Genomic DNA, 56,390 nt, shown 5'->3' on the forward strand with positions numbered 1-56,390 from the left:
GCGAATCCACCAAAAAACCAAAGCCGAACACCCGCTCTTCACCCCCCAATAGGCCGAGTGTCAACTCGCCTGCTTTTGATCTTGATCCACGGGCGACGTCGGAAGGCTGAGTGGAGGGATTGATCCGGGGGTGGGAGCGCAGCGACCGTCTGGCGCAGCCAGACACAGCGGAAGGAGGTGCAGCGAAGCAAACCGGAGCCGCTGCGCCCGGATCGATACCGCAGCGAAGGAACCCGAGCCTGCGAGGGCCGAACGCAGGAGCAAGCCTTTTCGGTTACCTTTTCGGCGTTTGGAAAAGGTGACTCGCCGTAAGGGCGAAACCCTAAGCCGCCGTTAGCGCAGCAACGGATATACACACCAAACCAACCGATAACCGCCCACAAAAAAACGCCCCAATCTCTCAACCAGGGCGTTTTCTTGAAGCTTGAAGCTTGCAGCTTACAGCTGATCTCTTAGTGCGAAACCGCCCCACTCGCCCCCAACCCGGTCTGCGAACGCACAAACTGCGGGAAGAACAGCGCCCGCTCGTTATCCGCTGCCGCCGACTTGTCGGTAATCGAGAAGAACCAGATCCCGATGAAAGCAATGATCATCGAGAACAGCGCCGGGTATTCGTAAGGGAAGATCGCCTTCTCGTGATGCAGAATCTGCACCCAGATGGTCGGACCAAGCACCATCAGACCCACCGCACTCACCAGCCCCAGCCAGCCGCCGATCATCGCACCGCGCGTGGTCAGTTTCTTCCAGTACATCGAAAGCAACAGCACCGGGAAGTTACAGCTCGCCGCGATCGAGAACGCCAGGCCAACCATGAACGCGATGTTCTGGCTTTCGAAAAGGATACCCAAACCGATCGCCAGTACTGCCAAGGCAATGGTGGTGATCTTCGAGACACGAATCTCGTCCTTCTCGTTCGCCTTGCCCTTCTTGATCACACTGGCATACAGATCGTGAGAAACCGCCGAAGCACCGGCCAGCGTCAGGCCCGCCACAACCGCCAGAATGGTCGCGAACGCCACTGCCGAGATAAAGCCGAGGAAGATACTGCCACCGACCGCGTTGGCCAGGTGCACCGCCGCCATGTTGTTGCCGCCCAACAGCGCGCCAGCAGCATCTTTGAAGGCCGGGTTAGTGCTGACCAGCAGGATCGCGCCGAAGCCGATGATGAACGTCAGGATGTAGAAGTAGCCAATGAAGCCGGTTGCGTAGAGCACGCTCTTGCGGGCTTCTTTTGCGTCACTCACGGTGAAGAAGCGCATCAGAATGTGTGGCAGGCCTGCGGTACCGAACATCAGCGCCAGACCCAGCGAGAAGGCTGAAATCGGATCCTTGACCAGACCGCCCGGACTCATGATCGCCTCGCCCTTGGCGTGAACCTTGATCGCCTCGGAAAACAGCGTGTTGAAGTCGAAGCCTACGTGCTTCATGACCATCAGCGCCATGAACGAGGCGCCGGACAGCAGCAATACAGCCTTGATGATCTGCACCCAAGTAGTCGCCAGCATGCCGCCGAACAACACGTACATGCACATCAGCACACCCACCAGAATTACCGCAACGTGGTAGTCCAGACCGAACAACAGCTGGATCAACTTGCCGGCACCGACCATTTGCGCGATCAGGTAGAACGCCACCACCACCAGCGAACCGCAGGCAGACAGGGTGCGGATCTGGGTTTGCCCGAGGCGGTAGGACGCCACGTCGGCAAAGGTGTATTTACCCAGGTTACGCAGGCGCTCGGCGATCAGGAACAGAATGATCGGCCAGCCTACCAGGAAGCCGATCGAGTAGATCAGGCCATCGTAGCCGGAGGTGAACACCAGAGCGGAAATCCCCAGGAAGGACGCCGCCGACATGTAGTCACCGGCAATCGCCAGACCGTTCTGGAAACCGGTGATCTTGCCGCCCGCCGCATAGTAGTCGGCCGCCGAGTTGTTTTTCTTCGAGGCCCAGTAGGTGATGTACAGGGTCGCGCCAACGAACGCGACGAACATCAGGATCGCAGGAATGTTCAGTGGCTGTTTGGCCACTTCACCGGTCAACGCATCAGCCGCCCAGACACTCGGTGCGACCGCAGCAACGCTCAAAAGAGCCAGTAGACGCCGGATCATTGCTGAGCCTCCTTGAGAATCGCATTGTTCAGGTCGTCGAACTCGCCATTGGCGCGGCGCACGTAGATAGCGGTGAGGATGAATGCAGAAAGAATGAGTCCGACACCGATTGGAATTCCCCAGGTAATCGAGGATTCCGGACTGAGTTTCGCGCCCAGAATGTGCGGCCCGTAAGCGATCAACAGGATGAAGCCAGAGTAAAGCCCGAGCATGATCGCCGAGAGTATCCAAGCGAACTTTTCCCTTTTTCGCACCAGCTCCTTGAATCGGGGACTGTTTTGAATCGAGAGGTAAATGCTGTCGTTCATTGTTTTTATCCTCGCAGCACAGATTATTGTTGGAACATAGCTAATGTATGCGGCTGCGAGCGCGGGAACAGACGACCTTAGTAGTAGAACGCCATGACACTTTTGCCAATTTCAAGCATGCATAAATAAATGTGGGAGCGAGCCTGCTCGCGAAAGCGTCGGTTCAGTCGAAATATGTATCAACTGACAGATCGCATTCGCGAGCAGGCTCGCTCCCACAGGTTTAGGCGGTGTGGCGGTTATTTGGTCCAGTCAGCCACGCGATCCGGGTGCTTGGCGACCCAATCCTTGGCCGCTGCGTCAGGCTTGGCACCGTCCTGAATCGCCAGCATCACTTCGCCGATTTCGTCTTTCGACGCCCACTGGAAGTTCTTCAGGAACTTGGCCACTTCCGGCGCTTTGGTAGCGAGCTCCTTGCTGCCAATGCTGTTCACGGTTTCAGCCGCGCCATACACGCCTTTCGGGTCGTCGAGGAAGCGCAGTTTCCACTTGGCGAACATCCAGTGCGGCACCCAACCGGTGACGGCGATGGATTCGTTTTTCTTCTCGGCACGGGTCAGCTCGGCGATCATGCCGGCGCCGGAACTGGCTTTGAGGGAGTACTTGTCGAGGCCATAATCCTTGATCGCCTGATCGGTCTTGAGCATGACGCCTGAACCGGCGTCGATACCGACGATACGGTTTTTGAAGGTGTCGTCGGTCTTCAGGTCTTCGATGGATTTGGCTTTGACGTACTCAGGCACGATCAGGCCGATTTTCGCATCCTTGAAGTTCGGGCCGTAATCGACAACCTGATCCTTGTTTTTCGTCCAGTATTCGCCGTGGGTCACTGGCAGCCAGGCCGACAGCATGGCGTCGAGTTTGCCGGTGGCCACGCCCTGCCACATGATCCCGGTGGCAACGGCTTGCAGCTTCACGTCGTAACCGAGTTTCTGTTTGATCACTTCGGCCGCCACATGGGTGGTCGCGACGCTGTCGGACCAGCCGTCAACGTAACCGATGTTCAGGGTCTGCTTTTCTGCACTGGCGAAAGTGGAACTCATCGCAAGCACCAGAGCAGCACTTGCGCCTAAAAGTCGTCGCATCTTCATCGTTACTTCCCCGAAATGCTGCGCCCGACGGATGACGGGCGGCGTCAACGTATTGTTATGGTGCACGGCGCCCCCATCACGCCTGACCGCAAACTCGTTCGAACATCAGCGGAGTACTGATGGCTTGATCATCAACCTCACGCGGTAGTCGACCTGCTCTGCCAGCGACCTCAAGGCAACGAGAAACGACATCAGAAAGCCATTAATCGCGACTCTATAAATGACGCCAAATAATCCGCCCGAACTTTGCATGTCAAAATCATGCGGGCCACCAACCCCTGTATAAATGCAGGTAACATGCGTCGCTTTGCAGCCACTCGGCCTGACCATGTCCGCGACCTCCCGTTTCCCTTTTCTGCCTTATCTCTTCGCCTGCCTGCTGGGGCTGTTTGCCCTCGGTGGCTTCTGGTACGGCCTCGGCCAACCGGTGATCCTGCCGGACGCCGCGACCCCGACGCATAAATTGCAGTGCGCCTCCTACACCCCGTTCGATAAAGACCAATCGCCGTTCGATGTGCCGTTCAAACTGCGCCCGGAGCGCATGGACGCCGATCTCGAATTGCTGGCGACACGTTTCGAGTGCATTCGCACCTATTCGATGGCGGGACTTGAGGCGCTGCCGGAGCTGGCGCGCAAACACGGCTTGAAATTGATGATCGGCGCCTGGGTCAACAGCAACCCGGTGGAGACCGAGAAAGAAGTCGACCTGCTGATCAAATCGGCCAACGCCAACCCGGACGTGGTCAGCGCGGTGATCGTCGGCAACGAAGCCTTGCTGCGCAAGGAAGTCACCGGCGCGCAACTGGCCCGCTTGATCAACAAGGTCAAGAGCCAGGTCAAGCAACCGATGACGTACGCCGATGTCTGGGAATTCTGGCTCAAGCACCCGGAAGTCGCGCCGGCGGTGGACTTCCTGACCATCCATTTGCTGCCGTACTGGGAAGATGATCCGTCGAATATCGACGTTGCCCTGCAGCATGTCGCCGATGTGCGTCAGGTGTTCGGCAATAAATTTGCGCCCAAAGACGTGATGATCGGCGAAACCGGCTGGCCAAGCGAAGGCCGCCAGCGTGAGACCGCTTTGCCGAGCCGGGTCAACGAGGCCAGGTTCATTCGTGGTTTCGTCGCAATGGCCGAGAAGGAAGGCTGGCATTACAACCTGATCGAAGCCTTCGACCAGCCGTGGAAGCGCAGCAGTGAAGGCGCGGTGGGCGGTTACTGGGGTCTGTACGATGCGGATCGTCAGGACAAAGGCGTACTCGCCGGGCCGGTGACCAATGTGCCGTTCTGGAAGGAATGGCTGGCGGTCGGCGGGTTGATTTTCCTTGGCACGCTGATCCTTGGCGGTCGCGTTCGCACGACGCGCTCGGCGCTGGTGTTGCCGCTGCTGGGCGCCCTCGCCGCTTGCTCGATTGGCGCCTGGGGTGATCTGGCGCGGGTGACCACGCGGTTCACCAGTGAGTGGCTGTGGGTCGGTTTGCTGACGGCGCTGAATCTGTTGGTACTGGCACACGCGGCACTGACGCTGAGCAAGCGGACTGGCTGGCGTGAACGGGTGTTCAATCTGCTGGAGCGGCGCGCCGGATGGCTGGTCGCGGCAGCAGGCTTTGCCGCAGCGGTGATGATGCTGGAGATGGTGTTTGATCCGCGTTATCGCAGCTTTGCAAGCATGGCGTTTGTGCTGCCGGCGCTGGTTTATCTGTGCCGGCCGGTCAGCGTGCCGCGTCGCGAGATTGCGTTGCTGACGTTTATTGTCGGGGCGGGGATTGCGCCGCAGCTGTATCAGGAAGGTCTGCAGAATCAGCAGGCATGGGGTTGGGCGTTGGTGAGTGTGTTGATGGTGGCGGCTCTGTGGCGCTGCCTGCGCGTTCGAAAAGACTGATCAAAAGCAAGATCAAAAGATCGCAGCCTTCGGCAGCTCCTACAAGGTGTACGCCATTTCAATGTAGGAGCTGCCGAAGGCTGCGATCTTTTCCATCAGGCGCTACGGGACTCGCGGACCAACCGCAACCCGGCAATCACCAGCGCAAATACCGCCAGCGTGGTGTTGTACAACGCCAGCGCCGGCGCCCCAAACACCAGCGCCAGCACCGCCAGCCACCACCCTGCCCGCCCGGGCAAGACAAAACCGATCAACGCCGCGCCCAACGCCGTCCAGCCCAATACCTTGAAGTGAATCATCAAGCCCAGGTTCGAACGCACCTGACATTCCCAGCGACTGGCCTCGTCGACGCAGATGCCCACCCATTTTCCGTCTTCCATAAAGCCATAACGCGCGCCATAACTGGCGGCCAGCCACAACGGCAACAGAACGAGCAGCAAAATCACGGGCAAACGGCGGGACATGAAACACTCCAATCTTCGGAAATCGGCGGCCAGCTTAATCTGCCGCCAGCCGTGTGCAAGAACTAACAACTGTTAACTGTTCATTCAGGGCGTGCAAAGTGTATCGTCCAGCTACTATTACCCCGAATTCTGCCTGTTTGGTGCCGCAGCATGGCACTTTGGCGCAACCCCGGTGGTCATAGCCTGCGAACTTCATTCGGCACCTTCCTCTAAGGGATCTAGTCATGCTCCGTTCCTTGCGCTTCGCCGCGCTGTTCAGCGGCCTTATTCTGAGTGCGTCCGCACTGGCGGTGGATATCGATGCCGCCAGTTATGGCTACCCCCTGACCAACCCGTTCGAGGCGACCATCGCCACGACTCCGCCGGACTTGCGCCCGGAATTGCCGCTGGACGACGACATCAATCAGTCGGACCGCAGCCTGACGTTGCGCCCGGAGCGAGAGTTCATCCTGCCGGACAACTTCTGGGCAGTAAAAAAGCTCACCTACCGCATCGCCACCCAGGACAAGCCAGCACCGCTGATCTTCCTGATCGCTGGCACCGGCGCGCGCTATGACAGCACGCTCAACGAATACCTGAAAAAGCTCTACTACAAGGCCGGCTACCACGTCGTGCAGTTGTCGTCGCCAACCAGCTTCGACTTCATCAGCGCTGCCTCACGCTTCGCCACCCCGGGCGTGACCAAGGAAGACGCCGAAGACATGTACCGGGTAATGCAGGCCGTGCGCGCGCAAAACCCGAAACTGCCGGTGACCGAGTACTACCTGACCGGTTACAGCCTGGGCGCCCTGGACGCGGCGTTTGTCGCGCATCTGGACGAAACGCGCCGCAGCTTCAATTTCAAGAAAGTCCTGCTGCTCAATCCGCCGGTCAACCTCTATACCTCGGTGACCAACCTCGACAAGCTGGTGCAAACAGAGGTGAAAGGCATCAACAACAGCACCACTTTCTATGAACTGGTGCTGTCGAAGCTGACCCGCTACTTCCAGCAGAAAGGCTACATCGACCTCAACGATGCGCTGCTCTACGACTTCCAGCAGTCCAAGCAGCACCTGACCAACGAACAGATGGCGATGCTGATCGGCACCTCGTTCCGCTTCTCGGCGGCCGACATTGCCTTCACCTCCGACCTGATCAACCGTCGCGGCCTGATCACCCCGCCGAAATTTCCGATCACCGAAGGCACCAGCCTCACGCCTTTCCTCAAGCGTGCGCTGCAGTGCGATTTCGACTGCTACCTGACCGATCAAGTGATTCCGATGTGGCGCGCGCGCACCGACGGCGGCAGCCTGCTGCAACTGATCGATCAGGTCAGCCTGTATGCGCTCAAGGATTACCTGCACGACAGCCCGAAAATCGCCGTCATGCACAACGCCGATGACGTGATCCTCGGCCCGGGCGACCTCGGTTTCCTGCGTAAAACATTCGGTGATCGCCTGACCGTTTACCCACTGGGCGGCCATTGCGGCAACCTTAACTACCGCGTCAACAGCGACGCCATGCTGGAGTTCTTCCGTGGCTAAATATCTCCTGCTGATGGCAGCGCTCCTCTGCGCAGGCGTGGCCCAGGCCGACAACAGTAAAGCCAACGCGCCGGTCGTCGTCGACAGCGACGGCTTCAAGGAGCCGCTGTCCAAACTCAAGTTCAACCCAGGGCTGGATCAGCGCGAATTCGAGCGTTCGACGCTCAACGCGCTGAACGTCTACGACCCGCTGGAATCGTGGAACCGCCGGGTTTACCACTTCAACTACCGCTTCGATCAATGGGTGTTCCTGCCGGTGGTCGATGGCTATCGCTACATCACGCCAAGCTTCGTGCGTACGGGTGTGAGCAACTTCTTCAACAACCTCGGTGACGTGCCGAACCTGGTCAACAGCCTGTTGCAGTTCAAAGGCCAGCGCTCGATGGAAACCACCGCACGCCTGCTGCTCAACACCACCATCGGCATCGCCGGCCTGTGGGACCCGGCCACCGCCATGGGCCTGCCGCGTCAGAGCGAAGACTTCGGCCAGACCCTGGGCTTCTACGGTGTACCGGGAGGCGCCTACTTCGTACTGCCGATCCTTGGCCCGTCGAACATCCGTGACACCGCCGGTCTTGCCGTGGATTACACCGCCGAATCGGCGATCAACTTCCTCAACGTCTCGGAAGTCAGCTCCAACCACCCGGAAATCTGGGCCCTGCGTGCGGTCGACAAGCGCTACCAGACCAGCTTCCGTTACGGCCAGATGAATTCGCCGTTCGAGTACGAGAAAGTGCGTTACGTTTACACCGAAGCGCGCAAGTTGCAGATCGCCGAGTAATTTCGCCAGGTACGAAAAAGGGCCATTCGATGCGAGTCGAATGGCCCTTTTTCATGGCATCACCAAAATCCAATGTGGGAGCGAGCCTGCTCGCGAATGCGGTGCATCAGCGCCTGAAGAGCTGACTGACTCGACGCCTTCGCGAGCAGGCTCGCTCCCACAGGGATACTGCGTTCAGCCTTTGATGGCGCGCCAGATCTTGCCGACAACGGCAACCACCGCCAACACCACCGCACCAGCAATGATCCCCGCCACGCCGTTGAGCAACATCGGTACCGCAAACCCGGCACTCCCCGCTGCTGCGCCAACGCCTTCAATCCAGTGATGCACGACCGGCACACCGTGGGTGAGGATGCCGCCGCCGACCAGGAACATCGCTGCCGTACCGACCACCGACAAGGTTTTCATCATGTACGGCGCAGCACTGAGGATGGCGCTGCCGATTTTCCTGGCGAACTGCCCAGGCTTCCGGGTCAGGCACAACCCGAGGTCGTCGAGTTTGACGATACCCGCCACCAACCCGTAAACGCCGACAGTCATGACGATGGCGATGCCGGACATCACGATCACTTGCTGAGTCAGCGATGCATCCGCCACGGTGCCCAAGGTGATCGCGATAATCTCTGCCGAGAGGATGAAGTCAGTGCGAATCGCACCCTTGATCTTGTCCTTCTCGTAAGCCACCAGATCAGTCGCCGGATCGGCTACCGCCTGAGTCAGTTGCGCATGCTCGGCCTCGTCTTCAGCCTTGCTGTGCAAAAACTTGTGCGCGAGCTTCTCGAAACCCTCAAAGCACAGATACGCGCCGCCGACCATCAACAACGGCGTCACCAGCCATGGCACGAACGCACTGATCGCCAGCGCCGACGGCACCAGAATCAGTTTATTGACGAACGAGCCTTTGGCTACGGCCCAAACCACGGGAATTTCCCGCTCGGCACGCACACCGGAGACCTGCTGGGCATTGAGCGCCAGGTCGTCGCCGAGCACGCCGGCGGTCTTCTTGGCGGCCATTTTGCTCATCAACGCCACGTCATCCAGCACGGTGGCAATATCGTCGACCAGCACCAGCAAACTGCTTCCTGCCATGAATCCTGTTTCCTTTTATGTATGAATGGTGCGAAGCATAACGCGACCACAGACCACACGGGGCATTCTTGAGCGCTGCGCGAGGCCGGTGCTACCATGCGCAACCGCCAGAACAGGCAAGGAACCACCGGGTTTATGAGCACAATCCGCGAGCGCAACAAAGAACTGATCCTGCGTGCCGCCAGTGAGGAGTTTGCCGACAAGGGCTTCGCTGCGACCAAAACCAGCGACATCGCCGCCAAGGCGGGATTGCCCAAGCCCAACGTCTACTACTACTTCAAGTCCAAGGAAAACCTCTATCGCGAGGTATTGGAAAGCATCATCGTGCCGATTTTGCAGGCCTCGACCCCGTTCAATCCGGACGGTGTACCGAGCGAAGTGCTGAGCGGCTACATCCGCTCGAAGATCCGCATCTCCCGCGACCTGCCCTTCGCTTCCAAAGTATTCGCCAGCGAAATCATGCACGGCGCGCCACATTTGAGCGCCGATCTGGTCGAGCAGCTCAACGGCCAGGCCAAGCACAACATCGACTGCATCCAGAGCTGGATCGACCGCGGCCAGATCGCCCCGATCGACCCCAACCACCTGATGTTCAGCATCTGGGCCGCGACCCAGACCTACGCCGACTTCGACTGGCAGATTTCTGCGGTCACCGGCAAGGACAAGCTGGACGAGGCAGATTATGAAGCCGCGGCGCAGACGATTATCCGGTTGGTGTTGAAGGGGTGTGAGCCGGACTGAAGTATTGCTGTGGCGCCATCGCTGGCAAGCCAGCTCCCACCAGGATTTGTGTTGTTTGCTAAATCTGAATTCGACAGAGAAACCTGTGGGAGCTGGCTTGCCAGCGATAGAGGCAACTCGATTCAAAATTGTTAAAGCCAAACTGCATCCCACAGCGGATAGTCGCCAATCCTTCCGACCAATCCCGCCCGTAAAGGGTTAGCTACGACATATCGCGCCATTTTCACTAGATCCTCTTCCCGCCGCAGTGCGCGGTCGTGAAACCCCTGCTGCCAAAGCGGCCCGTTTCTACCACTGGATAGATTCACTTCGCGCGTAATCAGTGACTTGGTCTCTCGCATCAGTTTGCGAAGTGAGCAGTTTTCCAGCTCAACGAGCCAATGAAAGTGATCTGACATGACCACCCATGCCAATGATTTTGCCAACCCAAGATCTTGCGCCCGCAGAAACTGATGAACAACCAATCTGCCCAGAACGAAATCGGCAAAGATCGGTTCGCGATCAAGTGTGTTGGTAGTCAGGAGATAGATTCGATTCGGCTCGGCATAGCGGCCGGCTCGCAGACGATGTGAAGCAGGAAAATCAGGCAATCCATTGCCCCTTCATGATGAGTTCATCAGAAGGCTAGACTTCAGTGATCCATTTGGCTGGTTAGTCTTTTTTCATGATGTGTCAGTTAGGCCGCCATCGCTGGCAAGCCAGCTCCCACAAGGTTCTGTGTCATTCGCGAAATTTACGTTCGACAAAAACTGTGGGAGCTAGCTTGCCAGCGATGACCATTGTTCAGACGCCTCCGATCAAGCAGCCACCCCCGCATCCGCCCGCAACGCCAACGCCTCCACCGCTTTAATCGCCACCTGCTCATCAATGTCCGACAGATCCCCGCTAATCCCGATCGCACCCAGCACGTTCCCCGCCTGATCCCGAATCAACACACCGCCCGGTGCCGGCACGACGCTGCCCTGGCCCATGCTGTTGAGGGCGGCAATGAAGGCCGGGCGTTGTTGTGCATCCAGTGCCAGCAGGCGCGAGCCTTTACCCAGGGCAATGGCGCCCCAGGCCTTGCCGATGGCGATATCCGGGCGCAGCAGGCTGGCACCGTCTTCGCGCTGCAGGGTGATCAGGTGGCCGCCGGTATCGAGTACCGCGATGGTCAGCGGCGCGGCGTTGATGCCGCGCCCTGCATTGATGGCTTCGCTGACCAGATTGACTGCGACTTTCAAGGTTAAAGCGCTCATGGTGCCGTCCTCATTTTGTTATAGGGAAAGTCGTGGGGCTGCGGTTTTCTGCCGCAGCCCGATACAACAAATAGAACACAATGAGTTATTTTTTTGTATACAATAATTCTCGAAAAGCGCCACATGCGACGAAAAGCCACACTCAGACAGGCTTCCGACGAATGAAACAGACGCTTGAGAAAATGGATTGACCTGCGCCGTCCGCCGTGAATACACTCTGCGCAAAGCCACTTGTATACAATTACAAAACGTAAAGAGGCACAAAACCATGAGCAAAATGAGAGCAATCGAAGCCGCCGTTCTGGTGATGCGCCGTGAAGGGGTTGATACCGCTTTTGGCATCCCGGGCGCTGCCATCAACCCGCTGTACTCCGCCTTGCAGAAAGTCGGTGGCATCGATCACGTCCTCGCTCGCCACGTTGAAGGCGCCTCGCACATGGCCGAGGGCTACACCCGCACCAAGGCCGGCAACATCGGCGTGTGCATCGGGACTTCCGGTCCTGCCGGTACCGACATGGTCACCGGGCTCTACAGTGCCTCGGCCGACTCGATTCCAATCCTCTGCATTACCGGTCAGGCACCCCGCGCCCGTATGCACAAGGAAGACTTCCAGGCGGTGGACATCACCAGCATCGTCAAGCCAGTCACTAAGTGGGCGACCACTGTTCTGGAACCGGGCCAGGTGCCTTATGCGTTCCAGAAAGCCTTTTATGAAATGCGCTCTGGCCGTCCAGGCCCCGTGCTGATCGACCTGCCGTTCGACGTGCAGATGGCCGAGATCGAATTCGACATCGACGCTTACCAGCCGCTGCCATTGGCCAAACCGACCGCGACCCGCGTGCAGGTCGAGAAGGCTTTGGCGCTGCTGGATCAGGCCGAGCGTCCATTGCTGGTGGCCGGCGGCGGCATCATCAACGCCGACGCCAGCGATCTGCTGGTTGAATTCGCTGAGCTGACCGGCATCCCGGTGATCCCGACCCTGATGGGCTGGGGCACCATCCCTGACGATCACCCGTTGATGGTCGGCATGGTCGGTCTGCAGACGTCGCACCGTTACGGCAACGCGACCATGCTGAAATCCGACGTGGTGCTGGGTATCGGTAACCGTTGGGCCAACCGCCACACCGGTTCAGTTGACGTTTACACCGAAGGTCGCAAGTTCATTCACGTCGACATCGAAGGCACGCAGATCGGTCGTGTGTTCACCCCGGATCTGGGCATCGTTTCCGACGCCGCTGCAGCACTGACCGTGTTCATCGAAGTAGCCCGTGAATGGCAAGCCGCCGGCAAGCTGAAAAACCGCAGCGCCTGGCTGCAAGATTGCCAGCAACGCAAAGCCAGCCTGCACCGCAAGACTCACTTCGACAACGTGCCGGTGAAACCACAGCGCGTTTACGAAGAAATGAACCAGGTGTTCGGCAAGGACACCTGCTACGTCAGCACCATTGGTCTGTCGCAGATTGCCGGCGCGCAGTTCCTGCACGTCTACAAGCCGCGTCACTGGATCAACTGCGGCCAGGCAGGCCCATTGGGCTGGACCATTCCGGCCGCGCTGGGCGTGGTCAAGGCCGATCCGAACCGCAAAGTCGTGGCCCTGTCGGGGGACTATGACTTCCAGTTCATGATCGAAGAACTGGCGGTCGGCGCTCAGTTCAAACTGCCTTACATCCACGTCGTGGTGAACAACTCGTACCTGGGTCTGATCCGTCAGGCCCAGCGCGGGTTCGAAATGGACTACTGCGTGCAGCTGTCCTTCGATAACCTGAACGCGCCGGAACTCAACGGTTACGGGGTTGACCACATCGCAGTGGCTGAAGGCCTCGGCTGTAAAGCACTGCGTGTGTTCGAACCCTCGGAAATCGCCCCTGCCCTGCGCAAGGCCGAACAGATGATCGAAGAGTTCAAGGTGCCGGTGATCGTCGAGATCATTCTGGAGCGTGTGACCAACATCTCCATGGGCACCGAGATCAACGCCGTCAACGAATTCGAAGACCTGGCGCTGGTCGGCAACGATGCGCCAACGGCGATTTCGCTGCTTGATTGAACGTAACTAGCTCCCTCTCCCTCTGGGAGAGGGCTGGGGTGAGGGAAAGATTTTGCGGTGTTCACACAATGGGGATCAGACTCAGGATTCCCCCTCACCCTAACCCTCTCCCCCAGGAGAGGGGACTTGACCGCGCTCAGTCTGACCTACCGTGCCTCATCAGTTTTTAGGAGACCACCATGCCGCGTTTCGCAGCCAACCTGTCCATGCTGTTCACCGAACAGGATTTCCTTGCCCGTTTCGACGCCGCCGCCAAGGCCGGTTTCAGTGGCGTGGAATACCTGTTCCCGTACGACTTCAGCTCGGCTGAAATCAAGGCAAAACTCGAGGCCAACGGGCTGACTCAAGTGCTGTTCAACCTGCCGGCCGGTGACTGGGCCAAAGGCGAGCGCGGTATTGCATGCCTGCCGGATCGGGTCGAAGAGTTCCGCGCCGGTGTCGATCTGGCGATCGCTTACGCACAAGTGCTGGGCAACACCCAGATCAACTGCCTGGCCGGTATTCGTCCGCAAGGCGTTGATGATGCCACCGTGGAAAAGACCTTCGTCGCCAACCTGAAATACGCCGCCGACAAGCTGCAGGCAGCGGGCATCAAACTGGTGATGGAAGCGATCAACACCCGCGACATCCCGGGCTTCTACCTGAACAACACGGCGCAAGCCCTGTCGATTCGCGAGCAGGTCGGCAGCGCCAATCTGTTCCTGCAATACGACATCTACCACATGCAAATCATGGAAGGCGATCTGGCCCGCACCCTGCAATCGCACCTGGGCGAGATCAACCATGTGCAGCTCGCGGACAACCCGGGGCGCAACGAACCCGGCACCGGTGAAATCAACTATCGGTTCCTGTTCGAACACCTCGATCGCATCGGTTATCAGGGCTGGGTCGGCTGTGAATACAAGCCGCTTACCACCACTGAAGCGGGTCTGGGCTGGTTGAAAACCCACAACGCAATCTGACCCATACATAACCTGTAGGAGCTGCCGAAGGCTGCGATCTTTTGATCTTGACCTTCAAAAGCAAAATTCAAAATCAAAAGATCGCAGCCTGCGGCAGCTCCTACGGCTGTTTATAAAAACAAGAGGATTTTCTCATGGCTAAAATCGGATTTATCGGCACCGGCATCATGGGCCACCCAATGGCGGCGAACCTGCAGAAAGCCGGTCACAGCCTGTTCCTGTCGGCGCACCACGACGCCGCTCCTGCCGACCTGGTGGCCGCTGGCGCCGTTGCCCTGGCCAACCCGCGCGAAGTCGCGCAGGAAGCTGAATTCATCATCGTCATGGTGCCGGATACCCCGCAGGTCGACGACGTGCTGTTCCGCGCCGACGGCGTTGCCGCCGGTATTGGCAAGGGCAAAGTGGTCATCGACATGAGCTCGATTTCGCCGACCGCCACCAAAGCCTTCGCGGCGAAGATCAACGAGAAAGGCGCGCAGTACCTCGACGCGCCAGTGTCCGGCGGTGAAGTCGGCGCCAAAGCCGCGACCCTGAGCATCATGGTCGGTGGCGACGCCGATGCCTTCGAACGCGCCCTGCCGCTGTTCCAGGCCATGGGCAAGAACATCACCCTGGTCGGTGGCAATGGCGACGGTCAGACCGCCAAAGTGGCGAACCAGATCATCGTGGCGTTGAACATTCAGGCCGTTGCCGAAGCCCTGCTGTTCGCTTCGAAAAACGGTGCTGATCCGGCCAAGGTGCGTGAAGCACTGATGGGCGGTTTCGCTTCCTCGAAGATTCTGGAAGTGCACGGCGAGCGCATGATCAAAGGCACCTTCGATCCAGGCTTCCGCATCAGCCTGCACCAGAAGGACCTGAACCTGGCCCTGCAAGGCGCCAAAGAGCTGAACATCAACCTGCCGAACACCGCCAACGCTCAGCAAGTATTCAGCACCTGCGCGGCCATCGGTGGCAGCAACTGGGACCACTCGGCGCTGATCAAGGGCCTGGAACACATGGCCAACTTCTCGATCCGCGACAACAAATAAAGCCTGCGCAAACTCTGTGGGAGCGAGCCTGCTCGCGAAAGCGGTTGCCCATTCAACATCCATGTTGGCTGACACACCGCCTTCGCGAGCAGGCTCGCTCCCACAAGGGATCTGAGTTGCCCTTTCGAATAACAAGAATTCCGGGAGCCCGCCATGTCGGTCGATCCGCAACAACTGCTGCGCGAGCTGTTTGCCACAGCCATCGACGCGGCCCATCCGAACCAAGTCCTCGAAGCCCATCTGCCTGCCGATCGCAGCGGTCGCGTCATCGTCATCGGCGCCGGCAAAGCCGCTGCGGCCATGGCGCAAGTGGTCGAGCGCTGCTGGGAAGGTGAAGTGTCTGGCCTGGTAGTGACCCGTTACGGTCACGGCGCCCCGTGCGAAAAAATCGAAGTGGTCGAAGCCGCGCATCCGGTGCCGGACGCTGCCGGCCTGGCCGTGGCCAAACGCGTGCTGGAACTGGTCAGCAACCTGAGCGAAGACGACCGCGTGATCTTCCTGCTCTCCGGTGGCGGCTCTGCCCTGCTGGCGCTGCCGGCCGAAGGCATCACCCTCGCCGACAAGCAGTCGATCAACAAAGCCCTGCTCAAATCCGGCGCGACCATCGGCGAGATGAACTGCGTGCGCAAGCACCTCTCGGCAATCAAGGGCGGCCGCCTCGGCAAGGCCTGCTGGCCTGCCACTGTTTATACCTACGCGATTTCCGATGTGCCGGGCGACCTCGCCACGGTCATCGCGTCCGGCCCGACCGTGGCCGATCCAAGCACGTCCGCCGAAGCGCTGGCGATCATCAAACGCTACGGCATCGAGATCCCCGCTTCCGTGCGTAACTGGCTGCAAAGCCCTGAGTCGGAAACGGTCAAACCCGGCGATCCGAGTCTGGCGCGCAGCCACTTCCAGTTGATCGCCCGTCCTCAGCAATCGCTGGATGCTGCGGCGGTGAAATGCCGTCAGGCCGGTTTCAGCACGCTGATCCTCGGCGACCTCGAAGGTGAGTCGCGCGAAGTGGCGAAAGTCCATGCCGGCATCGCCCGCCAGATCATCAACCACGGTCAGCCACTGGCCGCACCTTGCGTGATCCTCTCCGGCGGCGAAACCACCGTGACCGTGCGCGGCAATGGCCGTGGCGGCCGCAATGCCGAATTCCTCTTGAGCCTGACTGACAGTCTCAAAGGCCAGCCCGGCGTCTACGCCTTGGCCGGTGACACCGACGGCATCGACGGCTCGGAAGACAACGCCGGCGCGATCATGACCCCGGACAGCTACACCCGCGCCGCCGCTCTTGGCCTGAGCGCCAGCGACGAGCTGGATAACAACAACGGCTACGGCTATTTCGCGGCGCTCGACGCGTTGATCGTCACCGAGCCGACCCGCACCAACGTCAACGACTTCCGCGCCATTCTGATCCTTGAGAACTGCAAATCATGACGCCTGATAAAAAGGTCAAAATCCTCGCCACCCTCGGGCCTGCTGTCGATGGCATCGAAGACATCCGTGAACTGGTCGAGGCCGGGGTGAATATCTTCCGCCTGAACTTCAGCCACGGCGATCACGCCGACCACGCCAAGCGCTATCAATGGATCCGCGAAGTCGAGCGCCAGCTCAACTACCCGCTGGGCATTCTGATGGACTTGCAGGGGCCGAAACTGCGCGTCGGCAAGTTCGCCGACAGCAAGGTGCAGTTGCATCGCGGGCAGGCGTTCCGCCTGGATCTGGACGCGACGCCGGGCGATGAGCGCCGGGTCAATCTGCCGCATCCGGAGATCATTGCCGCGCTGGAAGCGGGCATGGATCTGCTGCTCGACGACGGCAAACTGCGTCTGCGTGTGGTCACCAAATACGCTGACGCAATCGATACCACCGTGCTCAACGGCGGCGAATTGTCGGATCGCAAAGGCGTCAACGTGCCGCAAGCGGTACTCGACCTCAGCCCGCTGACCGCCAAGGATCGCCGCGATCTGAGCTTCGGTCTGGAGTTGGGTGTGGATTGGGTCGCGCTGTCGTTTGTGCAGCGTGCGCAAGACATCATCGAAGCCCGTGCACTGATCGGCGACAAAGCTTTTTTGATGGCGAAAATCGAAAAGCCTTCGGCCGTTGAGCAACTGCGCGAAATCGCTGAATTGAGCGACGCGATCATGGTCGCTCGCGGTGACCTCGGCGTCGAAGTGCCGGCCGAAAGCGTGCCGCAGATCCAGAAAAACATCATCACCACCTGCCGCGAACTCGGCAAACCGGTGGTGGTGGCGACGCAGATGCTCGAGTCGATGCGCTTCTCCCCGGCGCCGACCCGCGCTGAGGTGACTGACGTTGCCAATGCTGTGGCCGAAGGCGCCGATGCGGTGATGCTGTCGGCGGAAACTGCGTCCGGCGAATACCCGCTGGAAGCCGTGCAGATGATGAGCAAGATCATTCGCCAAGTGGAAAACGGCCCGGACTATCAGACGCAACTCGACGTCAGTCGGCCGAAGGCTGAAGCGACCGTTTCCGATGCGATCAGCTGCGCAATCCGGCGTATCAGCAACGTGCTGCCGGTGGCGGTGCTGGTCAACTACAGCGAGTCCGGTGCGTCGAGTTTGCGGGCATCGCGGGAACGGCCAAAAGCCCCCATCCTCAACCTGACACCGAACCTGCAGACCGCACGACGCTTGAGCGTGGCGTGGGGCATTCATTCGGTGGTCAACGATCGTCTGCGTCAGGTCGATGAGGTGTGCTCAACCGCGCTGGAAATCGCCCAGGCCCAAGGCATGGCCGAGCGTGGCGACACGCTGCTGATCACTGCCGGCGTGCCGTTCGGGCAGCCGGGGTCGACCAACTCGCTGCGGATTGAAACATTGATTTAGCGCCCGTACCGGCCTCTTCGCGAGCAGGCTCGCTCCTACAGTTGATTTGTGTGCATCACAAACTCAATGACTGAACAAAGATTCAATGTGGGAGCCAGCCTGCTGGCGATGCAGGCGCCTCGGTTTCACTGACTTTCAGAACTGCCATGCCTGCCAATCACTTCAACACCCACTGCCCCGACTGGGCCGAGGCTTTGCTCAACGGTTTCAGTCAGATATTCCTCCAGCGCCATCCGTTGTGCGGCCTGTTGTGCCTGTTGGCGATTCTGCTGACGGCGCCGGTGCTGTTCGCCGGCGCGCTGCTCGGTGCCGTTGCCGGATTGCTCACCGCGCAACGGCGCAACTACGCCAAGGCCGATCGCCAGGCCGGGCTGTTCAGCTATAACGGCATCTTGCTCGGCCTGCTGCTGAGCCTGTATTTCCCGTGGTCGCCGATGCTGCCGCCGCTGATTCTCGCCGCTGGTGGCTTGAGCGCGATGGTCACACAGCAATGGCTGAAACATGTGTACCGCAGCCGCTCCATACCGGCGTACACCTCGCCGTTCGTGGCCATGAGCTGGGTGTTGCTGCTGTTCGCCGAGCCGTCGGCGCCGATCGCGCACATCGAGATGAACACATTGAACCTGCTCGCCGCTGAATTGCGCGGTTTGGGCCAAGTGATGTTCCTCGGTCATCCACTGGCCGGCGCATTGATCGCGATCGGTTTGCTGATCGCTGATCGCCGCGCGTTTTGCTGGGCATTGCTGGCGTCAGCGATCGGTCTCGGCTCCAGTCTGCTGCACCACGAAAGCAGCGCTGCATTGCTGGGCCTTGGCAGTTACAACGCTGTGCTCGCTGCCCTCGCCTTCTCAGCGCAACGCCAACAACCGTGGCTGCCGCTGCTGGGTATCGTCCTCGCGCTGCTGGTCACACCGCTGTTTGCAGCCGTTGGCCTTGCCACGTTGACCGCGCCATTCATCCTCGCGGGCTGGCTGATCCGCGCCGGGATTCAGATGCTCGGCAAAGCCGTCGTCGAGCGTGCGCCTTGCGCTCACGGGGAGAATCAACCTAGGCTGCGCTGATCTTCGATTCAGGCGTTATTCATGGACAGCAGCAACAGTTGGCGCGAACGGCTTTACGTCATGATTTTCCAGAGCGACACCCTCGCCGGGCGTCGCTTCGACGGCATTTTGCTGTTGATCATCCTCGCCAGTCTGGTGATCGTGATGCTCGACAGTATCGACAGCATTCACCGTAATTACGCCGACGTACTGGCCTACATCGAGTGGGGTTTCACGGCGATCTTCCTCGGCGAGTACATCCTGCGTCTGTACTGCTCGCCCAAGCCGTTGCGCTACGCCTTCAGCTTTTACGGGCTGGTGGATTTGCTGGCGATCGTGCCGGGCATCCTCGCCCTGTATTACAGCGATGCACAGTACCTGCTGATTATCCGGATCATTCGGATGTTGCGGATTTTCCGCGTGCTAAAGCTCAGCCCGTACCTCAAGCAAGCCAATTACCTGATGTCGGCGCTGCGCGGCAGCAAGCAGAAGATCGTCGTGTTTCTGGTCAGCGTCTGCACCCTGGTGACGGTGTTCGGCACCTTGATGTACGTGATCGAAGGCCCCGAGCATGGTTTTACCAGCATTCCCAAAGGCATCTATTGGGCGATCGTCACGTTGACCACCGTGGGCTTCGGCGACATCGTGCCGAAGACACCGCTGGGTCAGGTGATTTCGTCGCTGGTGATGATCACCGGTTACTCGATCATCGCCGTGCCGACGGGGATTTTCACTGCCGAACTGGCCAACGCCATGCGCGGTGAACAATTGCAACACGACTGCCCGGTGTGCAGGAAAAACAGCCATGAACACGGCGCAGCGTTTTGCTCGCGGTGTGGCAATGCGCTGTTCAAGAAACTGGAATAAGCAAAGAGCTTTTTAATCTTTAAACGACTATGCGCGCCCCGTTATAGTCAGTGGCAATTGAACATCACCCCCGAACCTGTAGGAGCTGCCGCAGGCTGCGATCTTTTGATCTTGATGTTGTAAAAACAAAATCAAAAGATCGTCCGAACGCGGCCCGAGCCTTCGGCAGCTCCTACATAAATAGACAACAAGGAATGCGCAGTGAAAAAACTCTTTGGCGCCTCACTTCTCGCCGCTGGCCTGGCCTTGGCCAACATCGCTCAGGCAGCCCCGACGCTGCTCAACGTTTCCTACGACGTGATGCGCGATTTCTACAAGGACTACAACACTGCGTTCCAGAAACACTGGCAGGCCGAGCACAACGAAAGCATCACCGTGCAGATGTCCTTCGGCGGTTCGAGCAAGCAAGCGCGTTCGGTGATCGATGGCCTGCCGGCTGATGTCATCACCATGAACATGGCCACCGACATCAACGCCCTCGCCGACAATGGCAAACTGGTCCCGGACAACTGGGTCACGCGTCTGCCGAACAACAGCGCGCCATTCACCTCGGCCACGGTGTTCATCGTCCGCAAAGGCAACCCGAAAGCCCTGAAAGACTGGCCGGACCTGCTCAAGGACGGCGTGCAGGTGATCGTGCCAAACCCGAAAACTTCGGGTAACGGCCGCTACACCTATCTGTCGGCGTGGGGTTATGTGCTGAAGAACGGTGGCGACGAGAACAAGGCCAAGGCGTTCGTCGGCAAGCTGTTCAAGCAAGCGCCAGTGCTGGATACCGGTGGCCGCGCCGCCACCACGACCTTCATGACCAACCAGATCGGCGACGTGCTGGTGACCTTCGAAAACGAAGCGGAAATGATTGCCCGCGAGTTTGGTCGTGATCAGTTCGAAGTGATCTACCCGAGTGTTTCTGCTGAGGCTGAGCCACCGGTATCGGTGGTCGATAAAGTCGTCGACAAGAAAGGTTCGCGTGCGGCGGCGGATGAGTACCTGAAGTACCTGTGGTCGCCGGAAGGTCAGGAGATTGCAGCGGCGAACTACCTGCGTCCGCGTGATCCGGCGGTGCTGGCGAAGCACACCGATCGTTTCCCGAAAGTTGATTTCCTCTCGGTTGAGAAGACCTTTGGTGACTGGCGTACGGTGCAGAAGACTCACTTTAATGATGGTGGGGTTTTCGATCAGATTTACAGCGGGCAGTAAGGCTTGAGCTGACATAAAAAGGCGACCCACAGTGGTCGCCTTTTTTTGTGGCCGCTTTACCCTCACCCAGCCCTCTCCCGGAGGGAGAGGGGGCCGACCGAGGTGTCTGGCGAGTTACATCGACCTGAGAAACCTTATCGATTATGGATTCGGCATCGCAGTTTCAGGTCGGCGTATTCCTTCAGCATCCCCCAATCAGTCCCCTCTCCCTCTGGGAGAGGGCTAGGGTGAGGGGCTTTTACATCGGTGGCGTCACCCCATCCTGACCCGCAGAAATCGATTGCGCCGTCAGCGTGCCGTCCGCGCCCTGCGTGACAAACGTAACAATCTTCACCCCAACCTTCAGCAAACTCCGATCCCCGGGCACCAGATTGACGATCGGCACATCCTCCGGCACCAGAATCTTCTGCTGCCCGCCGTTGTAGTTCACCGTCAGCACCCGCCCGTTGCTTACTACCAGGTCGCCGACGCTGCCGTTGGTCATGCTGCTGCCCTTGGCCAGATCAAACGGCCGATGGCCATCGCCGCTGCCCGCCAGCTCCGGCGGGAAGACATGCACCTCCAGCGCCTTGAGCGTGCCGTCCTCCTGCGGCATCGCCGCCGAACCGATGTAGCTGCCAGGTTTGATGTCCTCGATATTAGCCAGGGTGACCGCGCGAACTTTGGTGTCACCAGTCAACTGGATCACCACGTTCTCGCCGCTGTTGACGTGGACTTTGAGCCTGTCGGCGCTGACCCCGGTGATCTCGCCGCGCACACCGATGCGCATCCCCGGTGCGTCGGCGGCCTGTGCGCTCATCGCGCCCAGCAGGCTGATCAGGGCAATCGTTGCGGTGTGGCGAAGCGTCTGACGAAACATTGCAATCCTCCAGTCATCAAGGTTGAACACGCTGCTGCAAACATAAGCACGCTATCGAACAGGATGTAAGTGAATGTATCATCGACCCGCAACGGTCGGACGCAAGGTCCACCGATGGATGACACCCTGCTAGCACCCCGTCATTGCGCAACGGAATAACTGATATCAACCGAAGGTGTCTTCTGCCCATCCGGTTTGCCCCATAGCCTTAGCGCATTCTTTCGCTGGATCGAGAAACCTTATGACCACCACCACTCACGCAATGACCCGAGGCATGGTGCTGCTGTTCGCCTTCTGCTGCGGCGCCATCGTTGCCAACATCTACTACGCGCAGCCGATCATCGGCCTGATCGCGCCGGACATCGGTCTCTCCGACACCATGGCCAGTTTCATCGTCTCGCTGACGCAAATCGGTTATGCGCTGGGCCTGTTCTTCCTGGTGCCGCTGGCCGATCTGCTGGAAAACCGCCGGTTGATGATCATCACCACCGTGGTGGCGATTGCCAGTCTGTTGGCGGCGGCGTTTACCGATCAGCCGAATGTGTTTTTGCTGATCTCGCTGCTGGTGGGCTTCAGTTCGGTGTCGGTGCAGATCCTGATTCCGCTGGCGGCACATCTGGCGCCGGAAGAGTCTCGTGGCCGGGTGGTCGGCGGGATCATGGGCGGCCTGCTGCTGGGCATACTGTTGGCGCGGCCAGTGTCGAGCGTGGTGGCCGACCACTTGGGCTGGCGGGCGATGTTCATGATTGCCGCCGCATTGATGGCGGCGATCAGCGTGGTACTCGCGCTCACCGTGCCCAAGCGCCAGCCTGATCACAGCGCCACGTATGGCCAGTTGATCGGTTCACTGTGGACGTTACTGCGCCAGCAACCGGTACTGCGTCAGCGTGCGTTTTATCAGGGCTGCATGTTCGCCACCTTCAGCCTGTTCTGGACGGCGGTGCCGCTGGAACTGGCGCGCAACCATGGCCTGTCGCAAAGCGAGATCGCGATATTCGCCCTGGTCGGCGCCATCGGGGCCATCGCCGCGCCGATCAGCGGACGCCTGGCCGACGCCGGCCATACCCGCATCGCCTCGCTGCTGGCCATGCTGTTCGCCAGCCTGAGCTTCCTGCCCGCCTTCATCCACCCGGCCTACAGCGTCATCGGCCTGGCCGTGACCGGCGTGGTGCTCGATTTCTGCGTACAGATGAACATGGTCCTCGGCCAACGCGCGGTGTACTCGCTGGACGCAAAAAGTCGTGGCCGCTTGAACGCGCTGTACATGACCAGCATCTTCATCGGCGGCGCCTTCGGCTCGTCGGTGGCGAGTGCGGTGTACGAGCATGGCGGCTGGTTGTGGATTGTGATTGTGGGGAGTGTGTTCCCGTTGTTGGCGTTGTTGCGGTTTTTGAGTGTTTCGCAGCGTGGTTCATTGGCGACGGCGTGAAAGCTTCGCGAGCAGGCTCGCTCCCGCAGGTTATTCACTAAGCCTGGGGGAGCGATGAGTTTCAATATCGAACCAGTTTCTCCATCGCCGCATCCGCCAGAAAGGAGGAGCGGCTTTTGACGTTGTGTTCGCGCACGTAACGGTCGATTCGCTGAATCACGTAACCGGGCAGCGTTACGTTGACTTTCTCGGTCTTGCCCAGATACGGCGAAATATCCAGCTCAAGCATGCCCCAGCCCATGTCGGCAAATTCCGGATTACTGCGATGAGCGGATGCCGAAGTCGGCATAGGAATCGACTTCCCGTCCGCCGCAATCTCCTGCAGCATGATGTGGGCGACTTCAACCGCCGCCTTGTAGGCATCTTCAAAGCTATCCCCTGCTGTAACGGCGCCGGGAATATCGGGGATCTGAATACCGATGGCAGTGTTCTCGTCTCCCCACTCGATACAGATTGGATATTGCATTATGGATCTCCTTCGAAACTGGCTGGCGGGTTGTACAACCCGGCACGCCGCCTGATGCTTTTGACTGTCCCCAACGGCAAATCCTTTTTCGGATGAGGGACGGGAATCGTGTTCGGATTGTATCGGTGCCTGAAGATGTGATGACTGCCGGTCACCCGATCCAACGTCCAGCCCGCCTCCTCCAGCGCCTTGATCAATAGCCTGCTCTGCACCAACCGCCTCCTTGCCTTGGCCTCACAAAAATAACTCTAGAGTTACCTTTACTCAAGCACGGAAATTGGCAGAACGACGTCTGGTTGTTTTACATAGTGTGATTGAAACCGCTAAACCCTGAGCGTTGTGCAGCACTTCCATGAGCAACTTCTGTGAGCACCCAACAGGCACACAGCAAAACGGCGATCCGAAGATCGCCGTTTTCATTCACTGCCCGAACTGTTTGCCCAACCCCGGTGGCACACCGTGGATGTTGGTGTCTTCCCAAGGGCCGTTGGGGCTGACCGAGCGGCTCCAGCCGTTGTTCCAGCGGTAGTAGGTGCGCTGGCGGTAGAAGGTGTTGGTCTGGTCGTCGAGGACGTAGACGCCGAGTTTCTGGTCCCAGTGGCTATTGCCGCCCGGTGGCGGGGCGAAGCTGGCCGAGGTGCGCGGGACCGGTTTCGACGGCTTGGCCGGGATGCTTTTGCCCGGCGTCGGTGAGGTCGACGGCGTCGGACTTGGCTGAGACGGCGGGATCGGCGGCAGGTTGGTGGTCGGTTCCGGTCGTTGCACCGCACATGCACTCAAGCCCAGGGCCAGTGTGAGGACTGTGATTCGGGCGATGGTGTGCATGGCGGTGCTTTCCTGTTGTGTCCGGCTATTTGTCCGGGCTGTCGATGGTCAGTTTTTGTAGCGCAGTGGTGCTGCTGGCCAGAGGGCCGCTGCGACCGACCCACTCGCCGGCAGTCGGTTGGCCAGCGCGGGAGATGCGCGCAACCAGTTGGACTTCAGGGAAGTTCGACAGTTTCAACTGCGGCATCATTGCGTCGGCATCGCCCAGTTCGACGGTCACCGGCAGATCGGCCACGGTCAGGCGTTTGGCCGCCAGCGGTGCCGGCGGACCGGACGTCGCGCGGGCAAAGATGAACACGCTGTCGCCCGGCTGCACTTTGCTTCTCAGTTCGCTGGCCAGATCGACGCTGACTTTCAACAGCGCAGCTTTCGCGGGTACGGGGGCCTGAGCGACCTTGCCACCGCTGGCTTGCAGTCGCTCGGCGGCGCGTGTGATCCCGCCTTGCAGCGCGGCACGGGAGCTATCCTCCGGCGGCAATTGCGCCAGCAAGCGGTTCCAGTAATCGATGGCTTCCTGATAACGCTCGCCTTCAAACGCGGCGATGCCGAGCAGACCCAGGCTGGTGACTTCTTTCGGATCCGCCTTCAGCGCTTCGTCAGTCAGCGCCTGAATCTTCGCCGACCACTTCTTGCCGTCAGCAAAGTATTGCGCCTGTGCCCACTGGCCGAGGAGTTCCGGTTGACGACCGGCCAGATTGGCAGCACGTTCGAACATCTTCGCCGCGTCCGCCGGGCGCTCTTGCGCCATGTAGGTCCGGCCGAGGAAATACAGGCCTTCGGCAGAATCCGGTTGCGCCGCGACGGCACGCTCCAGACGTTGGGTCATCTCTTCCATCGACTGCGGTGCCTGGGCGAATTCGCGGGTCAGTTCGACCTTGTCGGCCGCACCGAAATGCAGATACAGGCCCAGGCCCAACACCGGCACCAATATTGCCGCCAGCAACGGCAAGGGTTTACCCAGCTTCGACACACGCGGTGCGGCAACGCCTTCGGTATCCGCCAGCAGCTCACGCGCAGCCTCGGCGCGGCCGCTGTCCATTTGCGCCGCGTCGAGCACGCCTTCAGCCTGTTGCGACTGCAACTCGGCGACACGTTCCTGATACAGCGCAACGTTCAGGGCAGTACGATCCTCTTCACGCTGGGCGCGTCGTTCACGCAGCACCGGGATCAGCAGAAAACTCAGGGCGACCAGAAGCAACAGCCCTGCGGCAAGCCAGAAATCAATCATTCTTGGTTTTTATCCAACAGTTGGTCGAGGCGCTGACGCTCTTCACTGGACAGCGCTTGCGGAGTCTCGGCGCGCTGGCCGCGGCGACGGCGGACGATCACCGCGATCACCACCAAACCACCGAGCAGCAGACCGGCCGGGCCGAACCACAGCAGTGCGGTCTTGGCATTGAGTGCCGGTTTGTAGCGGACGAAATCACCGTAGCGATCCACCATGAAGTCGATGATCTGCTGGTTGTCCTTGCCCTCGCCGAGCATACGGAAAATCTCTTTGCGCAAGTCCGCGGCAATTGGTGCGTTGGAGTCGGCAATGTCCTGGTTCTGGCACTTGGGGCAGCGCAGCTCCTTGGTCAGTTCGCGGAAACGCTCACGATCACCTTCTTTGGCGAACTCATACGTATCAATAGCAGCATGGGCGACACCGGCCAGACTCAAGCCCAGAACCACGGCAGCGAGAAAACGCTTCATGGCTTGGCCTCGTCGACCAGCGCCTGATACTTGGCCGCGAGTTTTTCGCGCCAGACCTGCTCATCGATTACGCCGACGTACTTGTCGCGGATGATGCCCTTGGCGTCGATGAAGAAGGTCTCTGGTGCGCCGTAGACGCCCAGATTGAGGCCCAGCGAGCCCTCTTCGTCACGAATATCCAGCGCATACGGATTGTGGAATTCGGCCAGCCACTTCAAGGCATCGGCGTTGGTGTCCTTGTAGTTGATCCCGTAGATCACCACGCCACGCTCGGCGAGTTTGTTCAGCACCGGATGCTCGACCCGGCAGGAAATGCACCAGGTGCCCCACACGTTGACCAGCGCCGGTTTACCGAGAATGTCAGCCTTGGTCAGGTTCTTGTCGCCCTGCACGTTCGGCAGGGAAAACTCCGGGAACGGCTTGTTGATCATCGCCGACGGCAACTCCGCCGGATCGAGGTACAGACCGCGATAAAGAAACACCGCCACCAGCAGGAAAATCGCCAGTGGCACCAGCATCAACCAACGTCTCATGCAGCCGCTCCCGTCATGCCCAGTGCTTCACGCACCTTGGCTTTCACCTTGACCCGATAACGTCGATCCAGCGCCGCCAGCAAACCACCCAGACCTGTGAGCAAACCGCCGAACCAGATCCAGCGCACAAACGGTTTGACGTGCACGCGCACCGCCCACGCGCCGTTGTCCAGCGGCTCACCGAGGGCGACGTAAAGGTCACGGGTGAAGCCAGCGTCGATCCCGGCTTCGGTCATCATCGAACTCTGCACGGTGTACAGACGTTTTTCCGGGTGCAGCACGCTGATTTCCTTGCCGTCGCGGATCACCCGAATGGTGCCTTTGTCCGACGTAAAGTTCGGCCCTTCGAAGTGCCTGGCGCCTTCGAAGATGAAGTGATAACCGGCCAGGTCCATCGACTCGCCCGGCGCCAGACGCAGGTCGCGTTCGGCACTGTTCTGGCTCGACAACACCACGCCCAACGCACACACGGCGATGCCGAGGTGGGCAATCTGCATGCCCCAATAGCTGCGAGTCAGGGTTGGCAAGCCTTTGATCAGACCTTTGTGGCGAGTCTTGTCGACGATGTCACGCACACCGGCGAGCAACACCCATGCAGCGAGCAGGAAAGTCGCGATCACCGCCCAGTTGAAATCGCCGTAAGCGACACCGGCCACCACTGCCAGCGCAACGCTGCCGAGCAGCACTGGCGTGAGCATGCCGGCCAGCCACTTCACCGGGGTGTCCTTCCAGCGCACGATCACGCCGATCGCCATCACCACCATCAGCAATCCCATCAACGGGATGAACAGCGCGTTAAAGTACGGCGGGCCGACCGACATCTTCGCGCCGCTCAGGGCATCGAGAATCAGCGGGTACAGCGTGCCGAGCAGGATCATCGACGCCGCCACCACCAACACCAGGTTATTGCCCAGCAGCAGGGTTTCCCTCGACCACAGGTTGAACCCGACCTGACTCTTGACCACTGGCGCGCGCAGGGCGAACAGCGTCAGCGAGCCGCCGACCACAAACAACAGGAAGATCAGGATGAACACGCCGCGCTCCGGATCGGAGGCAAACGCATGCACCGAAGTCAGCACGCCGGAACGTACGAGGAAGGTGCCGAGCAGGCTCAGGGAGAACGCGGCGATCGCCAGCAACACGGTCCAGCTCTTGAACACGCCACGTTTTTCCGTGACCGCCAGCGAGTGGATCAGCGCAGTGCCGACCAGCCAAGGCATGAAGGAGGCGTTTTCCACCGGGTCCCAGAACCACCAGCCACCCCAGCCGAGTTCGTAGTAGGCCCACCACGAACCGAGGGTGATGCCAATACCGAGGAACGCCCAGGCGACGATGGTCCACGGACGCGACCAGCGCGCCCACGCCGCATCGAGACGACCGCCCATCAACGCCGCGATGGCGAAGGCGAACGCCACCGAAAAGCCGACGTAACCCATGTACAACATCGGCGGATGAACGATCAGGCCGATGTCTTGCAACAGTGGATTGAGGTCAGCGCCATTGCTGGGCATTTGCGGCAGGATGCGCTTGAACGGGTTGGACGTGAGGATCAGGAACAGCAGGAAACCGGTGCTGATCATGCCCATCACCGCCAGCACCCGCGCCAGCATTACCTGCGGCAACTGCCGCGAGAACACCGATACCGCGAAGGTCCAGCCGCCAAGAATCAGTGCCCAGAGCAGCAACGAACCTTCGTGGGCGCCCCATACGGCGCTGAATTTGTAGTACCACGGCAACGCGGTGTTGGAGTTGTTGGCGACATAGGCGACAGAGAAGTCATCGGTCATGAACGCGTAGGTCAGAATGCCAAACGCGAACAGCAAAAATGCAAACTGCCCCCACGCGGCCGGCTGGGCCAGACTCATCCAGAAACGGTCGCCGCGCCAGGCACCGACCAAGGGCACCACGGCCTGCACCAGGGCTAAACACAGGGCCAGAATCATCGCCAGATGGCCGAGCTCAGGAATAAAAATTGCCGAACTCATCGATCAACCCTCCTTCGCAGGCGTTGGCGCGGATTGACCGCTGTCTTTCAAGGCTTTGGTCACTTCCGGTGGCATGTATTTCTCGTCGTGCTTGGCCAGCACTTCATCGGCCACCACCACGCCGTCGGCGTTGAGCTTGCCGAGGGCAACGATGCCCTGCCCTTCGCGAAACAGATCCGGGAGGATGCCACGGTAGGCGATGGTCACGGATTTGTTGAAGTCGGTGACGACGAATTTGACGTCGAGCGAATCCGGCGAGCGTTGCAGCGAGCCCTTCTCGACCATGCCGCCGGCGCGGATGCGCGTGTCTTGCGGCGCTTCGCCATTGGCGATCTGGGTCGGCGTGTAGAACAGATTGATGTTCTGCTGCAGGGCGCTGAGGGCCAGGCCGACGGCAGCGCCGACCCCGACCAGAATGGCCAGAATGATGATCAGACGTTTCTTGCGCAGCGGATTCACTTGCTGTTCTCCCGGCGCAGACGACGCGCCTCTTGTTGCAGATAACGCTTGCGGGCCGCGATCGGCGCCACCACGTTGAGGATCAGCACCGCCAGACAGATGCCGTAGGCCGACCAGACATACAGGCCATGATGGCCCATGGCGAGGAAGTCGCCGAATGAAGCAAAACTCATCGAGCGGCCTCCAGACTGTGCTGCACTTCTTCTTTCACCCAACTGGCGCGAGCCTCACGCTTGAGCACCTCAAGACGCATGCGCAACAACAGCACGGCGCCGAAGAAGCAGTAGAAACCCAGCACCGTCAGCAGCAGTGGCAGCCACATCTCGGCAGGCATCGCCGGTTTTTCAGTGAGGGTGAAGGTCGCACCCTGGTGCAGGGTATTCCACCACTCCACCGAGTATTTGATGATCGGAATGTTGATCACACCGACGATGGCCAATACCGCGCAGGCCTTGGCGGCGCTGTCGCGGTTGCTGATGGCATTGCCCAGCGCAATCACGCCGAAATACAGGAACAGCAGAATCAGCATCGAGGTCAGACGCGCATCCCACACCCACCACGAACCCCACGTCGGTTTGCCCCAGATTGCCCCGGTGACCAGCGCTACGGCGGTCATCCACGCGCCGATCGGTGCGGCGCATTGCAGGGCGACATCGGCCAGTTTCATCTTCCACACCAGCCCGACCACGCCGCACACCGCCAGCATCACGTAGATCGACTGAGCGAGCATCGCGGCGGGTACGTGGATATAGATGATGCGAAAGCTGTTGCCTTGCTGGTAATCCGGCGGCGCGAAGGCCAGGCCCCAAACGACGCCGACACCAATCAACAGCAACGCTGCAATGCTCAGCCATGGCAAGAACTTGCTGCTGATGCCGTAGAACCACTTGGGCGAGCCGAGCTTGTGAAACCAGGTCCAGTTCATACTGTTTCCATCACGGGTGCCGCTCATCGGTGTGAGCAGTCTCAGGGTCTTTGCTGGTTAAATTTTAACCAGACCTCATTATTCGCCGACGCTGATCTTCAGGCCAGCAGCTATTGCAAACGGTGTCAGGGTGATCGCCAGGGCGGTCAGGCTACCCAGCCACAGCAGATACCCGGTCGCCGGCATGCCTTGCAACGCGGCCTGCAAGGCGCCACTGCCAAGGATCAACACCGGGATGTACAACGGCAGAATCAGCAGCGCCAACAACAGACCGCCACGTTTCAGACCGACCGTCAGTGCCGCGCCCACCGCGCCGAGCAAGCTCAGCACCGGTGTTCCCAGCAGCAACGAAAGCAGCAAAACCGGCAGACAGGCAGCAGGCAAACCGAGCATCAACGCCAGCAGCGGTGAGAGCAAAACCAGTGCCAGACCGGAGAAGAGCCAGTGTGCCAGCACCTTGGCCAAGACCAGAAGTGGCAGCGGGTGCGACGAAAGGACCCACTGTTCCAGGGATCCGTCTTCGAAATCACTGCGGAAAAGCCCGTCCAGCGAGAGCAGGACTGACAAAAGCGCCGCCACCCAGACTAACCCGGGAGACAGGTTTTGCAACACTTGAGTTTCCGGGCCGACGGCAAGCGGGAACAAAGCGATGACGATGGCAAAGAAAATCAGCGGATTGGCCAGTTCCGCCGGGCGGCGAAACAGCAGTCGGGATTCACGGGCAACCAGCAGGCCAAACACACTCATACTGCCCAGTTCCCCAGATCGATGTCGCGATAACCGGCCGGCATCCGGCTCAGCGTGTGGTGCGTGGTCAACACCACCAGACCGCCGCGCTCGCAGTGCCCGGCCAAGTGTTCTTCCAGTTGCGCCACGCCCTGCTTGTCCAATGCGGTAAACGGCTCATCGAGAATCCACAGCGGCGGGCTGTCCAGATACAAACGCGCCAGCGCCACGCGGCGTTGCTGACCGGCGGACAGGCTGTGGCAGGGAACATCTTCGAAACCGCGCAATCCTACGGCTGCCAGCGCTTGCCAAATGGCGTCGCGCTCGGCGGGATGATGCAGGGCACAGAGCCAGGAGAGGTTTTCTTCCGGGGTGAGCAAATCCTTGATCCCGGCGGCGTGGCCGATCCACAGCAGGTTGCGTGCGAGTTCGCTGCGTTGTTCGGTCAGCGGCTGGCCATTGAGCAGGACTTGTCCGGCGGTCGGCTGCATCAACCCGGATAGCAAACGTAACAAACTGGTTTTGCCGCTGCCGTTGGGCCCGCTGATCTGCACCATATCGCCACTGGCCAGTCTCAATTCGAGATTTTCGAAGAGCAACCTGAGATCACGTTCACACGCGAGGGCAACGGTTTGCAGGACAGGACTGGTCAAGGGATCACGGGCCTTATACGGTTCAAGTCGGCTCTGGCGCGGCCGTTAAAGAGATGCAGCATAGACGCATTGACGGCTCGATCTAGAGAGCTGGGTCAAACAATTGCTATGTTTTTTGAACGAAGCGCAAGACGGGCGGCATTATACATGCAGTGCCTTACTCTCAAGAGTGCATTTTCCTCAGGTTGTGTCCGCGTATGACAGGCGAAATGAACATCCTCCCGCTCCCGCCCACCACCCCGGCGACCGTTCGCCCGCAGGTCGGTGAGCTGCTCAAGCTGCTGACCCCGGTCGAAGGCTTGATCGGCGCCGGGCAAAGCGCCAAGGCCGAGGTGTTGTCGCTCAAGCAGGCGGACCAGACCTTTCAGTTATTGCTCAAGGTGACCGTCGACGGCGGACGCCAGACCACCGTGCAAGCGACCAGCAATCTGCCGCTGCCCCAAGGCACCAGTCTGGCGATCACCCAGCCCTCGGCGGGCAATCTGGCGATTACCGTGCAGCAAGCCATTGCCAGCAGCGTCGCCGCCCTCACCCGCATCGACACCGCGCAATTGCCGGTCGGCACACTGCTGCAAGGCAAGGTGCTGACCTCGCAGGCGCTGCCGCAGACGCCGGGGCAAGCGGCGGTATTCCGCTCCTTGGTCAGCCTGCTCAACACCGCACAGAGCGGCAGCACACTGACCATCGACAGCCCGCAACCGCTGCGCATCGGCACCCTGCTTTCGGCATTGGTCGAAGACGCACAAACCCTGAAATTCCTGCCGATGAGCAGCCGCCAGGAACAACTGGCTGTGAGTCAGCAACTGCTCGGCCAGCAAAGTCGTCAGGCCTCCCTGACGGGGTTGCTGAACGCGTTGCAAAACCTGCCGAGCGATACCGATCAGACCTCGCAGGATTTGCGTGCCGTGGTCGACAAACTGCTCGCCAGCCTGCCGGACGTGCAGCAACTGAGTACCGCCAAAGGCGTGGCACTGGCCTTGGCCAACAGCGGCGCGTTCCTCGAAGCCAAACTGCTGACCGGGCAGAACCCGACGCTAGCCCCGGACATGAAAGCCGACCTGCTCAAGCTGATCGCACAACTGACCCCGGGCCTGCCGAGCAACACCAGTTTCAACGCGATCATCGCCGCCAACACCCTGGCGCAAGCGCTGCCGAGTTTCGTCCGCAACGCGCTAGGCATGCTTGGCCAGGTCAGCGCGAAACCGCTACCCAGCAGCTTCCCGCTGCCCGAGCGTTTGCTGCAAAGCCTGGACGGCGAAGGCGATCTGGAACAGTTGCTGCGCCTCGCCGCTGCCGCTGTTTCGCGCCTGCAAAGCCATCAGCTATCGAGCCTGGAACAGACTGGCGTCACCGACGACGGGCGCCTGCTCAGCACCTGGCAACTGGAAATTCCCATGCGCAACCTGCAGGACATCGTGCCGTTGCAGGTCAAGTTTCAGCGTGAAGAAGCGCCGGAGCGAGAACCGCAACCGAACGAGCGCCGCGATGAGCGCGAGCCCAGGCAACAATTGTGGCGCGTCGATCTGGCGTTCGACATGGAACCGCTCGGGCCGCTGCAGATTCAGGCGCAACTGATCGCCGGCAGCCTGTCCAGCCAACTGTGGGCCGAACGCCCGTACACTGCGGACCTGATCGAAAACAACCTGTTTGCCCTGCGCCAGCGTCTGCTCGATCGCGGGCTCAACGTCGGCGATATCGACTGCCACCACGGCACCCCGCCGCAAGGCAACCAAACCCGTCTCGAACACCGCTGGGTCGACGAAACCGCATGAACGATTCCACTGCCCCACGCCAGGCCATCGCCCTCAAATACGACGGCAACCACGCCCCGACCCTCACCGCCAAAGGGGATGACGAACTGGCCGAAGAAATCCTGCGCATTGCTCGCGATTGCGAAGTGCCGATTTATGAAAACGCTGAGTTGGTGCGCTTGCTGGCGCGCATGGAACTGGGCGACAGCATTCCCGAAGAGCTGTATCGCACCATCGCCGAGATCATCGCGTTTGCGTGGAATCTGAAGGGCAAATTCCCCGAAGGGCAGGACCCGAATGCGCCGATGGTCGAGAAGGACATCACCGATCGCGGGGATGATTACTGAGCCTTAAAAGCAAAAGATCGCAGCCTTCGGCAGCTCCTACATGAGATCTCTGTAGGAGCTGCCGAAGGCTGCGATCTTTTGGCCGCTAAAAGCTCGAAGCTACTAGCTGCTTTTGTGAAGCTTGCGCATCAACTCCGCCTCAGCCTGGGTCAACCCGCAGGACTGAGTCAGTTCATCGACGCTTGCGCCCATGCCCACCAGTTTCGCCGCCTGGGCGAATGACAGGCTCGACGGGTCGCGTTGTTCAAGCGCAACAATCTTGTCCGGCAACGGATTCACCACCGCGCGCAACTCGTGCAGGGCGTCGCCCATGCGCACGTTGCCGTTCTGGTAATCGTCGACACGCTTGGCCAGGTCCTTGATGCGCTGATCACGCAGCGCATCGCCCTGAGCCTGTTGCGCAGCGATCACTCGCTGCGCCTTGATGTACGACACAAACATTGCCAGTGTGCCTGCCCAGAAGAGGAACAGGACAATGACCGCGACCTCGAGAATCAATCAGATGCTCTCCAGTTCCGACCATTCTTCTTCGCTCATCATCTTGTCCAGCTCGACCAGGATCAGCAACTCGTTGTTCTTGTTGCACACGCCCTGGATGAACTTGGCCGACTCTTCGTTGCCGACGTTCGGCGCCGTCTCGATTTCCGACTGACGCAGGTAAACCACTTCGGCCACGCTGTCGACCATGATGCCGACGACTTGCTTGTCGGCTTCGATGATGACGATACGGGTGTTGTCGCTGATCTCGCCGCTGTGCAGGCCGAAGCGCTGACGGGTGTCGATCACGGTGACCACGTTACCGCGCAGATTGATGATGCCCAGCACGTAGCTCGGCGCGCCCGGCACCGGGGCGATCTCGGTGTAGCGCAACACTTCCTGCACGCGCATCACGTTGATGCCGTAGGTCTCGTTGTCCAGTTTGAAGGTCACCCATTGCAGGATCGGATCTTCAGAACCTTTTGCATTCGTCGCCTGACTACTCATACCCTGACCCCTCGAAAAAACCGCTCTGGGCGGTGTGTGTTCTGTGTGGCGGCATTCAACAATGCCGTCGCCTGATTGTTATGTCGGCTGCTAAGTCGGTTTATGTAGCGGCTTTTGGCCGCCGAGGTGCTTTGCCCCACCGCTGGCGATCAACTCGGCCAGTGCGGAAACATCAAGCAATGCACACATGTGCTCAATCACGGTGCCGGCAAGCCATGGCCGCTGACCCCGGTGACTTCTCCATTTGATTTCATTCGGGTCCAGACGCAACGAGCGGCTGACCTGATGCACCGCCAGCCCCCACTCGTAACCTTGTACCGAAATCACGTACTGCAGGCCCTGACGGAAGTCATCGCGATAGCGATCGGGCATGACCCAGCGCGCGGTGTCCAACACTTTCAGATTGCCGGCCTGGCTCGGCAGGATCCCGAGGAACCATTCCGGCTGGCCGAACAACGGTGTCAGCTCGTGGCCGGCCAGCGAATAGATTGAACCAAGGCACACCAGCGGCACGGCGAGGGTCAGGCCGGCGACGTCGAACAACAGGCATTCGAACGCTTCCGAGGCCCAGGCCGGGCGACCATCGGCTTCCACCGGTGGCGGCGTGTTGTTCGGCGGCAGATGCACTTCCACCAGCGGCGTAACCAGCGTCTGCTCAATCGGCGCGGGCGCAACTGGAGCCGGAGCCGGTTCGACCACCGCGGGTTCCGGCACGGTTCTCAGCAATTGGGTTTGCAGCAACGGCGCCAGTGTCGAGACCGGCGCGCGAACCGGCTCGGCCTCTTCGATCAATGCCACCGGTGCTTTCGCCACCGCCGCAACGGCAGGCGCGATAACCGGCGCGGCAGGCCTGGCCGCTTTCTGTGCATCACGCGCCTGCTCTTCCAGCACCGCGGCCTGAAACTCGTCCAGCGCCTCGGTACTTTCTTCGACAACTTCGACTGGCGTCGGCAACGCGTCAGGAATTTCCTGGAGCAAACTGTCCAGATACGACTGCAAGGCCAACTGCGGCTTCGACGTCAACTTCAAAGGCCGGTTCATGCACAGTCCCCTGTAGGAGCTGCCGCAGGCTGCGATCTTTTGATCTTTTCAGAAGCGCCAAAAAGCCGGATCAAAAGATCGCAGCCTGCGGCAGCTCCTACAAGGTTCAACCTCATCTCAAGCCACCTGCGGAACAAGTTGTTGCGCCAACAGATGCTTGAGCAGCGCACGGTAGGCCAGCACGCCACGACTTTTGCCATCGAATTGCGAAGGCGTGACACCGGCTCGGCTGGCGTCGCGCAGACGGGTATCGACCGGGATATAACCCTGCCAGATCTCGTCGGGGAATTTGTCGCGCAGCACGCGCAAGGTATGCATCGAGGCTTGCGTGCGGCGATCGAACAGGGTCGGCACGATGCTGAACGGCAACGCCTGTTTGCGCGAGCGGTTGATCATCGCCAGGGTGTTGACCATGCGTTCCAGGCCTTTGACGGCGAGGTGTTCGGTCTGCACCGGGATCACCAGTTGCTGGCTCGCCGCGAGGGCGTTGACCATCAGCACGCCGAGCAACGGCGGGCTGTCGATCACCGCGTAATCGAAATCCTGCCACAGCTGCGCCAGACTCTTGGCGATCACCAGACCCAAGCCACTCTGCCCCGGCGACTGACGCTCCAGGGTGGCAAGCGCGGTGCTCGACGGCAGCAGGGAAATACGTTCATCGCTGGTCGACAGCAGTAACTGCCCCGGCAGGCCTTGCGGCACGCTGCCCTTGTGCAGAAACAGGTCGTAATTGCTGTGTTCCAGGCTGTCGGGGTCATAGCCGAAATAGCTGGTCATCGAGCCGTGCGGGTCGAGATCGACCACAACCACGCGCTTGCCCGCCTCGGCCAGCAATCCGGCTAAAGCGATGGAAGATGTGGTTTTACCGACACCACCCTTTTGATTGGCGACTGCCCAGACTCTCATTCAGTTCGTTCCTCCCGGCCGATATGCTCGACCGAGACATAGCTCAGCGTGTTAATGCGGGTGACGGAGAATTGACGGCACTCTCGCGTCCCGGCGTCTTGACCGGGGTCGGTGCAGTTTGTGTGCCAGCACGCTTCAACGCAGCGTCCGGTTGCGCATGGGCGGTCCCGGTGCCCGTGAGGCTGCGGCGCACATCGAGATTGCGCGACACCACCAGCACCACGCGACGGTTCTTCGCGCGGCCTTCAGCGGTGGCGTTATTGGCCACCGGCTGAAATTCACCGTAACCCACCGACGCCAGGCGACCTGGGTTGACGCCCTGCATCGCCAGCATGCGCACGATGCTCGCCGAACGCGCCGAGGACAGCTCCCAGTTGGTCGGGTACTGCGCGGTGCGGATCGGTTGATCGTCGGTGAAACCTTCGACATGGATCGGGTTATCGAACGGTTTGAGGATCGCCGCGACCTTGTCGATGATGTTGAACGCGATATCACTCGGCATCGCATCGCCGCTGCCAAACAACAGGCTGGAATTGAGTTCGATCTCGACCCACAACTCGTTGCCGCGCACGGTCATCTGGTTGGAGCTGATCAAGTCGCCGAACGCGGCGCTGATGTCATCGGCGATGCTTTTCAGCGGATCGCTGGCACCGGCAATACCGGCGTCGACCTGCTCGGCGTCCTTGACCAGCGGCTTGGCCGGGGTCACGGTTTTCGGTCGTTCATCGCCAATCGGGATCGGTTTGAGCGAGCGGTCGGAGTCGGTGAAGACCCCGATCAGCGCTTCGGAAATGACTTTGTACTTGCCTTCGTTGATCGACGAAATCGAGTACATCACCACGAAGAACGCGAACAACAGCGTGATGAAATCCGCGTAGGACACGAGCCAGCGCTCGTGATTGACGTGTTCTTCCTGGTGGCGACGACGAGCCATGAGGTTATTCCCTTAATCCATGAAGCCTTGCAGCTTCAACTCAATGGAGCGAGGGTTTTCACCTTCGGCGATCGACAAGATCCCTTCCAACAACATTTCGCGATAACGCGACTGCCGCAACGCGATTGACTTCAGCTTGGCCGCCACGGGCAATAACACCAGGTTGGCACTGGCCACGCCGTAAATGGTCGCGACGAAGGCCACGGCAATGCCGCTGCCCAATTGCGTCGGATCGGCGAGGTTACCCATCACGTGGATCAGGCCCATCACCGCACCGATGATGCCGATGGTTGGCGCGTAGCCGCCCATGCTTTCAAAGACTTTTGCGGCCTCGATGTCGCGGGCTTCCTGGGTGTAGAAATCCACTTCAAGGATGCTGCGGATCGCTTCCGGCTCAGCACCGTCGACCAGCAATTGCAGGCCTTTGCGCGAGTAGTTGTCGGGTTCGGCATCGGCCACGCCTTCCAGGCCCAGCAGGCCTTCCTTGCGCGCGGTGAGGCTCCAGTTGACGACGCGATCGATGCCGCCGGCCAGATCGACCCGTGGCGGAAACAGAATCCAGGCGAGGATCTGCATGGCGCGCTTGAACGCGCTCATCGGCGATTGCAGCAGTGCGGCACCGATGGTGCCGCCCAGTACGATCAGCGCCGCCGGGCCGTTGGCCAGCGCACCGAGATGTCCACCTTCCAGGTAGTTGCCGCCGATGATGGCGACGAACGCCATGATGATCCCGATAAGGCTTAGAACATCCATCAGAGGCACGCCTCGACAATGTGCTTGCCGATGTCGTCGAGGCTGTACACCGCGTCGGCGAGGTCGGCTTTGACGATGGCCATCGGCATGCCGTAGATCACGCAGCTGGCCTCATCTTGCGCCCACACCGCGCTGCCGCCCTGCTTGAGCAGACGCGCGCCTTCACGGCCGTCGGCGCCCATGCCGGTCAGCACTACCGCCAGAACTTTGTCGCCGTAGGATTTCGCCGCCGAACCGAAGGTGATGTCCACGCACGGCTTGTAGTTCAGGCGCTCGTCACCCGGGAGGATTTTCACCGCGCCACGGCCGTCGATCATCATTTGCTTGCCACCCGGTGCCAGCAGCGCCAGGCCCGGACGCAGGATGTCGCCATCCTCGGCTTCCTTGACGCTGATGCGGCAGAGCTTGTCGAGGCGTTCGGCGAAGGCCTTGGTGAACGCTGCCGGCATGTGCTGGATCAGCACGATCGGCGCCGGGAAGTTCGCCGGCAACTGGGTCAGCACACGTTGCAGGGCCACCGGGCCGCCGGTCGATGTCCCGATGGCAACCAGTTTGTAGGCCTTGCGTTTCGGTGCTGGCGACGAAGCACTGGCCGCCGGCGCGCGAGTCGGTGCCGGCGCAGGGGCCGGACGTGCCGGCGCGCTGGCGCTGTGGCTGCTGAAGCTCGACGCTGCCGGAGCAGGCGTCGGGGCTGGCGCAGCCACAGGCGCAGGCGCGCTGTAGGCACTGAAGCGACGGTTGCTGCGCGAGATGCTGTGGACCTTCTCGCACAGCAGTTGCTTGACCTTCTCCGGATTACGCGAGATGTCTTCGAAATTCTTCGGCAGGAAATCCACCGCACCAGCATCCAGCGCATCGAGGGTGACCCGAGCGCCTTCGTGCGTCAGCGAGGAGAACATCAACACCGGGGTCGGGCAGCGCTGCATGATGTGCCGCACTGCCGTGATGCCGTCCATCATCGGCATCTCGTAGTCCATGGTGATCACGTCCGGCTTGAGCGCCAGAGCCTGATCGATCGCCTCTTTACCGTTGGTGGCGGTGCCGACCACCTGGATGCTCGGATCCGCTGAAAGAATTTCCGAGACGCGGCGGCGGAAAAAACCTGAATCGTCCACCACCAGGACTTTGACTGCCATAAACACTCCATTAGGTGCAGCGGGACGTTGTCGCCCCGCCACCCCGGATTCAAATACGCTTCGTGGCGTAACGCTTGAGCATGCTTGGAACATCGAGAATCAGCGCGATGCGGCCGTCACCAGTGATGGTGGCGCCGGACATGCCCGGAGTGCCCTGCAGCATTTTGCCCAATGGCTTGATGACCACTTCTTCCTGGCCGACCAGTTGATCGACGACGAAGCCGATCCGCTGAGTGCCCACCGAAAGGATCACCACATGGCCTTCACGCTGCTCTTCGTGAGCGGCGGAGCTGACCAGCCAGCGCTTGAGGTAGAACAATGGCAAGGCCTTGTCCCGCACGATCACCACTTCCTGACCGTCGACGACGTTGGTGGTCGACAGGTCGAGGTGGAAGATTTCGTTGACGTTGACCAACGGGAACGCAAACGCCTGATTGCCGAGCATCACCATCAGGGTTGGCATGATCGCGAGGGTCAGCGGCACCTTGATGACGATCTTCGAGCCCTGGCCCTTGGTCGAGTAAATGTTGATCGAACCGTTGAGCTGGGAAATCTTGGTCTTCACCACGTCCATGCCGACACCGCGGCCGGACACGTCGGAGATCTCGGTCTTGGTCGAGAAACCCGGGGCGAAAATCAGGTTGTAGCACTCGGTATCGCTGAGGCGATCGGCCGCGTCCTTGTCCATCACACCGCGTTTTACCGCGATCGAACGCAGGACGTTCGGATCCATGCCTTTACCGTCATCGGAGATCGACAGCAGGATGTGGTCGCCTTCCTGCTCGGCGGCCAGGACAACACGACCGCCACGGGCCTTGCCCGAGGCTTCGCGTTCTTCCGGCGACTCGATGCCGTGGTCGACGGCGTTGCGCACCAAGTGGACCAGCGGGTCGGCCAGGGCCTCGACAAGGTTTTTGTCGAGGTCGGTTTCTTCACCCACCAGTTCCAGGTTGATCTCTTTCTTGAGCTGACGTGCCAGGTCGCGAACCAGACGCGGGAAGCGCCCGAAGACCTTCTTGATCGGCTGCATCCGGGTCTTCATCACCGCGGTCTGCAAGTCTGCCGTGACCACGTCGAGGTTCGACACGGCCTTGGACATGGCTTCGTCGCCGCTGTTGAGGCCCAGGCGTACCAGACGGTTACGCACCAGCACCAACTCGCCAACCATGTTCATGATTTCGTCGAGACGCGCGGTGTCGACCCGCACGGTGGTCTCGGCTTCGCTAGCCGGTTTTTCCGGTGGCGGCGCAGCGGCGGCACGGGCCGGAGCCGGTGCAGCAGCGGCAGCCGGTTTTGGCGTTTCGGCTTTCGGCTCAGGCTTGGGCGCGGCTTTCGGCGCAGCAGCCGGAGCGGCCGCAGCCTTGGCCGCAGGCGCAGCCACCGTCGAAGCGGCGCCGGCAGGCGCGGCACCAACGTCAGTGAACTTGCCTTTGCCGTGCAATTCGTCGAGCAGCGATTCGAACTCGTGATCGCTGATCAGATCGCTGCCGGCCGCCGCAGCGGTCGGTGCGGCTGGCGCAGCCGGTGCCGAGGCAATCGCCGACTCCAGCGCTTCAACGGCAAAGTTGCCCTTGCCATGCAGTTGATCGAGCAGGGCTTCGAATTCGTCGTCGGTGATGTCCGAGCTGTCGCCCGCCGCAGGCGCTGCCGGCGCCGCAGCAGTCGGTGCCACGGCATCCGCCGCGAACTGGCCTTTGCCGTGCAACTGATCGAGCAACGACTCGAACTCGGCATCGGTGATTTCATCGCTCGCAGCTTCAGCAGCCGTTTGCACAGGGGCAGCAACGGCCGGGGCTTCGGCTTCAGCCTTGACGGCGTTCAGCGAGTCCAGCAGCTGTTCAAATTCGTTATCGGTGATGTCGCCCGACGCGTCGCCTTCGACGACCAGTTCTTCGATCATCTCGGCCACTGGCGAAGCCGGGGCTTCGTCCGCCGATTGCGGTTCGGCCAGGCGCGCCAGGGCGGCCAGCAGTTCCGGGGTGGCGGCGGTGATCGGCGCACGCTCGCGGACTTCGCTGAACATGCTGTTCACCGCGTCCAGTGCTTCGAGGACAACGTCCATCAGTTCTGCATCAACGCGACGCTCACCCTTGCGCAGGATGTCGAACACGTTTTCGGCGATGTGACAGCACTCCACCAGCTCGTTGAGCTGAAGGAAGCCGGCGCCCCCTTTTACAGTGTGGAAACCGCGAAAAATTGCGTTGAGCAGATCTGCGTCATCCGGACGGCTTTCCAGCTCGACCAGTTGTTCGGACAGTTGCTCAAGAATCTCGCCGGCCTCAACCAGGAAATCCTGAAGGATCTCTTCATCGGCGCCGAAGCTCATTAATGGGGTGCTCCTACAGGTCTAAAAACCCAAAAAACCTAAAATTCCAAAACACTAGAATCCGAGGCTGGATAACAAATCGTCCACATCGTCCTGACCGGACACAACGTCTTCTCGTTTATCGGCATGAATCTGCGGACCTTCACCCTGCGAGAGATGTTTTTGTGGATCTTTTTCTGCAAGCATCGCGGCGCGGTCATGTTCGATGCCCGCAAAGCGGTCGACTTGACTGGCCATGAGCACGAGTTTGAGCAAATTGCTTTCGACTTCGGTGACCAGTTGGGTCACCCGCTTGATCACCTGACCGGTCAGGTCCTGGTAATCCTGGGCCAGCAGGATGTCGTTGAGATTGCTCGACACTGCACGGTTGTCCGTGCTGCTGCGTGACAGAAAACCGTCGACCCGGCGCGCCAGTTCACGGAACTCCTCAGCCCCGACCTCGCGACGCATGAAACGCCCCCAATCGGCGCTCAAGGTCTGCGCTTCATCAGCCAGACTGTTGACCACCGGCGTGGCGCTTTCCACCAGATCCATGGTGCGGTTGGCCGCGGCTTCCGTCAGCTTGACCACATAGCCCAGGCGTTCAGTGGCGTCGGTGATTTGCGACACTTCCTCGGCCTGTGGCATGTGCGGATCGATCTGGAAGTTGACGATCGCACTGTGCAGTTCACGTGTGAGCTTGCCCACTTCCTGGTACAGGCCGCGGTCACGGGTCTGATTGAGCTCATGGATCAGTTGCACAGCGTCGCCGAACCTGCCTTTTTCAAGGCTTTCGACCAGTTCGACCGCGTGTTTTTTCAGGGTCGATTCGAAATCGCCCTGTGAAGATTCGTTATGCTCCATAGCTCCCCCGCGCGTTCATCAGCCGATGCGTTCGAAAATCTTCTCGATTTTGTCTTTCAACGCCTGAGCCGTGAAAGGTTTGACTACGTAGCCGTTTACACCGGCCTGGGCGGCTTCAATGATCTGCTCGCGCTTGGCTTCAGCCGTGACCATCAGGACTGGCAGGTGCTTGAGTTTTTCATCGGCACGCACATGGCGCAGCAGGTCGATACCGGTCATGCCCGGCATGTTCCAGTCCGTTACCAGAAAGTCGATGCTGCCGCTGTTGAGCACTGGAATGGCAGTGGTGCCATCGTCAGCCTCGACGGTGTTGGTGAACCCAAGATCACGCAGCAGGTTCTTGATGATCCGCCGCATCGTTGAGAAGTCATCAACGATGAGGATTTTCATGTCTTTGTTCAATTCGACCTCCAAGCAGTCTTAAACGCGCCCAGCACCTGGACGCGCCACTTCAATCAATCGGCGCAGCACTCGAAGACTGTCTGGAGCACAACAGAGCAAGACCGGTGCCGTTCATCACCGCACCAGCCTCGTTCGCAGTGTCCCCACACTGCCTTCAGCGCGCTCGCCACTCCCCCAAACGCCCCCGCAAACGGGCCGCGCACTGGCTGTGTAACTGGCTGACCCGCGATTCACTGACGCCAAGGACTTCACCGATCTCCTTGAGGTTCAGCTCTTCGTCGTAGTACAGCGCCAACACCAGTCGCTCACGCTCCGGCAAATTGGCAATCGCGTCCGCCAGCGCTGCCTGGAAGCGTTCATCTTCCAGATCGCGTGACGGCTCCATATGAGCACTCGCGCCATCCTCGTGCAGCCCTTCGTGTTCGCCGTCCTGCAACAGGTCGTCGAAACTGAACAGGCGACTGCCCAAGGTGTCATTCAAAATCCCGTAGTAATCGTCGAGACTCAATTGGAGTTCGGCCGCAACCTCGTGATCTTTAGCATCACGGCCGGTTTTAGCTTCAATTGAGCGAATTGCGTCGCTGACCATACGGGTATTGCGGTGAACCGAGCGTGGCGCCCAATCCCCTTTGCGCACTTCGTCGAGCATCGCGCCGCGGATTCGTATGCCCGCGTACGTTTCGAAACTGGCGCCTTTGCTGGCGTCATATTTGGTCGAGACTTCGAGCAGGCCGATCATCCCGGCCTGGATCAGGTCTTCGACCTGCACACTCGCCGGCAAGCGTGCCAGCAAGTGGTAGGCAATGCGTTTGACCAGTGGCGCGTAACGCTCGATCAGCTCGTACTGCGCGTCACGTGCCGACTTCTTGTAGTAGTTCATACCGCTTGCGGTCATAGCACGGGCCCTGCCGTTTGCTGCACGAGGCGCTCGACGAAAAACTCAAGGTGGCCACGCGGGTTGGCGGGCAGCGGCCAGGTATCGACCTTCTGCGCAATCGCCTTGAACGCCAGCGCGCACTTGGAACGCGGAAAGGCTTCGTACACCGCGCGCTGCTTCTGCACCGCTTTACGCACGCTTTCGTCGTAAGGCACGGCGCCGACGTATTGTAGGGCCACGTCAAGGAAGCGATCCGTGACCTTGGTCAACTTGGCGAACAGGTTGCGCCCTTCCTGCGGGCTCTGCGCCATGTTGGCGAGGACGCGGAAGCGGTTCATGCCGTAATCGCGGTTGAGCAATTTGATCAGCGCGTAGGCGTCGGTAATGGAAGTCGGCTCATCGCAGACCACCAGCAACACTTCTTGCGCGGCGCGCACAAAACTGACTACCGAGTCACCAATACCCGCAGCGGTGTCGATCACCAATACGTCGAGATTGTCGCCGATGTCGCTGAACGCCTGAATCAGGCCGGCATGTTGCGCCGGGCTCAGGTGCACCATGCTTTGCGTGCCGGACGCCGCCGGCACGATGCGGATGCCACCGGGGCCTTGCAACAGCACGTCGCGCAACTCGCAACGGCCTTCGATGACGTCGGCCAGCGTGCGTTTAGGGGTCAGCCCCAACAATACGTCAACGTTCGCCAGACCGAGGTCGGCGTCCAGCAGCATGACCCGACGGCCAAGCTCTGCCAGCGCCAGCGACAAGTTCACTGACACGTTAGTCTTGCCGACGCCACCTTTGCCGCCGGTCACCGCGATCACCTGTACGGGATGCATGCTGCCCATGTTATTTCTTTACCTTGTCTTGCATAGACGGAGGCCACATTACTGGCTGCGCGTTCCCGATCGGAACAATGCATGGCAGACCATCGATGTAGGTACAAAAACTGTTCATGAATACCTCAGCCTACCTGCTTGGTCGGGCTGTGATAGATATCAGCGAACATGTCAGCCATGGCTTCTTCGCTGGGTTCTTCCTGCATTTGCACGCTGACGGCGCGGCTGACCAGTTGATGACGGCGCGGCAGATGCAGATCATCCGGAATCCGTGGGCCATCGGTCAGGTACGCGACCGGCAATTCATGACTGATCGCCAGGCTCAACACTTCGCCAAGGCTGGCCGTTTCATCCAGTTTAGTCAGGATGCAGCCGGCAAGCCCGCAACGCTTGTAACTGTGATAAGCGGCGGTTAGAACCTGTTTCTGGCTGGTGGTTGCCAAGACCAGATAATTTTTTGCACGAATGCCGCGCCCGGCCAGACTTTCGAGCTGCATGCGCAGGGCTGGATCGCTGGCTTGCAGGCCGGCGGTATCGATCAGCACCACGCGTTTGCGCAGCAATGGGTCCAGCGCTTGCACCAGCGATTGGCCCGGATCAACGTGGGTCACCGGCACATTGAGAATGCGGCCCAGGGTCTTCAGTTGTTCCTGAGCGCCGATGCGGAAGCTGTCCATGCTCACCAGCGCGACGTTCTGCGCGCCGTATTTCAGCACATAACGCGCGGCAAGTTTGGCCAGCGTGGTGGTCTTGCCCATGCCGGCCGGGCCGACCATGGCAATCACACCGCCCTCTTCCAGTGGCTCGACTTCCGGTACGGCAATCATCCGTGCCAGGTGCGCCAGCAGCATGCGCCAGGCCTGACGCGGTTCTTCGATATCGGTGATCATCGCCAGTAGATCGCGCGACAACGGGCCGGAGAGGCCGATACGTTGCAGACGGCGATACAGATTGGCTTGCGCCGGGCGGCTGCCTTGCAGCTGATTCCAGGCCAGGGTGCCGAGCTGAACTTCCATCAGCTCGCGCAGGCTGTTCAATTCAAAACGCATCGAATCCAGTGCACGCGGATCGACACCGCCGGAGGACTGCGCAGGGGCCGGGGCCGGACGCGCTGGAGCAGCGTAAGTCGGCTCGCTCAGCGGTTCAGCGGCGGTCAGCGGCAGGCCGGCGGTCAACGGCAGCCCGGCAAAGATCTGGCGATTGCTATTGCCGTCGGCTTCGCCACGCAGGCTCAGCTCAGCCTGGGCGGTGACGATGCGCGACTGGGTCTTGCGCAGTTCGTCTTCGAGTTCCATGTTCGGAACCCGTGGCGCCAGCGCCGACAATTTGTAATCCAGTGCCGCCGTCAACTCGACACCGCCGGCAATGCGGCGGTTGCCAATGATGGCCGCATCAGCGCCCAGCTCATCACGAACCAGCTTCATGGCCTGACGCATATCGGCGGCAAAGAAACGCTTAACTTGCATAAACCACTACCTCAGCCGTTGGGCCCTACTGTCGCAACGATGGTCACTTGCTTGTTGTCCGGTATTTCCTGGTAAGCCAGCACATGCAGTCCAGGGACGGCGAGGCGGCCAAAGCGCGAGAGCATCGCGCGGATCGGGCCAGCGACCAAAAGGATCACCGGCTGACCTTGCATTTCCTGACGCTGCGCCGCTTCGATGAGCGAACGCTGCAGCTTCTCGGCCATGCTTGGCTCCAGCAGAACGCCCTCTTCCGAGCCTTGTCCTGCCTTCTGCAGACTATTGAGCAATATTTGTTCCAACCTTGGTTCCAAGGTGATCACAGGCAGCTCGGACTCAGTGCCTACAATGCTTTGAACGATGGCGCGCGATACGCCGACCCGCACAGCAGCCACCAAAGCGGCGGTATCTTGACTCTTCGCGGCGTTGTTGGCGATGGCTTCGGCAATGCTGCGGATATCGCGCACCGGCACGTGTTCGGCGAGCAGCGCTTGCAGCACTTTGAGCAACTGCGACAACGTGACCACGCCCGGCACCAGCTCTTCTGCCAGTTTCGGCGAGCTTTTGGCCAGCAATTGCATGAGTTGCTGCACTTCTTCGTGGCCGATCAGCTCGCTGGAGTGCTTGTACAGAATCTGGTTCAAGTGGGTCGCAACCACGGTGCTGGCGTCGACCACGGTGTAACCGAGCGATTGTGCCTGGGCACGCTGGCTGATTTCGATCCACACCGCCTCGAGGCCGAAAGCCGGATCTTTGGCGTTGATGCCGTTGAGCGTGCCGTACACCTGGCCCGGGTTGATCGCCAGTTCGCGATCCGGATAGATCTCGGCTTCGGCGAGGATCACGCCCATCAGGGTCAGGCGATAGGCGCTTGGCGCCAAGTCGAGGTTGTCGCGAATGTGCACGGTCGGCATCAGGAAACCCAGATCCTGCGAGAGCTTCTTGCGCACGCCCTTGATCCGCGCCAGCAATTGCCCGCCCTGGTTGCGATCGACCAATGGAATCAGGCGATAACCGACTTCCAGGCCGATCATGTCGATCGGCGTCACGTCATCCCAGCCCAGCTCTTTGGTTTCCATGGCGCGGGCCGGCGACGGCAGCAAATCCTGCTGGCGCTTGACCTCCTCCAACGCCACAACCTTGGCCACATTCTGCTTCTTCCAGAACAGGTACGCGCCGCCAGCGGCCAGCGCCGCCATGCTCAGGAACGAGAAGTGCGGCATGCCCGGCACCAGGCCCATGACCGCCATCAGACCGGCGGCCACCGCCAGCGCTTTCGGCGAGGCGAACATCTGGCGATTGATCTGTTTGCCCATGTCTTCCGAACCGGAAGCACGGGTCACCATGATCGCCGCCGCTGTTGATAACAACAGTGATGGCAATTGCGCCACCAAACCGTCACCAATGGTCAGCAAGGCGTAAACCTTGCCCGCATCGCCGAAGCTCATGTTGTGCTGGAAGATACCGACGGCCATACCGCCGATGAGGTTGATGAACAGAATCAGCAGGCCGGCGATGGCGTCACCGCGGACGAACTTGCTGGCACCGTCCATCGAACCGTAGAACTCGGCCTCTTGGGCGACTTCCTGACGGCGCATCTTGGCCTGGTTCTGGTCGATCAGGCCGGCGTTGAGGTCAGCGTCGATCGCCATTTGTTTGCCGGGCATCGCATCGAGGGTGAAGCGCGCGCTCACCTCGGAAATCCGCCCGGCACCCTTGGTCACTACGACGAAGTTGATGATCATCAGAATCGCGAAGACCACGATACCGACCACGTAGTTACCGCCGATCACCACCTCACCGAAGGCCTGAATCACCTTACCGGCGGCGGCGTGGCCGTCCTGACCGTGGAGCATCACCACCCGCGTCGAGGCCACGTTCAACGCCAGCCGCAGCAACGTCGCGACCAGCAGAATCGTCGGGAACACGGCGAAATCCAGCGGCCGCAGCGCGTACACGCAAACCAGCAGGACGACGATCGACAGGGCAATGTTGAAGGTGAAGAACACGTCGAGCAGGAACGGCGGCACCGGCAACATCATCATCGCCAGCATGACCAGCAGCAACAACGGCACGCCCAGATTGCCTCGACTGAGGTCGGCAACGTTTGTGCGAGCAGTGTTGAATAACTGAGAGCGATCCACCGGTTTTCCCCGTTCCTTTAAAGCAAACTTTTGACGCCCAGAGCGGGCTCACGGCGGGTACTGCAAGAAGCTTTCCAACTTTTGCCGGCGGGATGAAACAGAGGTTTTTAACCAGGATTTTTTGCTGATTGGTCTGGCCCCTTCGCGAGCAGGCTCGCTCCCACAGGGAACCGCATTCCAAATCTGGGAGTGGAATGCAATCCAAATGTGGGAGCGAGCCTGCTCGCGAAGGGGCCAGTTTAGTCAGCACAAAGTGCCTCTTAAACTCAGGTGTTTAAAAGACACTTCAGGACACGTCTTCAAGGCTACAAATCCTTGCGCCATTGCCTACAGCCAAGCCAGAATCCGCCGGCTTGTGCGCTTTGGGGGCGGGTTCTATTGTGGTCCGGTCGCTGACGAATCAGCGATCGGGTTTAGCGACTCGAATTCAAGTCAAAGGTGCATCAGCGTTCCAGGCTTCGTTGCGGATCTGTATTTTCGCAATTTCGTCATGGTGGCTGTATGCGGGAGACCCTCGGGTCTGCCGGGTGCCTTTGACCGGTTCGCTAACCTGCGTACAGCCGCCACCCTTCCTGTTTAGCGACAGGTTGTAGCGGCTCCACTTCAAAGGAGCTTCACCATGATCAAACCAACACCCAACCCACCCGAAACCGACCTCGCCTCCCCCTACGAATCCCTCGATTCCAAAAAGCTCAACGACGCCGCCGAACGCGCGCTCGATCACTACCTCTGCCCACCCGGCTCCACCCCACCACCGCGCAAAACCCGCCGGATGTACGCCGTCACCGCCGACTTCAAAAACGAAGAACTGCTGGCCGATGCCAGCGAAACCCTCGCCTCCGCCAGAACCATCGCCCATGACTTCGCCCACCTAATCCCCGCGTCGCAGCGCCGGACGCTGTTGGGGATCGCGCAACTGATCATGCTCGGCGAGCTGGCGGTGAATCGGGTGATGGATAATCTGGAGTTGCCGCAGTAGCGACACGCGATGATCGTTCCCACGGTCCTGCGTGGGAATGCCTCAACGGACGCTCCGCGTTCGGTTCTGGAAGGGACGCAGAGCGTCCCGGGCTGCATTCCCACGCAGAGCGTGGGAACGATCAACCCGGGGCGGCGGGTGGATGGTCACTGCGCGATTAAAACCTGTTCAGGTGAAATCGGGCCGAAACTGAGCCTCTTGCCGTTGATATAGCGCGCGCCCTTGAGCATCTCCGTACCCTCGATAACGACGACCTCGTCTTGCGTGTACATAAACGTCACCACCGATATCGGCGTCGTACGCTCCGGTAGCCCCCAAGACACTTTTGTCCGCTGCTCAATGAGGGTGAGAGCCCAATCAAACCAAATGACGGGGAGGTCTTCGATCTTGATTTCGCGCTCCGGATTTTCCCAACGAAAGTCCTGCCGCGCCGTCATCAACAGCGCATTTCCCTCTATGACAAATTCCGGCTTGCCAAATCGCCTCTCCATTTCATTGTTGATCCAGGCATCCAGGTACAAATCCGGATCGGTGAAGAGTTCGAAAAGCATCGCACTGTTGACGATTTTTCCGGCAGAAGCACCAATCACACTGTAGTGATTGTGGTACGCCAAACCTTCCAGCTCCGGCCGAATCGCGTTGTTCGACACTTCCAGATAGTTGGCGCTGTAGACGTTGGCCATCTGCTTGAAATGGGTGAAGTCCAGCATCAACTTGAAAGTCACGGTGTAACCGATTGCGCGATCGGCTGTACGTTGTTCCAACACTCCCGAGACGAATTCAACCTCCATACCTTGCAACTTTATGTAGGGCTGGTCTGCCATGGTTGCTTCCTCTGAAACCCGATTCAGGCGCCGATCCCTGGTACTCGTATCAGATGATCAGAGCGACCAATGCAGGGAAATGCCGGGAGAATTCCCATGGCAATGAAAGCGCCGGCGGGCGCAGCCGTCTACTGTCAGACTTGACAGGTTCAGAGGTTTTCCAGACAGACGGTAACCATCAGGAATCGCGGTGCAAATCCGGCGGGAATCCCTCGGAAACAGACCAATTACAACCAGATCTTCGCCCACATCACCTTTTAAACCCTGGTTTCTAAAAGACACCTCCAGGCACGCCTTTGAGGCTACTAATTCTTGCGCCATTGCCTACAGCTACGCCAGAATCCGCCGGCTTGTGCGCTTTGGGGTCGGGTTCTATTGTGGTGCGGTCGCTGACGAATCAGCTATCGGGTCTCGCAGCCCGTCGATCTCTGGACGCACAACACCCGCTTTTTTTATGGCGGCTGTACGTGGGAGACCTTCGGGTCTGCCGGTTCTAGAGTCCCGGTCTGCGACCCGCGTATAGCTGCCACCTCCTTTTCGTATCGCAGCGAAAGGTAGCGGCTTCATCGACTCTAGGAGCTTCACCATGATCAAACCAACACCCAACCTACCCGAAACCAACCTCGCCTCCCCCTACGAATCCCTCGATTCAAAAAAACTCAACGACGCCACCGAACGCGCCCTCGATCACTACCTCTCCCCTCCCGGCTCTACTCCACCACCGCGCAAAACCCGTCGGATGTACGCCGTCACCGCCGACTTCAAAAACGAGGAACTGCTGGCCGACGCCAGCGAAACACTCGCCTCAGCCAGAACCATCGCCCATGACTTCGCCCACCTCATCCCGCGTCGCAACGCAGGACGCTGTTGGGGATTGCGCAGCTGATCATGCTCGGCGAGTTGGCGGTGAATCGGGTGATGGATAATCTGGAGTTGCCGCAGTAGCGACACGCGATGATCGTTCCCACGCTCCTGCGTGGGATTGCCTCAACGGACGCTCCGCGTTCGGCTTTGGAAGGGACGCGGAGCGTCCCGAGCTGCATTCCCACGCAGAGCGTGGGAACGACCATAAAAAAACCGCCGCGCCGTTGAATCGGGGCGGCGGTTTTTTCGTTTCAGCCGTGTTTGTGATGAGGGCGATCGGTTGCTCAATACCGGAGGATTTTTACTTTTCCACTCTTGCTTTTGGGCAATTCGAACTCAACCTCGCCGCCCACTTTGACGTTCGCCTGACGGGCATCGGCCAATGGAATGCTGAACCGGTATTCTTTGGCGGTCAGAAAAAAACCCGTGGCTTCGGCAAAGGATAGGGATCGTCCCGATTGCTTCGGCTTGATGGTGCCTCTTCCGGTTTTTTCATCGTAGCTGCTGAAAATACCTTTCATTGCCTTGCTCCCTTGCACTCGATCACATGCCTGCGCCCGGTACGCGGCAGCACCTTGTATCAAACTGCAAAATCACGGCGACTGCACCTGTCAGAGTTGACAGTAATGGGAGATCTCAGACAAACGGCTGCACAGCACCGTCAGGAATCGCGGCGCAGGTCCGGCGGAATCGGCAAGTCGTCCTTGAGCGGATCCGGGCGTTTGCCCTTGCCGGCGCGGTACTGGCGGATCTGGTAGACGTAGGCCAGTACCTGGGCAACCGCCAGGTACAGGCCGCCGGGGATTTCCTGCTCCAGTTCGGTGGAGTAGTAGATCGAGCGCGCTAGCCCCGGCGATTCGAGGAGCATGACGTTGTTGGCCACGGCGATTTCGCGGATCTTCAACGCAAGGAAGTCGCTGCCCTTGGCTAGCAGCACCGGTGCCCCGCCCTTCTCCGAGTCGTACTTGAGCGCGACGGCGTAGTGGGTCGGGTTGGTGATGACCACGTCGGCGTCGGGAATTGCCGCCATCATGCGCCGCTGGGACATCTCGCGCTGGGTCTGGCGAATGCGCTGTTTGACCTCCGGGCGCCCCTCTTGATCCTTGTGCTCGTCGCGCACTTCCTGCTTGGTCATCAGCAGTTTCTTGTGCGCTTCCCAGAGCTGCACCGGCACATCGACGGCGGCGATAATGATCAAGCCGCAGGCCAGCCACAAGGTGCTCCAACCCACCAGCGTGACGCTGTGAATGATCGCCATTTCAAGCGGCTCGTGAGCTATACGCAACAAGTCATCGACGTCGGACGACAACACCACCAACGCCACACCCAAGGTAATCAGAAACTTGGCCAGCGCCTTGAGCAGTTCGACCACTGCCTTGAAGGAGAACATCCGCTTCAAGCCCGCAGCCGGGTTCATCCGGCTGAACTTGGGTGCCATGGAACCGGCCGCAAACAGCCAGCCACCGAGCGAGATCGGGCCGATCAGGGCCGCCAGCAACAACGTGATCATAAACGGCTGAATGGCCACCAGCGCCATCTGACCCGACTTCAACAGAAATGCGCCCATGGACCCCTGATCCATGATCACCTCGCGCGACAGCGTGAAGTTCAGGCGCATCAGCTCCATCAGGTCTTCGGCCAGCATGCCGCCGAACACCAGCAGCGCACCGGCACCGGCCATGGTCACGGCGAGGGTGTTGAGCTCTTTGGAGCGGGCAATCTCACCCTTCTCACGGGAATCCTTTTTGCGTTTCTCCGTGGGGTCTTCTGTTTTGTCCTGACCGCTTTCGCTCTCTGCCATGACTCAGCGCGCCCGTGCCAGTTCGCGTAACAGCTGCAAGGCCTCGGTGGCCAGCGGCTGATACTGATTGAGAATGTCCGCCAGACCGACCCAGACGATAAACAGACCGAGGACCAGGGTCAGCGGGAAACCGATGGAGAAAATGTTCAGTTGCGGCGCGGCACGGGTCATCACGCCAAAGGCGATGTTGACCACCAGCAACGCGGTGACCGCCGGCAACACCAGCAACAACGCCGCCCCCAGCACCCAGCCGAGTTTGCCGGCCAGTTCCCAGTAATGCGCGGTCATCAGACCGCTGCCGACCGGTAGCGTGGTGAAGCTTTCAGTGAGGACTTCGAACACCACCAGATGGCCGTTCATCGACAGGAACAACAGCGTCACGAGCATGGTGAAGAATTGCCCGATCACCGCCACCGAGACGCCGTTGGCCGGGTCGACCATCGAGGCGAAGCCCATGCCCATCTGAATCGCGACGATCTGTCCGGCCACGGCAAACGCCTGGAAAAACAGCTGCAATGAAAAGCCCAGCACCGCACCGATGAGAATCTGCTCGGCAATCAGCAACAAGCCACTGAGATCCAGCGGGCTGACCGCCGGCATCGGCGGCAGGCTCGGCGCAATGCACACGGTGATGGCCACGGCGAAATACAGGCGCACCCGGCGCGATACCAGGGTGGTGCCGAACACCGGCATCACCATCAGCATCGAAGCGACGCGAAACAGCGGCAACATAAACGACGCCACCCAGGTACTGATCTGGGTGTCGGTCAGCTGAAGCAGCGATTGCATGGCTTAGCCGATGACCATCGGGATGTTTTTGTACAACTGGATGATGTATTCCATGAAGGTCTGCACGATCCACGGACCGCCGACAATCAGGGTCACCAGCATCACCAGCAGACGCGGCAGGAAGCTCAGGGTCTGTTCGTTGATCTGGGTCGCGGCCTGGAACATCGCCACCAGCAGGCCGACCAACAGGCTCGGCACCACCAGAATCGCGACCATTAACGTGGTCAGCCACAACGCTTCACGAAAGATATCGACCGCGACTTCCGGCGTCATGGCGAGACACCTCCGAAACTGCTGGCCAGGGTGCCGATGATCAGCGCCCAGCCATCAACCAGCACGAACAGCATGATTTTGAACGGCAGCGAGATGATCAGCGGCGACAGCATCATCATACCCATCGCCATCAGCACACTGGCCACGACGAGGTCGATGATCAGGAACGGGATGAAGATCATGAAGCCGATCTGGAACGCGGTTTTAAGCTCGGAGGTGACGAAGGCCGGCACCAGAATAGTCAGCGGCGCCTGATCCGGGGTGGCGATGTCGGTGCGCTTGGACAGGCGCATGAACAGCTCGAGATCGCTGGTGCGGGTCTGGGCGAGCATGAAGTCCTTGATCGGCACCTGGGCCTTTTCCACCGCTTGCTGGGCGGTGAGTTTTTCCGCCAGATACGGTTGCAGCGCATCGTTGTTCACCCGGTCGAACACCGGGGCCATGATGAACAGGGTGAGGAACAGCGCCATGCCGGTGAGGATCTGGTTCGACGGCGTCTGTTGCAGACCGAGGGCCTGACGCAGGATCGAGAAAACGATGATGATCCGGGTGAAACTGGTCATCAGAATCACGGCCGCCGGGATGAAGCTCAGGGCGGTCATGATCAGCAGGATCTGCAGACTGACCGAATACTCCTGCGCGCCATCGGCGTTGGTGCCCAGCGTGATCGCCGGGATCGACAACGGATCGGCGGCGAACGCCAGCGGCGCGGCCAGCAGCAGAGCCAGCGTCAAGACGATGCGTAACGCACCCATTACTTCGTATCCTTCTGATCCTTGCCGAGAATCTTCAGCAGATGCTGGGCAAATTCCGGCGTCGCTTTCTCACTGGCACTGGGCACCTCGACCGGCTCCTTGAGCACATGCAGCGCGGTGATCGTACCGGGGCTGAGGCCGAGCAGAATCTGCTCGTTGCCGACCTGCACCAGCAGCAACCGGTCACGCGGCCCGAGCGCGCGCGAACCGATCAGCTCGATCACCTGGCCCTTGCCCGCCGGTCCTGCCTGCTGCACCCGGCGCAACAGCCAGGCGAGGAAGAAGATCAACCCCAGCACCAGCAACAGGCCAAACACCAACTGCGTCAGTTGCCCGGCCACACCACTGTTGACCATCGGCGCGGTGGCGGCGGGCACGGTGGTCGCCGTCGACGGCTCGGCGGCCAGCACGCTCAATGGCAATGCCAGCAAAGCCCAGAGAAACCGTTTCACTCAGCGCAGCTTCTTGATGCGTTCGCTTGGGCTGATCACGTCGGTCAGGCGGATGCCGAACTTTTCGTTGACCACCACCACTTCACCGTGCGCAATCAGGGTGCCGTTGACCAGCACGTCCAGCGGCTCGCCGGCCAGACGATCGAGCTCGATCACCGAACCCTGGTTGAGTTGCAGCAGGTTGCGGATGTTGATGTCGGTGCTGCCCACTTCCATCGAGATCGACACCGGGATGTCGAGAATCACGTCCAGGTTCGGGCCGTCCAGCGTCACCGGGTCGTTGTTCTTCGGCACGCTGCCGAACTCTTCCATCGGCAGACGGTTGGAGCTTGCGGCGCCAGCGTCGGCGGCCAGCAGCGCATCGATGTCAGCCTGGCTGCCATCACCGGTTTCTTCCAGGGCTGCAGCCCATTCGTCAGCCAGTGCCTGGTCGTCCTGGGCGTTCATATCGTCGTTCATCATTTGTCCTCGGCGGGCAACAATTCAGCTAAATGTGTGGGGGTGAGAGCGCCGCTTCAGCGACGCTCGATCGGCTCGATCACTTGCAACGCGAGGTTGCCTTTGTGCGAGCCCATCTTGACCTTGAAGGCCGGCACGCCGTTGGCGCGCATGATCATGTCTTCCGGCATTTCGACCGGGATCACGTCACCCGGCTGCATGTGCAGGATGTCGCGCAGTTTCAACTGGCGGCGCGCCACGGTGGCGCCGATGGGTACGTCGACATCGAGCACGTCCTGACGCAGCGCGTTGACCCAGCGCTCATCCTGATCGTCGAGGTCGGACTGGAAACCGGCGTCGAGCATTTCGCGCACCGGCTCGATCATCGAGTACGGCATGGTCACGTGCAGGTCACCGCCACCGCCATCGAGTTCGATGTGGAAGGTGGAGACCACAATCGCTTCGCTCGGGCCGACGATGTTGGCCATGGCCGGGTTCACTTCCGAGTTGATGTACTCGAAATTGACTTCCATGATCGCCTGCCACGCTTCTTTCAAATCGACGAAAGCCTGCTCCAGCACCATGCGCACCACACGCAGTTCGGTCGGGGTGAATTCACGCCCTTCGATCTTGGCGTGACGGCCGTCGCCGCCGAAGAAGTTGTCCACCAGTTTGAACACCAGTTTGGCGTCAAGGATGAACAGCGCG

59 protein-coding genes and 1 pseudogene (1 of these 60 running past the window's edge) are annotated in these 56,390 nt (G+C 60.0%); 17 read left to right on the forward strand and 43 right to left on the reverse strand.

Annotation, left to right across the window (positions count from 1 at the left end; translation table 11 throughout):
* Positions 1-452: 452 nt before the first annotated feature.
* The 3 genes from QZR14_RS21460 to QZR14_RS21470 all read right to left on the reverse strand — a co-directional run bounded on the left by QZR14_RS21460 (position 453) and on the right by QZR14_RS21470 (position 3,510).
* Positions 453-2,111: a cation acetate symporter gene (locus tag QZR14_RS21460; RefSeq protein ID WP_250603849.1), complete on the reverse strand. Its 1,659-nt coding sequence runs from the start codon at positions 2,109-2,111 to the stop codon at positions 453-455.
* A complete protein-coding gene (locus QZR14_RS21465; protein ID WP_007919908.1) occupies positions 2,108-2,419 on the reverse strand; it encodes a DUF485 domain-containing protein in 312 nt (103 codons plus the stop codon). The genes QZR14_RS21460 and QZR14_RS21465 overlap by 4 nt, the downstream gene beginning before the upstream one ends.
* Positions 2,420-2,658: 239 nt before the next feature.
* Positions 2,659-3,510: a glycine betaine ABC transporter substrate-binding protein gene (locus QZR14_RS21470; protein WP_007919916.1), complete on the reverse strand. Its 852-nt coding sequence runs from the start codon at positions 3,508-3,510 to the stop codon at positions 2,659-2,661.
* Positions 3,511-3,796: 286 nt separating this feature from the next.
* Here QZR14_RS21470 and QZR14_RS21475 point away from each other — a divergent pair, with 286 nt between their 5' ends.
* Complete coding sequence (locus QZR14_RS21475; protein WP_311997699.1) at positions 3,797-5,392, forward strand: glycoside hydrolase family 17 protein; 1,596 nt, start codon at positions 3,797-3,799, stop codon at positions 5,390-5,392.
* Positions 5,393-5,487: 95 nt separating this feature from the next.
* Here the strand turns inward: QZR14_RS21475 and QZR14_RS21480 are convergent, their stop codons facing one another.
* On the reverse strand, positions 5,488-5,856 hold the full coding sequence (locus QZR14_RS21480; RefSeq protein ID WP_186625217.1) for a hypothetical protein: 369 nt from the start codon (positions 5,854-5,856) through the stop codon (positions 5,488-5,490).
* 224 nt (positions 5,857-6,080) lie between these two features.
* Between QZR14_RS21480 and QZR14_RS21485 the strand changes: the two genes are divergently transcribed.
* On the forward strand, positions 6,081-7,379 hold the full coding sequence (locus tag QZR14_RS21485; protein WP_064117369.1) for a hypothetical protein: 1,299 nt from the start codon (positions 6,081-6,083) through the stop codon (positions 7,377-7,379).
* The gene (locus QZR14_RS21490; RefSeq protein WP_034151542.1) at positions 7,372-8,160 is read left to right on the forward strand and encodes an MlaA family lipoprotein; all 789 of its coding nucleotides are present in this window, start codon (positions 7,372-7,374) and stop codon (positions 8,158-8,160) included. Before QZR14_RS21485 ends, QZR14_RS21490 begins: the two co-directional genes overlap by 8 nt.
* Before the next feature lie 174 nt (positions 8,161-8,334).
* Here the strand turns inward: QZR14_RS21490 and QZR14_RS21495 are convergent, their stop codons facing one another.
* A complete protein-coding gene (locus tag QZR14_RS21495) occupies positions 8,335-9,249 on the reverse strand; it encodes a DUF808 domain-containing protein (protein WP_311997701.1) in 915 nt (304 codons plus the stop codon).
* 135 nt (positions 9,250-9,384) lie between these two features.
* Here QZR14_RS21495 and QZR14_RS21500 point away from each other — a divergent pair, with 135 nt between their 5' ends.
* Positions 9,385-9,990 carry a TetR/AcrR family transcriptional regulator gene (locus tag QZR14_RS21500; RefSeq protein WP_007919931.1) on the forward strand — a complete coding sequence of 202 codons (606 nt, stop codon included), beginning with the start codon at positions 9,385-9,387 and terminating at the stop codon, positions 9,988-9,990.
* A 131-nt stretch (positions 9,991-10,121) separates the two neighbouring features.
* Here QZR14_RS21500 and QZR14_RS21505 read toward each other — a convergent pair whose 3' ends face one another.
* Together QZR14_RS21505 and QZR14_RS21510 are read right to left on the reverse strand one after the other, a co-directional pair.
* Positions 10,122-10,580 (reverse strand): REP-associated tyrosine transposase, encoded by a 459-nt coding sequence (locus QZR14_RS21505; protein WP_311997702.1) that lies wholly within the window; start codon positions 10,578-10,580, stop codon positions 10,122-10,124.
* Between the two features lie 207 nt (positions 10,581-10,787).
* Positions 10,788-11,228: a GlcG/HbpS family heme-binding protein gene (locus QZR14_RS21510; protein WP_250603835.1), complete on the reverse strand. Its 441-nt coding sequence runs from the start codon at positions 11,226-11,228 to the stop codon at positions 10,788-10,790.
* 268 nt (positions 11,229-11,496) lie between these two features.
* Here QZR14_RS21510 and gcl point away from each other — a divergent pair, with 268 nt between their 5' ends.
* The 8 genes from gcl (at position 11,497) to QZR14_RS21550 (ending at position 21,209) form a co-directional block, all read left to right on the forward strand.
* The gene (gene gcl / locus QZR14_RS21515; protein ID WP_042607573.1) at positions 11,497-13,272 is read left to right on the forward strand and encodes a glyoxylate carboligase; all 1,776 of its coding nucleotides are present in this window, start codon (positions 11,497-11,499) and stop codon (positions 13,270-13,272) included.
* Between the two features lie 179 nt (positions 13,273-13,451).
* Positions 13,452-14,234 (forward strand): hydroxypyruvate isomerase, encoded by a 783-nt coding sequence (gene hyi / locus QZR14_RS21520; protein ID WP_311997704.1) that lies wholly within the window; start codon positions 13,452-13,454, stop codon positions 14,232-14,234.
* A 134-nt stretch (positions 14,235-14,368) separates the two neighbouring features.
* The gene (locus tag QZR14_RS21525; RefSeq protein WP_123533761.1) at positions 14,369-15,262 is read left to right on the forward strand and encodes a 2-hydroxy-3-oxopropionate reductase; all 894 of its coding nucleotides are present in this window, start codon (positions 14,369-14,371) and stop codon (positions 15,260-15,262) included.
* A gap of 153 nt (positions 15,263-15,415) precedes the next feature.
* Complete coding sequence (locus QZR14_RS21530; protein WP_311997705.1) at positions 15,416-16,690, forward strand: glycerate kinase type-2 family protein; 1,275 nt, start codon at positions 15,416-15,418, stop codon at positions 16,688-16,690.
* Positions 16,687-18,102: a pyruvate kinase gene (gene pyk / locus QZR14_RS21535; protein WP_250603827.1), complete on the forward strand. Its 1,416-nt coding sequence runs from the start codon at positions 16,687-16,689 to the stop codon at positions 18,100-18,102. The genes QZR14_RS21530 and pyk overlap by 4 nt, the downstream gene beginning before the upstream one ends.
* A 146-nt stretch (positions 18,103-18,248) precedes the next feature.
* Positions 18,249-19,163, forward strand: coding sequence for an urea transporter (locus tag QZR14_RS21540; protein WP_250603825.1), 915 nt, complete (start codon positions 18,249-18,251; stop codon positions 19,161-19,163).
* Positions 19,164-19,184: 21 nt separating this feature from the next.
* A complete protein-coding gene (locus QZR14_RS21545) occupies positions 19,185-20,009 on the forward strand; it encodes an ion transporter (protein WP_250603823.1) in 825 nt (274 codons plus the stop codon).
* A gap of 201 nt (positions 20,010-20,210) precedes the next feature.
* Positions 20,211-21,209 (forward strand): sulfate ABC transporter substrate-binding protein, encoded by a 999-nt coding sequence (locus QZR14_RS21550; RefSeq protein ID WP_311997706.1) that lies wholly within the window; start codon positions 20,211-20,213, stop codon positions 21,207-21,209.
* Positions 21,210-21,447: 238 nt separating this feature from the next.
* On the opposite strand, the gene QZR14_RS21555 is transcribed toward QZR14_RS21550, so the two are convergent.
* Positions 21,448-22,068, reverse strand: a complete 621-nt coding sequence (locus QZR14_RS21555) for a DUF5666 domain-containing protein (protein WP_311997707.1) — start codon at positions 22,066-22,068, stop codon at positions 21,448-21,450.
* Between the two features lie 241 nt (positions 22,069-22,309).
* Between QZR14_RS21555 and QZR14_RS21560 the strand changes: the two genes are divergently transcribed.
* The gene (locus QZR14_RS21560) at positions 22,310-23,497 is read left to right on the forward strand and encodes an MFS transporter (RefSeq protein ID WP_123452775.1); all 1,188 of its coding nucleotides are present in this window, start codon (positions 22,310-22,312) and stop codon (positions 23,495-23,497) included.
* A 61-nt stretch (positions 23,498-23,558) separates the two neighbouring features.
* Here the strand turns inward: QZR14_RS21560 and QZR14_RS21565 are convergent, their stop codons facing one another.
* The 12 genes from QZR14_RS21565 to ccmA form a co-directional block, all read right to left on the reverse strand.
* Positions 23,559-23,963 (reverse strand): type II toxin-antitoxin system HicB family antitoxin, encoded by a 405-nt coding sequence (locus QZR14_RS21565; protein ID WP_123452773.1) that lies wholly within the window; start codon positions 23,961-23,963, stop codon positions 23,559-23,561.
* Entirely contained in the window at positions 23,963-24,175 is a 213-nt protein-coding gene (locus tag QZR14_RS21570; protein WP_311997708.1) for a type II toxin-antitoxin system HicA family toxin, read from the reverse strand. The genes QZR14_RS21565 and QZR14_RS21570 overlap by 1 nt, the downstream gene beginning before the upstream one ends.
* A gap of 208 nt (positions 24,176-24,383) precedes the next feature.
* Positions 24,384-24,788, reverse strand: coding sequence for a hypothetical protein (locus QZR14_RS21575; RefSeq protein ID WP_093439844.1), 405 nt, complete (start codon positions 24,786-24,788; stop codon positions 24,384-24,386).
* A 25-nt stretch (positions 24,789-24,813) separates the two neighbouring features.
* Complete coding sequence (ccmI, locus tag QZR14_RS21580; RefSeq protein ID WP_250603811.1) at positions 24,814-26,016, reverse strand: c-type cytochrome biogenesis protein CcmI; 1,203 nt, start codon at positions 26,014-26,016, stop codon at positions 24,814-24,816.
* Complete coding sequence (locus tag QZR14_RS21585) at positions 26,013-26,483, reverse strand: cytochrome c-type biogenesis protein (RefSeq protein ID WP_095050203.1); 471 nt, start codon at positions 26,481-26,483, stop codon at positions 26,013-26,015. Before QZR14_RS21585 ends, ccmI begins: the two co-directional genes overlap by 4 nt.
* Positions 26,480-27,016 carry a DsbE family thiol:disulfide interchange protein gene (locus tag QZR14_RS21590; RefSeq protein ID WP_311997710.1) on the reverse strand — a complete coding sequence of 179 codons (537 nt, stop codon included), beginning with the start codon at positions 27,014-27,016 and terminating at the stop codon, positions 26,480-26,482. The genes QZR14_RS21585 and QZR14_RS21590 overlap by 4 nt, the downstream gene beginning before the upstream one ends.
* Positions 27,013-29,001 carry a heme lyase CcmF/NrfE family subunit gene (locus QZR14_RS21595; RefSeq protein WP_311997711.1) on the reverse strand — a complete coding sequence of 663 codons (1,989 nt, stop codon included), beginning with the start codon at positions 28,999-29,001 and terminating at the stop codon, positions 27,013-27,015. Before QZR14_RS21595 ends, QZR14_RS21590 begins: the two co-directional genes overlap by 4 nt.
* 3 nt (positions 29,002-29,004) lie before the next feature.
* Entirely contained in the window at positions 29,005-29,460 is a 456-nt protein-coding gene (gene ccmE, locus QZR14_RS21600; protein WP_034151526.1) for a cytochrome c maturation protein CcmE, read from the reverse strand.
* Positions 29,457-29,633 (reverse strand): heme exporter protein CcmD, encoded by a 177-nt coding sequence (ccmD, locus tag QZR14_RS21605; protein WP_250603803.1) that lies wholly within the window; start codon positions 29,631-29,633, stop codon positions 29,457-29,459. Before ccmD ends, ccmE begins: the two co-directional genes overlap by 4 nt.
* Entirely contained in the window at positions 29,630-30,385 is a 756-nt protein-coding gene (locus tag QZR14_RS21610; protein WP_016987487.1) for a heme ABC transporter permease, read from the reverse strand. The genes ccmD and QZR14_RS21610 overlap by 4 nt, the downstream gene beginning before the upstream one ends.
* Positions 30,386-30,463: 78 nt before the next feature.
* Positions 30,464-31,132 carry a heme exporter protein CcmB gene (gene ccmB, locus QZR14_RS21615; protein WP_007919970.1) on the reverse strand — a complete coding sequence of 223 codons (669 nt, stop codon included), beginning with the start codon at positions 31,130-31,132 and terminating at the stop codon, positions 30,464-30,466.
* Positions 31,129-31,764 (reverse strand): cytochrome c biogenesis heme-transporting ATPase CcmA, encoded by a 636-nt coding sequence (ccmA, locus tag QZR14_RS21620; RefSeq protein ID WP_034151524.1) that lies wholly within the window; start codon positions 31,762-31,764, stop codon positions 31,129-31,131. The genes ccmB and ccmA overlap by 4 nt, the downstream gene beginning before the upstream one ends.
* Before the next feature lie 197 nt (positions 31,765-31,961).
* Between ccmA and fliK the strand changes: the two genes are divergently transcribed.
* Together fliK and QZR14_RS21630 are read left to right on the forward strand one after the other, a co-directional pair.
* A complete protein-coding gene (gene fliK, locus QZR14_RS21625) occupies positions 31,962-33,536 on the forward strand; it encodes a flagellar hook-length control protein FliK (protein ID WP_250603801.1) in 1,575 nt (524 codons plus the stop codon).
* Complete coding sequence (locus QZR14_RS21630) at positions 33,533-33,862, forward strand: EscU/YscU/HrcU family type III secretion system export apparatus switch protein (protein WP_007919976.1); 330 nt, start codon at positions 33,533-33,535, stop codon at positions 33,860-33,862. Before fliK ends, QZR14_RS21630 begins: the two co-directional genes overlap by 4 nt.
* Positions 33,863-33,964: 102 nt before the next feature.
* Here QZR14_RS21630 and QZR14_RS21635 read toward each other — a convergent pair whose 3' ends face one another.
* The 14 genes from QZR14_RS21635 to flhA form a co-directional block, all read right to left on the reverse strand.
* Entirely contained in the window at positions 33,965-34,360 is a 396-nt protein-coding gene (locus tag QZR14_RS21635) for a DUF2802 domain-containing protein (RefSeq protein ID WP_250603799.1), read from the reverse strand.
* Positions 34,361-34,846, reverse strand: a complete 486-nt coding sequence (locus QZR14_RS21640; protein WP_250603797.1) for a chemotaxis protein CheW — start codon at positions 34,844-34,846, stop codon at positions 34,361-34,363.
* Positions 34,847-34,936: 90 nt separating this feature from the next.
* Positions 34,937-35,887, reverse strand: coding sequence for a CheW domain-containing protein (locus QZR14_RS21645; protein WP_311997712.1), 951 nt, complete (start codon positions 35,885-35,887; stop codon positions 34,937-34,939).
* 117 nt (positions 35,888-36,004) lie between these two features.
* Entirely contained in the window at positions 36,005-36,793 is a 789-nt protein-coding gene (locus tag QZR14_RS21650; protein WP_008077691.1) for a ParA family protein, read from the reverse strand.
* Positions 36,794-36,836: 43 nt separating this feature from the next.
* Positions 36,837-37,727, reverse strand: a complete 891-nt coding sequence (gene motD, locus QZR14_RS21655; RefSeq protein ID WP_093439795.1) for a flagellar motor protein MotD — start codon at positions 37,725-37,727, stop codon at positions 36,837-36,839.
* 12 nt (positions 37,728-37,739) lie between these two features.
* Positions 37,740-38,480 (reverse strand): flagellar motor protein, encoded by a 741-nt coding sequence (locus QZR14_RS21660; protein WP_003222929.1) that lies wholly within the window; start codon positions 38,478-38,480, stop codon positions 37,740-37,742.
* A complete protein-coding gene (locus tag QZR14_RS21665; RefSeq protein ID WP_311997713.1) occupies positions 38,480-39,616 on the reverse strand; it encodes a protein-glutamate methylesterase/protein-glutamine glutaminase in 1,137 nt (378 codons plus the stop codon). Before QZR14_RS21665 ends, QZR14_RS21660 begins: the two co-directional genes overlap by 1 nt.
* Before the next feature lie 49 nt (positions 39,617-39,665).
* A complete protein-coding gene (locus QZR14_RS21670) occupies positions 39,666-41,942 on the reverse strand; it encodes a chemotaxis protein CheA (protein WP_311997714.1) in 2,277 nt (758 codons plus the stop codon).
* 54 nt (positions 41,943-41,996) lie between these two features.
* Positions 41,997-42,785, reverse strand: a complete 789-nt coding sequence (locus QZR14_RS21675; RefSeq protein ID WP_042607546.1) for a protein phosphatase CheZ — start codon at positions 42,783-42,785, stop codon at positions 41,997-41,999.
* 18 nt (positions 42,786-42,803) lie between these two features.
* On the reverse strand, positions 42,804-43,175 hold the full coding sequence (locus tag QZR14_RS21680) for a chemotaxis response regulator CheY (RefSeq protein WP_024012118.1): 372 nt from the start codon (positions 43,173-43,175) through the stop codon (positions 42,804-42,806).
* A 166-nt stretch (positions 43,176-43,341) separates the two neighbouring features.
* On the reverse strand, positions 43,342-44,082 hold the full coding sequence (fliA, locus tag QZR14_RS21685; protein WP_093439777.1) for an RNA polymerase sigma factor FliA: 741 nt from the start codon (positions 44,080-44,082) through the stop codon (positions 43,342-43,344).
* Positions 44,079-44,909, reverse strand: a complete 831-nt coding sequence (fleN, locus tag QZR14_RS21690; protein ID WP_003222917.1) for a flagellar synthesis regulator FleN — start codon at positions 44,907-44,909, stop codon at positions 44,079-44,081. The genes fliA and fleN overlap by 4 nt, the downstream gene beginning before the upstream one ends.
* A gap of 116 nt (positions 44,910-45,025) precedes the next feature.
* Complete coding sequence (gene flhF / locus QZR14_RS21695) at positions 45,026-46,366, reverse strand: flagellar biosynthesis protein FlhF (RefSeq protein ID WP_103306839.1); 1,341 nt, start codon at positions 46,364-46,366, stop codon at positions 45,026-45,028.
* A gap of 11 nt (positions 46,367-46,377) precedes the next feature.
* Positions 46,378-48,507, reverse strand: coding sequence for a flagellar biosynthesis protein FlhA (gene flhA, locus QZR14_RS21700; protein ID WP_093439768.1), 2,130 nt, complete (start codon positions 48,505-48,507; stop codon positions 46,378-46,380).
* Positions 48,508-49,126: 619 nt separating this feature from the next.
* Here flhA and QZR14_RS21705 point away from each other — a divergent pair.
* Positions 49,127-49,486: a DUF6124 family protein gene (locus QZR14_RS21705; RefSeq protein WP_008083868.1), complete on the forward strand. Its 360-nt coding sequence runs from the start codon at positions 49,127-49,129 to the stop codon at positions 49,484-49,486.
* Positions 49,487-49,632: 146 nt separating this feature from the next.
* Here QZR14_RS21705 and QZR14_RS21710 read toward each other — a convergent pair whose 3' ends face one another.
* A complete protein-coding gene (locus QZR14_RS21710) occupies positions 49,633-50,310 on the reverse strand; it encodes a hypothetical protein (RefSeq protein ID WP_311997715.1) in 678 nt (225 codons plus the stop codon).
* 586 nt (positions 50,311-50,896) lie between these two features.
* Here QZR14_RS21710 and QZR14_RS21715 point away from each other — a divergent pair.
* Positions 50,897-51,255, forward strand: a pseudogene (locus QZR14_RS21715) (DUF6124 family protein).
* Positions 51,256-51,458: 203 nt separating this feature from the next.
* On the opposite strand, the gene QZR14_RS21720 reads toward QZR14_RS21715, so the two are convergent.
* The 8 genes from QZR14_RS21720 to fliM all read right to left on the reverse strand — a co-directional run.
* A complete protein-coding gene (locus QZR14_RS21720) occupies positions 51,459-51,695 on the reverse strand; it encodes a hypothetical protein (RefSeq protein ID WP_311997716.1) in 237 nt (78 codons plus the stop codon).
* A gap of 140 nt (positions 51,696-51,835) precedes the next feature.
* Positions 51,836-52,975, reverse strand: a complete 1,140-nt coding sequence (gene flhB / locus QZR14_RS21725) for a flagellar biosynthesis protein FlhB (RefSeq protein ID WP_250603763.1) — start codon at positions 52,973-52,975, stop codon at positions 51,836-51,838.
* Between the two features lie 3 nt (positions 52,976-52,978).
* Positions 52,979-53,764, reverse strand: a complete 786-nt coding sequence (gene fliR, locus QZR14_RS21730; protein ID WP_250603761.1) for a flagellar biosynthetic protein FliR — start codon at positions 53,762-53,764, stop codon at positions 52,979-52,981.
* A gap of 3 nt (positions 53,765-53,767) precedes the next feature.
* Positions 53,768-54,037 (reverse strand): flagellar biosynthesis protein FliQ, encoded by a 270-nt coding sequence (gene fliQ / locus QZR14_RS21735; RefSeq protein WP_041072975.1) that lies wholly within the window; start codon positions 54,035-54,037, stop codon positions 53,768-53,770.
* Positions 54,034-54,792, reverse strand: coding sequence for a flagellar type III secretion system pore protein FliP (gene fliP, locus QZR14_RS21740; protein ID WP_007920027.1), 759 nt, complete (start codon positions 54,790-54,792; stop codon positions 54,034-54,036). Before fliP ends, fliQ begins: the two co-directional genes overlap by 4 nt.
* Complete coding sequence (gene fliO / locus QZR14_RS21745; RefSeq protein ID WP_311997717.1) at positions 54,792-55,244, reverse strand: flagellar biosynthetic protein FliO; 453 nt, start codon at positions 55,242-55,244, stop codon at positions 54,792-54,794. The genes fliP and fliO overlap by 1 nt, the downstream gene beginning before the upstream one ends.
* Positions 55,245-55,703, reverse strand: a complete 459-nt coding sequence (gene fliN, locus QZR14_RS21750) for a flagellar motor switch protein FliN (protein WP_123452732.1) — start codon at positions 55,701-55,703, stop codon at positions 55,245-55,247.
* A 56-nt stretch (positions 55,704-55,759) separates the two neighbouring features.
* Positions 55,760-56,390 carry the 3' portion of a flagellar motor switch protein FliM gene (fliM, locus tag QZR14_RS21755; RefSeq protein WP_003222890.1) on the reverse strand. 338 nt of this gene lie beyond the right edge of the window, so only the last 631 of its 969 coding nucleotides appear in the window; its start codon lies beyond the right edge, outside the window; it ends in the stop codon at positions 55,760-55,762.

The sequence above is a fragment of the Pseudomonas sp. rhizo66 genome (assembly GCF_031931925.1).
Lineage (GTDB): Bacteria > Pseudomonadota > Gammaproteobacteria > Pseudomonadales > Pseudomonadaceae > Aquipseudomonas.

Coding starts and splice junctions, on each gene's coding strand:
- QZR14_RS21460 (WP_250603849.1), bottom strand. CDS start 2,111: ATGATCCGGCGTCTACTGGCTCTTTTGAGCGTTGCTGCGGTCGCACCG.
- QZR14_RS21465 (WP_007919908.1), bottom strand. CDS start 2,419: ATGAACGACAGCATTTACCTCTCGATTCAAAACAGTCCCCGATTCAAG.
- QZR14_RS21470 (WP_007919916.1), bottom strand. CDS start 3,510: ATGAAGATGCGACGACTTTTAGGCGCAAGTGCTGCTCTGGTGCTTGCG.
- QZR14_RS21475 (WP_311997699.1), top strand. CDS start 3,797: ATGCAGGTAACATGCGTCGCTTTGCAGCCACTCGGCCTGACCATGTCC.
- QZR14_RS21480 (WP_186625217.1), bottom strand. CDS start 5,856: ATGTCCCGCCGTTTGCCCGTGATTTTGCTGCTCGTTCTGTTGCCGTTG.
- QZR14_RS21485 (WP_064117369.1), top strand. CDS start 6,081: ATGCTCCGTTCCTTGCGCTTCGCCGCGCTGTTCAGCGGCCTTATTCTG.
- QZR14_RS21495 (WP_311997701.1), bottom strand. CDS start 9,249: ATGGCAGGAAGCAGTTTGCTGGTGCTGGTCGACGATATTGCCACCGTG.
- QZR14_RS21500 (WP_007919931.1), top strand. CDS start 9,385: ATGAGCACAATCCGCGAGCGCAACAAAGAACTGATCCTGCGTGCCGCC.
- QZR14_RS21510 (WP_250603835.1), bottom strand. CDS start 11,228: ATGAGCGCTTTAACCTTGAAAGTCGCAGTCAATCTGGTCAGCGAAGCC.
- gcl (WP_042607573.1), top strand. CDS start 11,497: ATGAGCAAAATGAGAGCAATCGAAGCCGCCGTTCTGGTGATGCGCCGT.
- hyi (WP_311997704.1), top strand. CDS start 13,452: ATGCCGCGTTTCGCAGCCAACCTGTCCATGCTGTTCACCGAACAGGAT.
- QZR14_RS21525 (WP_123533761.1), top strand. CDS start 14,369: ATGGCTAAAATCGGATTTATCGGCACCGGCATCATGGGCCACCCAATG.
- QZR14_RS21530 (WP_311997705.1), top strand. CDS start 15,416: ATGTCGGTCGATCCGCAACAACTGCTGCGCGAGCTGTTTGCCACAGCC.
- pyk (WP_250603827.1), top strand. CDS start 16,687: ATGACGCCTGATAAAAAGGTCAAAATCCTCGCCACCCTCGGGCCTGCT.
- QZR14_RS21540 (WP_250603825.1), top strand. CDS start 18,249: ATGCCTGCCAATCACTTCAACACCCACTGCCCCGACTGGGCCGAGGCT.
- QZR14_RS21545 (WP_250603823.1), top strand. CDS start 19,185: ATGGACAGCAGCAACAGTTGGCGCGAACGGCTTTACGTCATGATTTTC.
- QZR14_RS21555 (WP_311997707.1), bottom strand. CDS start 22,068: ATGTTTCGTCAGACGCTTCGCCACACCGCAACGATTGCCCTGATCAGC.
- QZR14_RS21560 (WP_123452775.1), top strand. CDS start 22,310: ATGACCACCACCACTCACGCAATGACCCGAGGCATGGTGCTGCTGTTC.
- QZR14_RS21565 (WP_123452773.1), bottom strand. CDS start 23,963: ATGCAATATCCAATCTGTATCGAGTGGGGAGACGAGAACACTGCCATC.
- QZR14_RS21575 (WP_093439844.1), bottom strand. CDS start 24,788: ATGCACACCATCGCCCGAATCACAGTCCTCACACTGGCCCTGGGCTTG.
- ccmI (WP_250603811.1), bottom strand. CDS start 26,016: ATGATTGATTTCTGGCTTGCCGCAGGGCTGTTGCTTCTGGTCGCCCTG.
- QZR14_RS21585 (WP_095050203.1), bottom strand. CDS start 26,483: ATGAAGCGTTTTCTCGCTGCCGTGGTTCTGGGCTTGAGTCTGGCCGGT.
- QZR14_RS21590 (WP_311997710.1), bottom strand. CDS start 27,016: ATGAGACGTTGGTTGATGCTGGTGCCACTGGCGATTTTCCTGCTGGTG.
- QZR14_RS21595 (WP_311997711.1), bottom strand. CDS start 29,001: ATGAGTTCGGCAATTTTTATTCCTGAGCTCGGCCATCTGGCGATGATT.
- ccmD (WP_250603803.1), bottom strand. CDS start 29,633: ATGAGTTTTGCTTCATTCGGCGACTTCCTCGCCATGGGCCATCATGGC.
- QZR14_RS21610 (WP_016987487.1), bottom strand. CDS start 30,385: ATGAACTGGACCTGGTTTCACAAGCTCGGCTCGCCCAAGTGGTTCTAC.
- ccmB (WP_007919970.1), bottom strand. CDS start 31,132: ATGAGTGTGTTTGGCCTGCTGGTTGCCCGTGAATCCCGACTGCTGTTT.
- fliK (WP_250603801.1), top strand. CDS start 31,962: ATGACAGGCGAAATGAACATCCTCCCGCTCCCGCCCACCACCCCGGCG.
- QZR14_RS21630 (WP_007919976.1), top strand. CDS start 33,533: ATGAACGATTCCACTGCCCCACGCCAGGCCATCGCCCTCAAATACGAC.
- QZR14_RS21640 (WP_250603797.1), bottom strand. CDS start 34,846: ATGAGTAGTCAGGCGACGAATGCAAAAGGTTCTGAAGATCCGATCCTG.
- QZR14_RS21645 (WP_311997712.1), bottom strand. CDS start 35,887: ATGAACCGGCCTTTGAAGTTGACGTCGAAGCCGCAGTTGGCCTTGCAG.
- QZR14_RS21650 (WP_008077691.1), bottom strand. CDS start 36,793: ATGAGAGTCTGGGCAGTCGCCAATCAAAAGGGTGGTGTCGGTAAAACC.
- motD (WP_093439795.1), bottom strand. CDS start 37,727: ATGGCTCGTCGTCGCCACCAGGAAGAACACGTCAATCACGAGCGCTGG.
- QZR14_RS21660 (WP_003222929.1), bottom strand. CDS start 38,480: ATGGATGTTCTAAGCCTTATCGGGATCATCATGGCGTTCGTCGCCATC.
- QZR14_RS21665 (WP_311997713.1), bottom strand. CDS start 39,616: ATGGCAGTCAAAGTCCTGGTGGTGGACGATTCAGGTTTTTTCCGCCGC.
- QZR14_RS21670 (WP_311997714.1), bottom strand. CDS start 41,942: ATGAGCTTCGGCGCCGATGAAGAGATCCTTCAGGATTTCCTGGTTGAG.
- QZR14_RS21675 (WP_042607546.1), bottom strand. CDS start 42,785: ATGGAGCATAACGAATCTTCACAGGGCGATTTCGAATCGACCCTGAAA.
- QZR14_RS21680 (WP_024012118.1), bottom strand. CDS start 43,175: ATGAAAATCCTCATCGTTGATGACTTCTCAACGATGCGGCGGATCATC.
- fliA (WP_093439777.1), bottom strand. CDS start 44,082: ATGACCGCAAGCGGTATGAACTACTACAAGAAGTCGGCACGTGACGCG.
- fleN (WP_003222917.1), bottom strand. CDS start 44,909: ATGGGCAGCATGCATCCCGTACAGGTGATCGCGGTGACCGGCGGCAAA.
- flhF (WP_103306839.1), bottom strand. CDS start 46,366: ATGCAAGTTAAGCGTTTCTTTGCCGCCGATATGCGTCAGGCCATGAAG.
- QZR14_RS21705 (WP_008083868.1), top strand. CDS start 49,127: ATGATCAAACCAACACCCAACCCACCCGAAACCGACCTCGCCTCCCCC.
- QZR14_RS21710 (WP_311997715.1), bottom strand. CDS start 50,310: ATGGCAGACCAGCCCTACATAAAGTTGCAAGGTATGGAGGTTGAATTC.
- QZR14_RS21720 (WP_311997716.1), bottom strand. CDS start 51,695: ATGAAAGGTATTTTCAGCAGCTACGATGAAAAAACCGGAAGAGGCACC.
- flhB (WP_250603763.1), bottom strand. CDS start 52,975: ATGGCAGAGAGCGAAAGCGGTCAGGACAAAACAGAAGACCCCACGGAG.
- fliR (WP_250603761.1), bottom strand. CDS start 53,764: ATGCAATCGCTGCTTCAGCTGACCGACACCCAGATCAGTACCTGGGTG.
- fliQ (WP_041072975.1), bottom strand. CDS start 54,037: ATGACGCCGGAAGTCGCGGTCGATATCTTTCGTGAAGCGTTGTGGCTG.
- fliP (WP_007920027.1), bottom strand. CDS start 54,792: ATGGGTGCGTTACGCATCGTCTTGACGCTGGCTCTGCTGCTGGCCGCG.
- fliN (WP_123452732.1), bottom strand. CDS start 55,703: ATGAACGACGATATGAACGCCCAGGACGACCAGGCACTGGCTGACGAA.